The 54,430-nt window shown below is 70.3% G+C and carries 62 protein-coding genes (2 of these 62 running past the window's edge); 46 read left to right on the top strand and 16 right to left on the bottom strand.

Translation table 11 applies throughout. The features are described 5' to 3' along the window. From rplJ to VQH23_RS25645, 36 genes are all read left to right on the top strand, one after another. Positions 1–202: the 3' portion of a 50S ribosomal protein L10 gene (rplJ, locus tag VQH23_RS25820; protein ID WP_257715112.1), read on the top strand. Its footprint begins 335 nt before the window's first position; only the last 202 of its 537 coding nucleotides appear in the window; the start codon falls outside the window, past its left edge; it ends in the stop codon at positions 200–202. An 88-nt stretch (positions 203–290) separates the two neighbouring features. Beyond that, the gene (rplL, locus tag VQH23_RS25815; protein ID WP_338663546.1) at positions 291–674 is read left to right on the top strand and encodes a 50S ribosomal protein L7/L12; all 384 of its coding nucleotides are present in this window, start codon (positions 291–293) and stop codon (positions 672–674) included. A 193-nt stretch (positions 675–867) separates the two neighbouring features. Then, positions 868–5,061, top strand: a complete 4,194-nt coding sequence (gene rpoB / locus VQH23_RS25810; RefSeq protein ID WP_338663545.1) for a DNA-directed RNA polymerase subunit beta — start codon at positions 868–870, stop codon at positions 5,059–5,061. 96 nt (positions 5,062–5,157) lie between these two features. Then, a complete protein-coding gene (rpoC, locus tag VQH23_RS25805) occupies positions 5,158–9,396 on the top strand; it encodes a DNA-directed RNA polymerase subunit beta' (RefSeq protein ID WP_338663544.1) in 4,239 nt (1,412 codons plus the stop codon). A gap of 397 nt (positions 9,397–9,793) precedes the next feature. Then, complete coding sequence (rpsL, locus tag VQH23_RS25800) at positions 9,794–10,165, top strand: 30S ribosomal protein S12 (RefSeq protein WP_073139794.1); 372 nt, start codon at positions 9,794–9,796, stop codon at positions 10,163–10,165. Between the two features lie 11 nt (positions 10,166–10,176). Next, entirely contained in the window at positions 10,177–10,653 is a 477-nt protein-coding gene (rpsG, locus tag VQH23_RS25795; RefSeq protein WP_338663543.1) for a 30S ribosomal protein S7, read from the top strand. A 34-nt stretch (positions 10,654–10,687) separates the two neighbouring features. Then, positions 10,688–11,875, top strand: a complete 1,188-nt coding sequence (gene tuf / locus VQH23_RS25790) for an elongation factor Tu (RefSeq protein WP_338663542.1) — start codon at positions 10,688–10,690, stop codon at positions 11,873–11,875. Positions 11,876–11,881: 6 nt separating this feature from the next. Beyond that, positions 11,882–12,196 carry a 30S ribosomal protein S10 gene (gene rpsJ / locus VQH23_RS25785; RefSeq protein WP_043835383.1) on the top strand — a complete coding sequence of 105 codons (315 nt, stop codon included), beginning with the start codon at positions 11,882–11,884 and terminating at the stop codon, positions 12,194–12,196. A 20-nt stretch (positions 12,197–12,216) separates the two neighbouring features. Continuing rightward, positions 12,217–12,903 carry a 50S ribosomal protein L3 gene (gene rplC, locus VQH23_RS25780; RefSeq protein WP_338663541.1) on the top strand — a complete coding sequence of 229 codons (687 nt, stop codon included), beginning with the start codon at positions 12,217–12,219 and terminating at the stop codon, positions 12,901–12,903. A gap of 10 nt (positions 12,904–12,913) precedes the next feature. Then, positions 12,914–13,534, top strand: a complete 621-nt coding sequence (rplD, locus tag VQH23_RS25775) for a 50S ribosomal protein L4 (protein ID WP_338663540.1) — start codon at positions 12,914–12,916, stop codon at positions 13,532–13,534. A 41-nt stretch (positions 13,535–13,575) separates the two neighbouring features. Next, positions 13,576–13,857 (top strand): 50S ribosomal protein L23, encoded by a 282-nt coding sequence (locus tag VQH23_RS25770; RefSeq protein WP_338666163.1) that lies wholly within the window; start codon positions 13,576–13,578, stop codon positions 13,855–13,857. 3 nt (positions 13,858–13,860) lie between these two features. Next, positions 13,861–14,697, top strand: a complete 837-nt coding sequence (gene rplB / locus VQH23_RS25765; protein ID WP_338663539.1) for a 50S ribosomal protein L2 — start codon at positions 13,861–13,863, stop codon at positions 14,695–14,697. 5 nt (positions 14,698–14,702) lie between these two features. Then, positions 14,703–14,981, top strand: coding sequence for a 30S ribosomal protein S19 (gene rpsS / locus VQH23_RS25760; protein ID WP_073130835.1), 279 nt, complete (start codon positions 14,703–14,705; stop codon positions 14,979–14,981). Positions 14,982–14,985: 4 nt separating this feature from the next. Next, positions 14,986–15,384, top strand: coding sequence for a 50S ribosomal protein L22 (gene rplV / locus VQH23_RS25755; protein ID WP_338663537.1), 399 nt, complete (start codon positions 14,986–14,988; stop codon positions 15,382–15,384). A gap of 1 nt (position 15,385) precedes the next feature. Further along, positions 15,386–16,063, top strand: coding sequence for a 30S ribosomal protein S3 (rpsC, locus tag VQH23_RS25750; protein ID WP_338663536.1), 678 nt, complete (start codon positions 15,386–15,388; stop codon positions 16,061–16,063). Between the two features lie 24 nt (positions 16,064–16,087). Then, a complete protein-coding gene (rplP, locus tag VQH23_RS25745) occupies positions 16,088–16,510 on the top strand; it encodes a 50S ribosomal protein L16 (protein WP_073130842.1) in 423 nt (140 codons plus the stop codon). Between the two features lie 4 nt (positions 16,511–16,514). Continuing rightward, complete coding sequence (gene rpmC, locus VQH23_RS25740) at positions 16,515–16,721, top strand: 50S ribosomal protein L29 (protein ID WP_257714658.1); 207 nt, start codon at positions 16,515–16,517, stop codon at positions 16,719–16,721. A 16-nt stretch (positions 16,722–16,737) separates the two neighbouring features. After that, positions 16,738–17,043 carry a 30S ribosomal protein S17 gene (gene rpsQ, locus VQH23_RS25735; protein WP_338663535.1) on the top strand — a complete coding sequence of 102 codons (306 nt, stop codon included), beginning with the start codon at positions 16,738–16,740 and terminating at the stop codon, positions 17,041–17,043. Further along, positions 17,040–17,408, top strand: a complete 369-nt coding sequence (gene rplN, locus VQH23_RS25730; protein ID WP_073130847.1) for a 50S ribosomal protein L14 — start codon at positions 17,040–17,042, stop codon at positions 17,406–17,408. The genes rpsQ and rplN overlap by 4 nt, the downstream gene beginning before the upstream one ends. Continuing rightward, positions 17,408–17,722, top strand: coding sequence for a 50S ribosomal protein L24 (rplX, locus tag VQH23_RS25725; RefSeq protein WP_338663534.1), 315 nt, complete (start codon positions 17,408–17,410; stop codon positions 17,720–17,722). The genes rplN and rplX overlap by 1 nt, the downstream gene beginning before the upstream one ends. Continuing rightward, complete coding sequence (rplE, locus tag VQH23_RS25720; protein ID WP_338663533.1) at positions 17,719–18,282, top strand: 50S ribosomal protein L5; 564 nt, start codon at positions 17,719–17,721, stop codon at positions 18,280–18,282. The genes rplX and rplE overlap by 4 nt, the downstream gene beginning before the upstream one ends. A gap of 63 nt (positions 18,283–18,345) precedes the next feature. Next, positions 18,346–18,651, top strand: coding sequence for a 30S ribosomal protein S14 (rpsN, locus tag VQH23_RS25715; protein WP_338663532.1), 306 nt, complete (start codon positions 18,346–18,348; stop codon positions 18,649–18,651). Positions 18,652–18,662: 11 nt separating this feature from the next. Further along, positions 18,663–19,061, top strand: coding sequence for a 30S ribosomal protein S8 (gene rpsH / locus VQH23_RS25710; protein ID WP_209375130.1), 399 nt, complete (start codon positions 18,663–18,665; stop codon positions 19,059–19,061). A 16-nt stretch (positions 19,062–19,077) separates the two neighbouring features. Continuing rightward, complete coding sequence (gene rplF / locus VQH23_RS25705) at positions 19,078–19,611, top strand: 50S ribosomal protein L6 (RefSeq protein ID WP_338663531.1); 534 nt, start codon at positions 19,078–19,080, stop codon at positions 19,609–19,611. Beyond that, positions 19,611–19,973: a 50S ribosomal protein L18 gene (rplR, locus tag VQH23_RS25700; RefSeq protein ID WP_338663530.1), complete on the top strand. Its 363-nt coding sequence runs from the start codon at positions 19,611–19,613 to the stop codon at positions 19,971–19,973. The genes rplF and rplR overlap by 1 nt, the downstream gene beginning before the upstream one ends. An 11-nt stretch (positions 19,974–19,984) precedes the next feature. Then, positions 19,985–20,632 carry a 30S ribosomal protein S5 gene (rpsE, locus tag VQH23_RS25695; protein WP_338663529.1) on the top strand — a complete coding sequence of 216 codons (648 nt, stop codon included), beginning with the start codon at positions 19,985–19,987 and terminating at the stop codon, positions 20,630–20,632. Further along, complete coding sequence (gene rpmD, locus VQH23_RS25690) at positions 20,625–20,813, top strand: 50S ribosomal protein L30 (RefSeq protein ID WP_209375134.1); 189 nt, start codon at positions 20,625–20,627, stop codon at positions 20,811–20,813. The genes rpsE and rpmD overlap by 8 nt, the downstream gene beginning before the upstream one ends. Before the next feature lie 3 nt (positions 20,814–20,816). Continuing rightward, the gene (gene rplO, locus VQH23_RS25685; RefSeq protein ID WP_338663528.1) at positions 20,817–21,311 is read left to right on the top strand and encodes a 50S ribosomal protein L15; all 495 of its coding nucleotides are present in this window, start codon (positions 20,817–20,819) and stop codon (positions 21,309–21,311) included. A 99-nt stretch (positions 21,312–21,410) separates the two neighbouring features. After that, a complete protein-coding gene (gene secY, locus VQH23_RS25680) occupies positions 21,411–22,799 on the top strand; it encodes a preprotein translocase subunit SecY (RefSeq protein ID WP_338663527.1) in 1,389 nt (462 codons plus the stop codon). Then, a complete protein-coding gene (locus VQH23_RS25675) occupies positions 22,796–23,479 on the top strand; it encodes an adenylate kinase (protein WP_338663526.1) in 684 nt (227 codons plus the stop codon). Before secY ends, VQH23_RS25675 begins: the two co-directional genes overlap by 4 nt. A 171-nt stretch (positions 23,480–23,650) precedes the next feature. Next, positions 23,651–24,028 carry a 30S ribosomal protein S13 gene (gene rpsM, locus VQH23_RS25670; RefSeq protein WP_257714645.1) on the top strand — a complete coding sequence of 126 codons (378 nt, stop codon included), beginning with the start codon at positions 23,651–23,653 and terminating at the stop codon, positions 24,026–24,028. Further along, a complete protein-coding gene (gene rpsK / locus VQH23_RS25665) occupies positions 24,029–24,424 on the top strand; it encodes a 30S ribosomal protein S11 (protein WP_338663524.1) in 396 nt (131 codons plus the stop codon). A gap of 27 nt (positions 24,425–24,451) precedes the next feature. Then, positions 24,452–25,465: a DNA-directed RNA polymerase subunit alpha gene (locus VQH23_RS25660; RefSeq protein ID WP_245214795.1), complete on the top strand. Its 1,014-nt coding sequence runs from the start codon at positions 24,452–24,454 to the stop codon at positions 25,463–25,465. A 25-nt stretch (positions 25,466–25,490) separates the two neighbouring features. Beyond that, positions 25,491–25,913: a 50S ribosomal protein L17 gene (rplQ, locus tag VQH23_RS25655; protein WP_338663523.1), complete on the top strand. Its 423-nt coding sequence runs from the start codon at positions 25,491–25,493 to the stop codon at positions 25,911–25,913. A gap of 98 nt (positions 25,914–26,011) precedes the next feature. After that, entirely contained in the window at positions 26,012–26,392 is a 381-nt protein-coding gene (locus VQH23_RS25650) for a hypothetical protein (RefSeq protein WP_338663522.1), read from the top strand. A gap of 57 nt (positions 26,393–26,449) precedes the next feature. After that, positions 26,450–26,647 (top strand): hypothetical protein, encoded by a 198-nt coding sequence (locus tag VQH23_RS25645; protein WP_338663521.1) that lies wholly within the window; start codon positions 26,450–26,452, stop codon positions 26,645–26,647. A 13-nt stretch (positions 26,648–26,660) separates the two neighbouring features. Here the strand turns inward: VQH23_RS25645 and VQH23_RS25640 are convergent, their stop codons facing one another. After that, entirely contained in the window at positions 26,661–27,647 is a 987-nt protein-coding gene (locus VQH23_RS25640) for a tripartite tricarboxylate transporter substrate-binding protein (RefSeq protein ID WP_338663520.1), read from the bottom strand. A gap of 186 nt (positions 27,648–27,833) precedes the next feature. On the opposite strand from VQH23_RS25640, the gene VQH23_RS25635 reads away from it, so the two are divergent. Then, positions 27,834–28,718: an alpha/beta hydrolase gene (locus VQH23_RS25635; protein WP_338663519.1), complete on the top strand. Its 885-nt coding sequence runs from the start codon at positions 27,834–27,836 to the stop codon at positions 28,716–28,718. Here VQH23_RS25635 and VQH23_RS25630 read toward each other — a convergent pair. Then, the gene (locus VQH23_RS25630; protein WP_338663518.1) at positions 28,708–29,535 is read right to left on the bottom strand and encodes an NAD kinase; all 828 of its coding nucleotides are present in this window, start codon (positions 29,533–29,535) and stop codon (positions 28,708–28,710) included. The two genes, VQH23_RS25635 and VQH23_RS25630, sit on opposite strands and share 11 nt — an antisense overlap. A 179-nt stretch (positions 29,536–29,714) precedes the next feature. On the opposite strand from VQH23_RS25630, the gene VQH23_RS25625 reads away from it, so the two are divergent. Next, positions 29,715–30,701: a tripartite tricarboxylate transporter substrate-binding protein gene (locus tag VQH23_RS25625; RefSeq protein ID WP_338663517.1), complete on the top strand. Its 987-nt coding sequence runs from the start codon at positions 29,715–29,717 to the stop codon at positions 30,699–30,701. 72 nt (positions 30,702–30,773) lie between these two features. On the opposite strand, the gene VQH23_RS25620 is transcribed toward VQH23_RS25625, so the two are convergent. The 3 genes from VQH23_RS25620 to trxB form a co-directional block, all read right to left on the bottom strand. Beyond that, positions 30,774–31,151 carry a DUF6481 family protein gene (locus VQH23_RS25620; RefSeq protein WP_338663516.1) on the bottom strand — a complete coding sequence of 126 codons (378 nt, stop codon included), beginning with the start codon at positions 31,149–31,151 and terminating at the stop codon, positions 30,774–30,776. A 324-nt stretch (positions 31,152–31,475) separates the two neighbouring features. Next, on the bottom strand, positions 31,476–32,366 hold the full coding sequence (locus VQH23_RS25615) for a LysR family transcriptional regulator (protein WP_338663515.1): 891 nt from the start codon (positions 32,364–32,366) through the stop codon (positions 31,476–31,478). Continuing rightward, positions 32,366–33,361 (bottom strand): thioredoxin-disulfide reductase, encoded by a 996-nt coding sequence (gene trxB / locus VQH23_RS25610; protein WP_408904264.1) that lies wholly within the window; start codon positions 33,359–33,361, stop codon positions 32,366–32,368. Before trxB ends, VQH23_RS25615 begins: the two co-directional genes overlap by 1 nt. Positions 33,362–33,579: 218 nt before the next feature. Between trxB and VQH23_RS25605 the strand changes: the two genes are divergently transcribed. Continuing rightward, a complete protein-coding gene (locus VQH23_RS25605) occupies positions 33,580–34,071 on the top strand; it encodes an Lrp/AsnC family transcriptional regulator (RefSeq protein ID WP_338663513.1) in 492 nt (163 codons plus the stop codon). A 15-nt stretch (positions 34,072–34,086) separates the two neighbouring features. On the opposite strand, the gene VQH23_RS25600 is transcribed toward VQH23_RS25605, so the two are convergent. The 9 genes from VQH23_RS25600 to carA all read right to left on the bottom strand — a co-directional run bounded on the left by VQH23_RS25600 (position 34,087) and on the right by carA (position 44,888). Continuing rightward, positions 34,087–36,363: a PBP1A family penicillin-binding protein gene (locus VQH23_RS25600; RefSeq protein ID WP_338663512.1), complete on the bottom strand. Its 2,277-nt coding sequence runs from the start codon at positions 36,361–36,363 to the stop codon at positions 34,087–34,089. Positions 36,364–36,466: 103 nt separating this feature from the next. Beyond that, entirely contained in the window at positions 36,467–36,979 is a 513-nt protein-coding gene (locus VQH23_RS25595; protein WP_338663511.1) for a hypothetical protein, read from the bottom strand. Between the two features lie 76 nt (positions 36,980–37,055). Next, on the bottom strand, positions 37,056–38,291 hold the full coding sequence (locus tag VQH23_RS25590; protein ID WP_338663510.1) for a threonine ammonia-lyase: 1,236 nt from the start codon (positions 38,289–38,291) through the stop codon (positions 37,056–37,058). 7 nt (positions 38,292–38,298) lie between these two features. Beyond that, complete coding sequence (gene greA / locus VQH23_RS25585) at positions 38,299–38,769, bottom strand: transcription elongation factor GreA (RefSeq protein ID WP_338663509.1); 471 nt, start codon at positions 38,767–38,769, stop codon at positions 38,299–38,301. Between the two features lie 199 nt (positions 38,770–38,968). Continuing rightward, the gene (carB, locus tag VQH23_RS25580) at positions 38,969–42,217 is read right to left on the bottom strand and encodes a carbamoyl-phosphate synthase large subunit (RefSeq protein WP_338663508.1); all 3,249 of its coding nucleotides are present in this window, start codon (positions 42,215–42,217) and stop codon (positions 38,969–38,971) included. Between the two features lie 11 nt (positions 42,218–42,228). Next, a complete protein-coding gene (locus VQH23_RS25575) occupies positions 42,229–42,615 on the bottom strand; it encodes a hypothetical protein (protein ID WP_338663507.1) in 387 nt (128 codons plus the stop codon). Beyond that, a complete protein-coding gene (locus tag VQH23_RS25570; RefSeq protein WP_338663506.1) occupies positions 42,612–42,860 on the bottom strand; it encodes a hypothetical protein in 249 nt (82 codons plus the stop codon). Before VQH23_RS25570 ends, VQH23_RS25575 begins: the two co-directional genes overlap by 4 nt. Continuing rightward, positions 42,857–43,489 (bottom strand): LysE family translocator, encoded by a 633-nt coding sequence (locus VQH23_RS25565; RefSeq protein ID WP_338663505.1) that lies wholly within the window; start codon positions 43,487–43,489, stop codon positions 42,857–42,859. The genes VQH23_RS25570 and VQH23_RS25565 overlap by 4 nt, the downstream gene beginning before the upstream one ends. Before the next feature lies 1 nt (position 43,490). Continuing rightward, positions 43,491–44,888, bottom strand: a complete 1,398-nt coding sequence (carA, locus tag VQH23_RS25560) for a glutamine-hydrolyzing carbamoyl-phosphate synthase small subunit (protein WP_338663504.1) — start codon at positions 44,886–44,888, stop codon at positions 43,491–43,493. A gap of 138 nt (positions 44,889–45,026) precedes the next feature. Between carA and VQH23_RS25555 the strand changes: the two genes are divergently transcribed. The 5 genes from VQH23_RS25555 (at position 45,027) to VQH23_RS25535 (ending at position 50,995) form a co-directional block, all read left to right on the top strand. Further along, positions 45,027–45,485: a GatB/YqeY domain-containing protein gene (locus tag VQH23_RS25555; protein ID WP_338663503.1), complete on the top strand. Its 459-nt coding sequence runs from the start codon at positions 45,027–45,029 to the stop codon at positions 45,483–45,485. Positions 45,486–45,536: 51 nt separating this feature from the next. Next, entirely contained in the window at positions 45,537–47,444 is a 1,908-nt protein-coding gene (gene dnaG / locus VQH23_RS25550; RefSeq protein ID WP_338663502.1) for a DNA primase, read from the top strand. A 71-nt stretch (positions 47,445–47,515) separates the two neighbouring features. Further along, positions 47,516–49,456 (top strand): RNA polymerase sigma factor RpoD, encoded by a 1,941-nt coding sequence (gene rpoD / locus VQH23_RS25545; protein WP_338663501.1) that lies wholly within the window; start codon positions 47,516–47,518, stop codon positions 49,454–49,456. A 1-nt stretch (position 49,457) separates the two neighbouring features. Further along, complete coding sequence (locus VQH23_RS25540) at positions 49,458–50,042, top strand: GNAT family N-acetyltransferase (protein WP_338663500.1); 585 nt, start codon at positions 49,458–49,460, stop codon at positions 50,040–50,042. 56 nt (positions 50,043–50,098) lie between these two features. Beyond that, positions 50,099–50,995 (top strand): hypothetical protein, encoded by an 897-nt coding sequence (locus tag VQH23_RS25535; RefSeq protein WP_338663499.1) that lies wholly within the window; start codon positions 50,099–50,101, stop codon positions 50,993–50,995. Positions 50,996–51,073: 78 nt separating this feature from the next. On the opposite strand, the gene VQH23_RS25530 is transcribed toward VQH23_RS25535, so the two are convergent. Then, positions 51,074–51,967 (bottom strand): tyrosine recombinase XerC, encoded by an 894-nt coding sequence (locus VQH23_RS25530; RefSeq protein WP_338666162.1) that lies wholly within the window; start codon positions 51,965–51,967, stop codon positions 51,074–51,076. Beyond that, positions 51,967–52,638, bottom strand: a complete 672-nt coding sequence (locus VQH23_RS25525; protein ID WP_338663498.1) for a hypothetical protein — start codon at positions 52,636–52,638, stop codon at positions 51,967–51,969. Before VQH23_RS25525 ends, VQH23_RS25530 begins: the two co-directional genes overlap by 1 nt. 72 nt (positions 52,639–52,710) lie before the next feature. Between VQH23_RS25525 and VQH23_RS25520 the strand changes: the two genes are divergently transcribed. Both VQH23_RS25520 and VQH23_RS25515 read left to right on the top strand, forming a co-directional pair. Beyond that, on the top strand, positions 52,711–53,994 hold the full coding sequence (locus VQH23_RS25520) for a hydantoinase/carbamoylase family amidase (RefSeq protein ID WP_338663497.1): 1,284 nt from the start codon (positions 52,711–52,713) through the stop codon (positions 53,992–53,994). Continuing rightward, a protein-coding gene (locus VQH23_RS25515) for a phosphoribosyltransferase family protein (protein ID WP_338663496.1) crosses the window boundary here: on the top strand, positions 53,991–54,430 show its 5' portion. 232 nt of this gene lie beyond the right edge of the window; 440 of the gene's 672 nt are visible here — the first part of the coding sequence; it begins with the start codon at positions 53,991–53,993; the stop codon falls past the right edge of the window. Before VQH23_RS25520 ends, VQH23_RS25515 begins: the two co-directional genes overlap by 4 nt.

Here is a 54,430-nt window from a genome sequence, read left to right as displayed (position 1 = left end):
GCAGACCCTCGACGTCAATGGCGTCAAGGCTCTGTCCGAGCTGCCCTCGCTCGAGACGCTGCGGGCGCAGCTGCTGGGTCTGATCCAGACCCCGGCGACGCGCATCGCGGGCGTGCTGCAGGCTCCGGCCGGGCAGCTGGCGCGGGTGTTCAAGGCCTATGCCGACAAGGATGGGTCCTCCGAGGGCGCGGAAGCCGCCTGAAACGCCGTATCCCCGGGTGGGTTGCCCATGAAGGCGGCACCCGGGGTTGCAAACGTCAAGTCAAGCCATTAGATCGAAGGATACAATCATGGCCGATCTCGCGAAGCTCGTTGACGAGCTGTCCTCCCTCACCGTCCTGGAGGCCGCCGAGCTCTCCAAGATGCTCGAGGAGAAGTGGGGCGTTTCCGCCGCGGCGCCCGTCGCCGTGGCCGCTGCCCCGGCTGCTGGTGGTGGCGCTGCTGCCCCCGCCGCTGAGGAGCAGACGGAGTTCACCGTGATCCTTGCCGCCGGTGGCGACAAGAAGATCAACGTGATCAAGGAGATCCGCACCATCACCGGTCTCGGCCTGAAGGAGGCCAAGGACCTGGTCGAGGGCGCTCCGAAGACCGTGAAGGAAGGCGTCTCCAAGGACGAGGCGGAGAAGATCCGCAAGGTCCTCGAGGAGAACGGTGCCAAGGTCGAGGTCAAGTAAGACCTCGGTCGGCGATCCCCTGCCCTTCGGGGCGGGGGAACAGAGTGGTTAAGGGCCGGGCGGAGACCTTCGGGTTTCCGCCCGCGCCCGCTTTTCGCCGGAGCGCAGGTGCGGTCCGGTGGCGATGTCGGGGAGGGCAGGGCGCGCGGCGGCGCCCGGGTCTCCTCGAAGGACGAGAGGACGCAGGGCTGGCATGAACGCGATCTCGAAGGGTGGTTTCGAGGGCAGGGGCCTCACGGGGCGCAAGCGCATCCGCAAGTCTTTCGGGCGGCTGCCCGAAGTGGCGCCGATGCCGAACCTCATCGACGTGCAGCGCGCCTCCTACGAGGCCTTCCTGCAGATGGAAGTGGCGGCGGAGATGCGCTCCTCCTCCGGCCTCCAGGAAGTTTTCAAGAGCGTCTTCCCGATCAATGATTTCGCGGGCCGCGGCAGCCTGGAATTCGTGCGCTACGAGTTCGAAGAGCCGAAGTACGACGTGGACGAGTGCATCCAGCGCGGGCTGACCTATGCCGCCCCGTTGAAGGCCCATCTGCGCCTGATCGTCTGGGACATCGACGAGGACACCGGTTCCCGCTCGATCCGCGACATCAAGGAGCAGGGCGTGTACATGGGCGATATCCCGCTCATGACGGATAACGGCACCTTCATCGTCAACGGGACCGAGCGCGTCATCGTCTCCCAGATGCACCGCTCCCCCGGTGTGTTCTTCGACCACGACAAGGGCAAGACCCACTCCTCGGGCAAGTACCTCTTCGCCGCCCGGGTGATCCCCTATCGCGGCTCCTGGCTGGACTTCGAGTTCGACGCCAAGGACATCTGCTACGTGCGCATCGACCGGAAGCGGAAGCTGCCGGCGACGACGCTGCTCTATGCCCTGGACTCCGCCGAGACGCAGGAGAAGCGCGCCGGGCGCGACACGCCGCTGGAGCCGGGCGAGGTGCGCGGCATGGACGCGCAGGAGATCCTCGGCACCTTCTACAACCAGGTGCTCTTCGCGTTCGGCAAGCAGGGCTGGTCGCGCCCCTACGAGCCGGACGCCTTCCGCGGCCTGAAGCTGACCGAGGACCTGGTGGACGCCGCCACGGGTCAGGTGGTGGCCGCCAAGGACACGAAGCTGAACCCGCGCGCCGCCCGCAAGATCGCGGAGGAGGGCACGAAGGAAGTGCTCGTCTCCCGCACCGACCTGCTGGGCCGCTTCGTGGCCGAGGATCTGGTGGACATGACCACCGGCGAGATCCACGCCGAGGCCGGTGAGGAGCTGACCGAGGCGAAGCTGGCGGCCATTGAGGCCGCGGGCTACGACCGGCTGCCCACCCTGGCGATCGACGCGACGGTCGGCCCGTGGATGCGCAACACGCTGGCGGTGGACAAGAACACCAGCCGCGACGACGCGCTGATGGACATCTACCGCGTGATGCGCCCGGGCGAGCCGCCGACGCCGGAGACGGCCGAGACGCTGTTCCGCGGCCTGTTCTTCGACGGCGAGCGCTACGACCTCTCCGCCGTCGGTCGCGTGAAGATGAACATGCGCCTGGGCTTCACCCTGGACCAGGTGCCGGATACCCAGCGCACCCTGCGCAAGCAGGACATTCTGGCGACCGTGAAGACCCTGCTGGAGCTGAAGGACGGCAAGGGCCAGATCGACGACATCGACAACCTCGGCAACCGCCGCGTGCGCTCTGTCGGCGAGCTGATGGAGAACCAGTACCGCGTCGGCCTGCTCCGCATGGAGCGCGCCATCAAGGAGCGGATGGGTTCGGTCGACATCGACACGGTGATGCCGACGGACCTGATCAACGCCAAGCCGGCGGCGGCGGCGGTGCGCGAGTTCTTCGGCTCCTCCCAGCTGTCCCAGTTCATGGACCAGACCAACCCGCTGTCGGAGGTGACGCACAAGCGCCGCCTCTCGGCGCTTGGCCCGGGCGGTCTGACGCGCGAGCGCGCCGGCTTCGAGGTGCGCGACGTGCACCCGACGCATTACGGCCGCATCTGCCCGATCGAGACGCCGGAAGGCCCGAACATCGGCCTGATCAACTCCCTCGCCACCTTCGCCAAGGTGAACAAGTACGGCTTCATCGAGACGCCGTACCAGATGGTGCGCGACGGCAAGATCACGGGCGAGCCGCGCTACCTCTCCGCCATGGAGGAGGAGAAGCTGGTCGTCGCCCAGGCGGATGCCGAGGTGGACCGCGAGACGGGCGAGTTCCGTTCCGAGCTCGTCTCCGTGCGGCAGTCCGGCGACTTCCGGCTGGTGAAGCCGGAGGAGGTGACGGCGATCGACATCTCGCCGAAGCAGCTGGTCTCCGTCGCCGCGGCGCTGATCCCGTTCCTCGAGAACGACGACGCCAACCGCGCGCTGATGGGCTCCAACATGATGCGGCAGGCCGTGCCGCTGGTGAAGTCCGACGCCCCGCTCGTGGGCACGGGCATGGAGGCCGCGGTGGCGCGGGACTCCGGCGCCAGCATCGTGGCGCGCCGCGACGGCGTGGTGGACAGCATCGACGGCGCGCGCATCGTGGTGCGCGCGACGGCCGAGGACGGCACGACCCAGGGCGTGGACATCTACCGCCTGCGGAAGTTCCAGCGCTCCAACCAGTCCACCTGCATCAACCAGCGCCCGCTGGTCCGCGTGGGCGACGAGGTACGGAACGGCGATATCATCGCCGACGGCCCCTCCACGGAGCTGGGCGAGTTGGCGCTGGGCCGCAACGCGCTCGTCGCGTTCATGCCGTGGAACGGGTACAACTTCGAGGACTCCATCCTGATCAGCGAGCGCATCGCCCAGGATGACGTGTTCACGTCGATCCACATCGACGAGTTCGAGGTCTCCGCCCGCGACACGAAGCTCGGCCAGGAGGAGATCACCCGCGACATCCCGAACGTCGGCGAGGAGGCGCTGCGGAACCTCGACGAGGCCGGCATCGTCTACATCGGCGCCGAGGTGCAGCCGGGCGACATCCTGGTGGGCAAGGTGACGCCGAAGGGCGAGAGCCCGATGACGCCGGAGGAGAAGCTTCTCCGCGCCATCTTCGGCGAGAAGGCCTCCGACGTGCGCGACACGTCGCTGCGCCTGCCGCCGGGCGTATCCGGCACGATCGTGGACGTGCGCGTCTTCTCCCGCCGTGGCGTGGACAAGGACGAGCGCGCCATGGCGATCGAGCGCGCGGAGATCGAGCGCCTGGCGAAGGATCGCGACGACGAGCGGGCGATCCAGGAGCGGTCCTTCACGGGGCGGCTGCGCGAGATCCTGCTGAACCGCAAGGCGGGCGGCGGCTTCAAGGGCGTGAAGCAGGGCACGGTCATCACCGACGAGGTGCTGGGCGAGTTCAACCGCATGACCTGGCGCCAGATCTCCGTCTCGGACGACGCGGCCCAGGCGCAGCTCGAGGCGCTGAAGCGCGAGTTCGACGCGGCCGTGGAGCGGCTGCAGAAGCGCTTCGAGAGCAAGGTCGAGAAGCTGCAGCGCGGCGACGAGCTGCCGCCCGGCGTGATGAAGATGGTCAAGGTGTTCGTGGCGGTGAAGCGCAAGCTGCAGCCGGGCGACAAGATGGCCGGTCGTCACGGGAACAAGGGTGTCGTCTCCCGCGTGGTGCCGATCGAGGACATGCCGTTCCTCGAGAGCGGGCAGCCGGTGGACCTCGTGCTGAACCCGCTGGGTGTGCCCTCGCGCATGAACATCGGGCAGATCCTCGAGACGCACCTGGGCTGGGCTTGCGCGAACATCGGGAAGCAGATCGGCGAGGTGGTGGAGGACTACCGCCGCGCCGGCGCCGCCCGGGACGCGCTGATCGAGAAGCTGCGCGAGGTCTACGGGGACGAGATCACCGACCGTGACATCGTCAACATGGACGAGGCGCAGCTGCTGGAGCTCGGCGAGAACCTCAAGGGCGGCGTGCCGATCGCGACGCCGGTCTTCGACGGCGCGCGCATCTCGGACATCGAGGGGCTGCTGGAGAAGGCGGGCCTCGACACCTCCGGCCAGATGCAGCTGGTGGACGGGCGCACGGGCGAGCTGTTCGAGCGCAAGGTCACCGTTGGCTACATCTACATGCTGAAGCTGCACCACCTGGTGGACGACAAGATCCACGCCCGCTCCATCGGCCCCTACTCGCTCGTTACCCAGCAGCCGCTGGGCGGCAAGGCGCAGTTCGGCGGCCAGCGCTTCGGCGAGATGGAGGTCTGGGCGCTGGAGGCTTACGGCGCCGCCTACACGCTGCAGGAGATGCTAACGGTGAAGTCGGACGACGTGTCCGGCCGCACCAAGGTCTACGAGGCGATCGTCCGCGACCAGGACAGCTTCGAGGCTGGCATCCCCGAGAGCTTCAACGTTCTGACCAAGGAGCTGAAGAGCCTTGGCCTGAATGTGGACCTCGAGAACCGCGGCTAAGGTCTGACAAGGATCGCGCCGGCCCCTTCCCAGCGGGGCCGGCCGCTGATTGTGCCGTGGTCACGCACGGCAGGCTGGACTTAGAAGGAAGGCCCCATGAACGAGCTGATGAAGATCCTTGGCCAGACCGGCCAGGCCGTCACCTTCGATCAGATCAAGATTACCATCGCCTCCCCGGAGCAGATCCGCTCCTGGTCCTACGGCGAGATCAAGAAGCCCGAGACGATCAACTACCGCACCTTCAAGCCGGAGCGGGACGGGCTGTTCTGCGCGCGCATCTTCGGTCCGATCAAGGATTACGAGTGCCTGTGCGGCAAGTACAAGCGGATGAAGTTCCGCGGCATCATCTGCGAGAAGTGCGGCGTCGAGGTGACGCTGGCCAAGGTGCGCCGCGAGCGCATGGGCCACATCGAGCTCGCCTCTCCTGTCGCGCACATCTGGTTCATGAAGTCCCTGCCCAGCCGCGTCGGCCTGATGGTCGACATGTCGCTGAAGGAGCTGGAGAAGGTCCTGTACTTCGAGAGCTACGTGGTTCTCGAGCCCGGCCTGACGGACCTCAAGCTGCACCAGCTGCTGACCGAGGACGCCTACCAGACGAAGATGGACGAGTTCGGCGAGGACGCCTTCACCGTCGGCATCGGTGCCGAGGCGGTGAAGACGATGCTGACCGGCATCGAGCTGGACAAGGAGAGCGCCCGGCTTCGCGCGGAGCTGAAGGAGACGACCTCCGAAGCGAAGCGCAAGAAGCTGGTGAAGCGGTTGAAGCTCATCGAGAGCTTCAACGAGGGCGGCGCGCGGCCGGAGTGGATGATCCTGGACGTGGTGCCGGTGATCCCGCCCGAGCTGCGCCCGCTGGTTCCGCTGGACGGCGGCCGCTTCGCGACCTCTGACCTGAACGACCTGTACCGCCGCGTCATCAACCGCAACAACCGCCTCAAGCGCCTCATCGAGCTGCGCGCGCCGGACATCATCGTGCGCAACGAGAAGCGCATGCTGCAGGAGGCCGTTGACGCGCTGTTCGACAACGGCCGCCGCGGCCGCGCGATCACGGGCGCCAACAAGCGCCCGCTGAAGTCGCTCTCCGACATGCTGAAGGGCAAGCAGGGCCGGTTCCGGCAGAACCTGCTAGGCAAGCGCGTCGACTACTCCGGCCGTTCGGTGATCGTGGTCGGTCCCGAGCTGAAGCTGCACCAGTGCGGCCTGCCGAAGAAGATGGCGCTCGAGCTGTTCAAGCCCTTCATCTACTCGAAGCTCGAGAAGTACGGCCACGCCACCACCATCAAGGCCGCTAAGCGGATGGTGGAGAAGGAGCGTCCCGAGGTGTGGGACATCCTGGAGGAGGTGATCCGTGAGCACCCGGTGATGCTGAACAGGGCGCCGACGCTGCACCGGCTGGGCATCCAGGCCTTTGAGCCGATCCTCGTCGAGGGCAAGGCGATCCAGCTGCACCCGCTGGTCTGCACCGCCTTCAACGCGGACTTCGACGGCGACCAGATGGCCGTGCACGTCCCGCTGAGCCTTGAGGCCCAGCTGGAAGCGCGCGTGCTGATGATGTCCACGAACAACATCCTCAGCCCCGCGAACGGCAAGCCGATCATCGTGCCGTCCCAGGACATCGTGCTGGGCCTCTACTACCTCAGCCTGGAGACGCCGGAGTTCCGCGCGAACAAGGCCGATATCGAGGCCAAGCGCGCGCTGATCGCCGGCACCTCCGGCAAGTCGGCCGACAAGCTGACGGCCGATGAGAAGGCGGCGCTCTCCTTCCGTCCGACCGTGTTCGACGGGCTGGGCGAGGTGGAGCAGGCGCTGGCCGCCGGCGCCGTCACGCTGCACACCGCGATCCTGGCCGCCGTGCCGGGCTTCAAGGACGGCAAGCCCGCCCGTGAGACGGTGATCACCACGCCGGGCCGGCTGATGATGGGCACGCTGCTGCCGCATCATCCGAACGTGCCCTACGAGATCATCAACCGGCAGCTGACGAAGCGCAGCATCTCCGACGTGATCGACGCCGTGTACCGCCACTGCGGCCAGAAGGAGTCGGTGATCTTCGCCGACCGCCTGATGGGCCTTGGCTTCCGGAATGCGGCGAAGGCCGGCATCTCCTTCGGCAAGGACGACATGATGATCCCGGCCTCCAAGGCCGAGATGATCGACCGCACCAAGGGCGAGGTGAAGGAGTTCGAGCAGCAATACCTCGACGGCCTGATCACCGCCGGCGAGCGGTACAACAAGGTCGTCGACGCCTGGTCGCGCGCCACTGAAGAGGTGGCGGGCGCGATGATGAAGGAGATCTCCCGCCAGGAGATGGGCAAGCAGACCAATTCGGTCTGGATGATGTCCCACTCCGGCGCGCGCGGGTCGCCGGCGCAGATGCGCCAGCTGGCCGGCATGCGCGGGCTGATGGCCAAGCCCTCGGGCGAGATCATCGAGCAGCCGATCATCTCGAACTTCAAGGAGGGGCTGACCGTCCTTGAGTACTTCAACTCCACCCACGGCGCCCGCAAGGGCCTCGCGGACACGGCGCTGAAGACGGCGAACTCGGGCTACCTGACCCGCCGCCTCGTGGACGTGGCGCAGGACTGCATCATCGTCGACAATGACTGCGGAACGGAGCGCGGCATCACGGTTCGCGCCGTGATGGACGGGGGCGAGGTCGTCTCCTCCCTCTCCGAGCGGATCCTGGGCCGTACCATCCAGCGCGAGGTCACGGATCCGGAGACGGGCGAGGTGGTCGCGGCGCGGGACTCGCTGGTGGACGAGGTGATGGCCGACGCCGTCGAGAAGGCCGGGGTGGAGGAGGTCTACATCCGCTCCGTCCTGACCTGCGACGCGCGGCAGGGCGTCTGCGGCATGTGCTACGGGCGCGACCTTGCCCGCGGCACGCCGGTGAACACCGGTGAGGCGGTCGGCGTCATCGCCGCCCAGTCGATCGGTGAGCCGGGCACGCAGCTGACCATGCGCACCTTCCACATCGGCGGTGCGGCGCAGCGCTCGGCCGAGCAGGCGCATGTCGAGGCGACCGGCGACGGCACCGCGAAGGTGCTGAACAAGCAGGTTGTCACCAACTCCGAGGGCGTCTCGATCGTGATGAGCCGCAACTGCGAGATCGTGCTGAGCGATGCGCAGGGCCGCGAGCGCGCCCGCTACCGCGTGCCCTACGGCGCGCGGCTGCTGATCGCGGACACGGCGGAGGTGACCCGCGCCCAGAAGCTGGCGGAGTGGGACCCCTTCACCCTGCCGATCATCATCGATCGCGCCGGTACGGTTGAGTACACCGACCTGATCGAGGGCTTCACCCTCTACGAGGAGACGGACCCGGTGACGGGCCTGTCCTCCAAGGTGGTGCGCGAGCCGGTGGAGCGGGCGAAGAACGCCAATCTCCGCCCCAGCATCGTGCTCCGCGAGGGTGGGAAGGTCGTGGCGCAGTTCGCGCTCCAGCCGGCCTCGATCCTGAACGTGGAGAACGGCGCCACGGTCCATGCCGGCGACATCATCGCCCGGCTGCCGCGCGAATCGTCCAAGACCCGCGACATCACGGGCGGCCTGCCGCGCGTGGCGGAGCTGTTCGAGGCGCGCCGGCCCAAGGACGCCGCGATCATCAGCGATGTCGACGGGCGGGTGGAGTTCGGCAAGGACTACAAGGCCAAGCGCCGCATCGTGGTGGTGCCGGAGGCGGTCGGCGACGAGCAGCCGGCCTCCCGCGAGTACCTGGTGCCCAAGGGCAAGCACGTCTCCGTCCAGGAGGGCGACTATGTCCGGGCCGGCGATCCGCTGGTGGACGGCCCGCGCGTGCCGCATGACATCCTGCGCGTGCTGGGCGTCGAGGCTCTCGCGAACTACCTCGTGAACGAGATCCAGGACGTCTATCGGCTGCAGGGCGTGAAGATCAACGACAAGCACATCGAGGTGATCGTCCGCCAGATGCTGCAGAAGGTCGAGATCATCGAGCCCGGCGACACGACCTACCTCATCGGCGAGCAGGTGGACCGCATCGAGTTCGACATCGAGAACGAGAAGCGGCTCGCGGTGAAGGAGCGGCCCGCCCGGGCCGAGCCGGTGCTCCAGGGCATCACCAAGGCGAGTCTCCAGACCAACTCCTTCATCTCGGCGGCCTCCTTCCAGGAGACGACCCGGGTGCTCACGGAGGCGGCGGTGGCCGGCAAGGTGGACCGGTTGGAGGGCCTGAAGGAGAACGTGATCGTCGGGCGCCTGATCCCGGCGGGCACGGGCTCCGTGATGAACCGGCTGCGGTCCCTGGCGGCCCAGCGGGACAAGGGGCGGCTGCCCGCCGGCCAGCCGGCGCTGCCCGGTGGCGAGCAGCAGGCCGCCGAGTAAGTCTCTGGAATTGGGCTAAATTTGGTCGCCCTGCGAGGCGGTCGGGCTTGCATCGGGCGGGGCGGGGAGAGGATCCCGGCCCCGCCCGAATCACGTGGCGTAATATGCTTGACTCACGGGGGTAGGGGGGGTAGGTGTCCGCCCCTCTACGGGCCTTACGGCATCGCCCCCTCGTCCTGACGAACGGGGCTGCGTCATCAGGTTCGAACGGGTTTGGACGACGACATCTAGCGTCGCCGTAGCCACCGCCTCTCAAATGAACACGGTCCAACGAGGCCGGGTTCCACGGGCGGGTCAGGCCGGGGACGGGGAAGTAGCCCGCAGGGCCGCGAACGCGGCCAGGCGGGCGCCTTCGCTTGGGATGAAGTCGGACGCAGAAGGGTTACGAAGGGGCGTCATGCCGACGATCAACCAGCTTATCGCGCAGGGGCGCGAGCCGAAGCCGAGCCGCAACAAGGTGCCGGCCCTGCAGAGCTGCCCCCAGAAGCGCGGCGTGTGCACGCGCGTCTACACCACCACGCCGAAGAAGCCGAACTCGGCGCTTCGTAAGGTCGCCAAGGTGCGCCTGACGAACGGCTACGAGGTGGTGAGCTACATCCCCGGCGAGGGGCACAACCTTCAGGAGCACTCGGTCGTCCTGATCCGCGGCGGCCGCGTGAAGGACCTTCCGGGCGTTCGCTACCACATCCTGCGCGGCGTGCTCGACACCCAGGGCATCGCCAAGCGGCGCCAGCGCCGTTCGCTGTACGGCGCCAAGCGGCCGAAGTGAGGAACTGAGAGATGTCGCGTCGTCACCGCGCAGAGAAGCGCGAGGTCCTGCCGGATCCGAAGTTTGGGGATCTCGTTCTCAGCCGTTTCATGAACGTGCTGATGTACGACGGCAAGAAGAGCATCGCCGAGGGCATTGTGTACGGCGCCATGGACACGCTGAAGAAGCGTGGCGGCGCGAACAGCGACCCGCTGCGCCTGTTCCACGAGGCGATGGACAACGTGAAGCCGGCGGTCGAGGTGCGGTCCCGTCGCGTCGGCGGCGCCACCTACCAGGTGCCCGTCGAGGTCCGCCCGGAGCGGCGCCAGGCCCTCGCGATCCGCTGGATCATCGAGTCCGCCCGCAAGCGCGGCGAGCACACGATGGAGGATCGCCTCTCCGCCGAGCTGATGGACGCGGCGAACAACCGCGGCGCCGCTGTGAAGAAGCGCGAAGACACGCACCGGATGGCCGAAGCCAACAAGGCCTTCAGCCACTACCGCTGGTAACCCATAGAAGACCCATCCGGGCAGAGGCACGACAATGGCGAAGGCGAAGTTCGAGCGGAACAAGCCGCACTGCAACATCGGGACGATCGGCCATGTGGATCATGGCAAGACGTCGCTGACGGCTGCGATCACGAAGGTGCTGGCGAAGTCGGGCGGTGCGTCGTTCACGGCGTACGACCAGATCGACAAGGCGCCCGAGGAGCGGGCGCGCGGCATCACGATCTCGACGGCGCACGTCGAGTACGAGACGGCCAACCGCCACTACGCGCACGTGGACTGCCCCGGCCACGCCGACTACGTGAAGAACATGATCACGGGCGCGGCGCAGATGGACGGCGCGATCCTGGTGGTGTCGGCGGCTGACGGCCCGATGCCGCAGACGCGCGAGCACATCCTGCTGGCGCGCCAGGTCGGCGTTCCCGCGCTGGTGGTGTTCCTGAACAAGGTCGACATGGCGGACCCCGACCTGCTGGAGCTGGTCGAGATGGAGGTGCGCGAGCTCCTCTCCTCCTACCAGTTCCCGGGCGACGACATCCCGATCATCCACGGCTCGGCGCTGATGGCGCTCGAGGACAAGCAGCCCGAGATCGGCGAGAACGCGATCCTGAAGCTGATGGAGGCGGTGGACGCCTACATCCCGCAGCCGGAGCGCCCGAAGGACCTGCCGTTCCTGATGCCGATCGAGGACGTGTTCTCGATTTCCGGCCGCGGCACGGTGGTGACGGGTCGCGTCGAGCGCGGCATCGTCAAGGTGGGCGAGGAGGTCGAGATCGTCGGCCTGAAGGACACCGTGAAGACGACGGTGACCGGCGTCGAGATGTTCCGCAAGCTGCTCGACAGCGGCGAGGCGGGCGACAACATCGGCGCGCTGCTGCGCGGCACGAAGCGTGAGGACGTGGAGCGCGGGCAGGTTCTGTCCAAGCCCGGCGCGATCACGCCGCACACCTCCTTCAAGGCCGAGGCCTACATCCTGACGAAGGAGGAGGGCGGCCGCCACACGCCGTTCTTCACGAACTACCGGCCGCAGTTCTACTTCCGCACGACCGACGTGACGGGCGTGGTGCAGCTGCCGGAGGGCGTGGAGATGGTGATGCCGGGCGACAACATCGCGATGACGGTCGAGCTGATCGCCCCGATCGCCATGGACCAGGGCCTGCGCTTCGCCATCCGCGAGGGCGGCCGCACCGTCGGCGCCGGCGTCGTGGCCAGCATTCAGAAGTAAAGAACCATGGCCGCTGACGCGCAGAACATCCGGATCCGCCTCAAGGCGTTCGATCACCGCGTGCTGGATGGCAGCACGCGGGAGATCGTGAACACCGCGAAGCGGACCGGCGCTCGGGTGCGGGGTCCTATCCCGCTCCCGACCCACATCGAGCGGTTCACCGTGAACCGTTCTCCGCACGTCGATAAGAAGTCGCGCGAGCAGTTCGAGATCCGGACCCATCGCCGCCTTCTGGACATCGTCGACCCCACCCCGCAGACCGTGGACGCGCTGATGAAGCTCGACCTCGCCTCCGGCGTGGACGTCGAGATCAAGATCTGAGTTCGAGGGGCGCACACACCATGTCCGCGAAAGATGGCCGCACCGGCCTGATCGCCCGGAAGCTGGGCATGTCCCGGCTGTTCAACGAGGACGGCTCCACCGTGCCGGTGACGCTGCTGCACGTGGATAACGTTCGCGTCGTGGCGGTGCGCTCCGCCGAGAAGGACGGGTACACGGCCGTCCAGCTCGGCGCTGGGCAGGCGAAGCCGAAGAACGTGTCCAAGCCGAACCGCGCCCACTTCGCCAAGGCCGGCGTTGAGGCGCCGATGAAGGTGATGGAGTTCCGCACGGCCGCCGACGCCGTGCTCGAGGCGGGCGCGAAGCTCTCCCCCGCGCATTTCGTGAAGGGGCAGAAGATCGACGTCACCGGCGTGACCAAGGGCAAGGGGTTTGCCGGCGCGATGAAGCGCTGGAACTTCTCGGGCCTCGAGGCCTCGCACGGCGTGTCGATCTCCCACCGTTCGCACGGCTCCACGGGCAACCGGCAGGATCCGGGCAAGACGTTCAAGAATAAGAAGATGGCCGGCCACCTCGGCGTCGAGCGCGTGACGACCCAGAACCTGGAGATCGCCGGCGTGGACGTGGAGAAGGGCCTGCTCTTCGTGAAGGGCGCCGTTCCCGGCGCCGCGAACGGCTGGGTGATGGTGCGCGACGCGGTGAAGCGGAAGCGCCACGCCGATGCGCCGTACCCGGCCGCGACGGCCTGAGGATCAGGTGATGCAGGTAAAGGTCATCACGCTCGACAATGCCGAGGCCGGCGAGATCGAGCTTCCCGCGGAGGTGTTCGGCGCCGAGCCGCGCGCCGACATCATGGCGCGGGTCGTGCACTGGCAGTTGGCAAAGCGCCGCGCGGGCACGCACAAGGTGAAGGGCATGGGCGAGGTCTCCGGGACCACCAAGAAGCCCTATCGCCAGAAGGGCACGGGCAGCGCCCGCCAGGGCTCGCTGCGCGCGCCGCAGTTCCGGACCGGTGGCACCGTCCACGGCCCGGTTGTGCGCAGCCATGAGTACAGCCTGCCGAAGAAGGTCCGCCGCCTGGGCCTGATCAGCGCGCTGAGCGAGAAGGCCGCGAACGGCAAGCTGGTGGTGCTCGACGCCGCCGCGCCGGGCGAGGCCGCCAAGACGAAGACCCTCGCCGCGCAGGTGAAGGCCTTCGGCTGGGACAGCGCTCTGTTCTTCGACGCGACGCCGGATGCCGGCTTCGTCCGCGCCGCGCGGAACCTGCCGAAGTTCCAGGTTCTGCCGACCGTCGGCGCCAACGTGTACGACATCGTGCGCCACGACGTGCTCGTCGTGACCCGCGCGGGTGTCGAGGCCCTGAAGGAGCGCCTGTCGTGAGCGAGACCAAGGCCAAGCCGCCGGTCATCTCGCGGGAGCGGATGTACCAGCTGATCGTCGCCCCGGTGATCACCGAGAAGGCGACGATGCTGAACGAGGTGGGCCAGGTGACCTTCAAGGTCGTCTCGGACGCGACGAAGCCGGAGATCAAGGCGGCGGTCGAGGGCCTGTTCGGCGTGAACGTCACCGCCGTGAACACGGTGGTGGTCAAGGGCAAGTCCAAGCGGTTCCGCGGCCGTCCCGGCCAGCGCTCCGACTGGAAGAAGGCGATCGTCAGCCTGGCCGAGGGCCAGAGCATCGATCTGACGACGGGGCTCGCGTAAGCCATGGCGCTGAAGCAATTCAATCCGGTCACGCCGAGCCTTCGCGGCACGGTGCTGGTCGACAAGTCCGAGCTGTGGAAGGGCAAGCCCGTCAAGGCGCTGACCGAGGGCAAGAGCCACTCGGGCGGCCGCAACAACCACGGCCGCACCACGGTTCGGTTCCGTGGCGGCGGACACAAGCAGACCTACCGCTACGTGGACTTCAAGCGCCGCGCGAAGTTCAACATGCCCGGCACCGTCGAGCGGCTCGAATACGATCCGAACCGCACCGCCTGGATCGCCCTGATCAAGTATCAGGACGGCGAACTGTCCTACATCATCGCGCCGCAGCGCCTGAAAGCGGGCGACACGGTGGTGGCGGGCGACCGCGTGGACATCAAGCCCGGCAACGCCATGCCGCTCTCGGCCATCCCGGTCGGCACGATCGTGCACGCGCTGGAGATGAAGCCGGGCGCCGGCGCCAAGATCGCCCGCTCGGCCGGCACCTACTGCCAGCTGGTCGGCAAGGACGCCGGCTACGCCCAGGTGAAGCTGATGTCCGGCGAGGTCCGGCTGCTCCGCGGCGAGTGCCTCGCCACGATCGGCGCCGTCTCTAACCCGGACAACTCCAACCAGCAGCTCGGCAAGGCTGGGCGCCGTCGCTGGATGGGCTTCCGTCCGCACAACCGCGGCGTCGTCATGAACCCGGTCGATCACCCGCACGGCGGTGGTGAGGGCCGGACCTCGGGCGGCCGCCACCCGGTTACCCCGTGGGGCAAGCCGACCAAGGGCTACAAGACCCGCACCAACAAGCGCACGGATCGCATGATCGTCCGTCGGCGCTCGGCTAAGAAGGGCTGATCGCGATGTCGCGCAGCGTTTGGAAGGGGCCGTTCGTCGACGGCTACCTGCTCAACAAGGCGGAGGCGGCCCGTTCGTCGACGCGCAACGAGATCATCAAGATCTGGTCGCGCCGCTCCACGATCCTGCCGCAGTTCGTCGGGCTGACCTTCGGTGTCTATAACGGCAAGAAGTTCATCCCCGTCCAGGTGTCCGAGAACATGGTGGGCCATAAGTTCGGCGAGTTCTCGCCGACGCGCACCTTCACCGGCCACTCGTCGGACAAGAAGGCGAAGCGGGGCTGATCCGATGAGCAAGCCGAAGCACGAGCGCTCCCTTGCGGAGACCGAGGCGCAAGCGGTGACCCGGAACATCCGGGTGTCGCCGCGCAAGCTCAACCTGGCGGCGGGCCTTATCCGCGGCCGCCGGGCCCAGGATGCAGTCGCCACGCTGACCTTCAGCAAGCGCCGCATCTCCGACACGGTGAAGAAGACGCTCGAGAGCGCCATCGCGAACGCCGAGAACAACCACAGCCTGGACGTGGACAAGCTGGTGGTGGCTCGGGTCGAGGTGGGTCGCTCCATCGTCATGAAGCGCTTCCAGGCGCGTGGCCGCGGCAAGGCGGCGCGCGTGGAGAAGTGGTTCAGCCACCTGAAGATCGTCGTCGCCGAGCAGCAGCCGGTGCCGGTGGCCGAGGAGGCCGCATAGTATGGGTCACAAAGTCAATCCGATCGGGCTCCGGCTCGGCATCAACCGCACCTGGGACAGCCGCTGGTACGCCGGTGGCGACTACGCCTCCCTGCTGCACGACGACCTGAAGCTCCGCAACAAGCTGCGTGAGCGGCTGAAGGGCGCGGGCGTGGCGAAGGTCGTGATCGAGCGCCCGGCCAAGAAGCCGCGCGTCACGATCCACGCTGCCCGGCCGGGTGTCGTGATCGGCAAGAAGGGCGCCGACATCGAGGTGCTGCGCAAGGACCTGGCCAAGATGGCCGGGGCCGAGGTGTCGCTGAACATCGTCGAGATCCGCAAGCCGGAGCTGGACGCCGTTCTCGTCGCCGAGAGCATCGCCCAGCAGCTGGAGCGCCGCGTGGCATTCCGCCGCGCGATGAAGCGCGCCGTGCAGTCCGCCATGCGCCTCGGCGCCGGCGGGATCCGCATCAACTGCGGCGGCCGCCTGGGCGGCGCCGAGATCGCCCGCATGGAGTGGTACCGCGAGGGCCGCGTGCCCCTGCACACCCTTCGCGCGGACATCGATTTCGGCACGGCGACCGCGAAGACCAACTATGGCACCTGCGGTGTCAAGGTTTGGATCTTCAAGGGCGAGGTGATGGGGCATGATCCGATGGCGCAGGACAAGCGCGCCGCGGAGCAGGCGCCGCAGCGCTGAGCGACGGTCTAGGGAACACGAACAATGCTGTCGCCGAAGCGGACGACGTATCGTAAGGCCCATAAGGGCCGCATCAAGGGCGTGGCCAAGGGCGGGTTCACCCTCTCCTTTGGCGGCTACGGCCTGAAGGCGCTGGAGCCGGAGCGGGTGACCGCCCGGCAGATTGAGGCGGCTCGCCGCGCGATCACCCGCGCCATGAAGCGTCAGGGGCGCGTGTGGATCCGGATCTTCCCGGACCTGCCCGTCTCCACCAAGCCGGCCGAGGTCCGCATGGGCTCCGGCAAGGGTGCCCCTGAGTATTGGGTGGCCCGGATCAAGCCGGGCCGGATCATGTTCGAGATCGACGGCGTGAGCCAGGAGACGGCCCGCGAGGCGCTGGCTCTCGGGGCCGCCAAGCTGCCGATCAAGACGAAGGTCGTCGCCCGTCTGGGCGCGGCGGAGGCTTGAGGCTATGACGAAGATCGCGGACGTCCGCGGCAAGACCGCGGACGAGCTGAAGACCATGCTGCTCGACCTCCGGAAGGAGCAGTTCAACCTCCGTTTCCAGCGGGCCACGGGTCAGCTGGAGGCGGTGGGGCGAATTCGTGCTGTTCGGCGCGACATTGCCCGTGTTAAGACCGTGCTGGGCGAACAGGCCCGCACATCCCCGAAGTCCTGAGAGGAGACCCCGGCTGATGCCGAAGCGAGTCCTCACGGGGCGGGTCACGAGCGACAAGCAGGACAAGACGGTCACCGTCTTGATCGAGCGTCGCGTGATGCACCCGCTCTATAAGAAGTTCATCCGGCGCTCGAAGAAGTACGCCGCGCACGACGAGGAGAACCTGTGTCGCGAGGGCGACACGGTTTCCATCGAGGAGTGCCGCCCGATTTCCAAGCGGAAGTCGTGGCTGGTGGTGCAGCGGAACGGCGAGACCGTGGCGCGTCCGGTGGCCTATGAGCTGCTCGAGAACATCGAGTTGCCCGAGGAGCAGGGCGCATGATCCAGGTTGAGTCCAATCTCGACGTCGCCGACAACTCCGGCGCGCGCCGGGTCCAGTGCATCAAGGTGCTGGGCGGCTCCAAGCGGAAGACGGCCTCGGTGGGCGACATCATCGTAGTCTCCGTCAAGGACGCCATCCCCCGGGCCAAGGTGAAGAAGGGCGAGGTGCACCGCGCCGTGATCGTGCGCACGGCCTATGCCGTGCGCCGTCAGGACGGCACCGCGATCCGCTTCGACAACAACGCGGCCGTGCTGATCAACAAGCAGAACGAGCCGATCGGCACCCGCATCTTCGGGCCGGTCGTGCGCGAGCTGCGCGCGCGGAAGTACATGAAGATCATCTCCCTGGCTCCGGAGGTGCTGTGATGGCTGCCAAGATCAAGAAGGGCGATCGCGTCCAGGTCCTGGCCGGCAAGGACAAGGGCAAGCGCGGGGAGGTTCTCTCCGTGTCCCCGACCGAGAACCGCGCCGTGGTTCAGGGCGTGAACATCGTGAAGCGTCACGCTAAGCCGCAGGGCATGAACCAGCCGGGCGGCATTCAGGAGAAGGAGGCGCCGATCCACCTCTCCAACCTGGCGGTGATCGACCCGAAGAGCGACAAGCCGACCCGTGTCGGCTTCCGCATGGACGGTGACAAGAAGGTCCGGGTGGCGAAGGCCTCCGGCGAGGTGATCGCATGAGCGAGACCCAGACGAAGGAGCTCCCGCGTCTCCAGCAGCACTACCTCGATCAGGTCCGCAAGGCCCTGGCCGAGGAGTTCGGCTACAAGAACCCGATGGAGGTTCCGAAGCTGGAGAAGATCGTGATCAACATGGGCGTCGGCGAAGCCGCGGGCGACCAGAAGAAGCTCGACGCCGCCGTCGCGGAGCTGACGGCCATCGCCGGCCAGAAGCCGGTGAAGACGAAGGCGAAGAAGGCGATCGCGGGCTTCAAGATCCGCGAGGGCATGGCCATCGGCACGAAGGTGACGCTGCGCCGGGCCCGCATGTACGAGTTCCTCGACCGCCTGGTCACGATCGCGCTGCCGCGCGTTCGCGACTTCCGCGGCATCTCCGGCAAGGGCTTCGACGGCCGTGGCAATTACGCCTTCGGCCTGAAGGAGCAGATCATCTTCCCGGAGATCGCCTACGACAAGGTCGATGCGATCCGCGGCATGGACATCGTCTTCGTCACCACGGCGAAGACGGACAAGGAAGCCAAGGCCCTGCTCAAGGGCTTCCAGCTTCCCTTCATCAATTGATCTTGGAAAACCGCCCGCCCGAGCAGTCGCTCGGCCGGGCAGGTTCCGGAGGACACTGATCGAATGGCCAAGACTTCGGCAGTCGAGAAGAACAAGCACCGCATGCATCTCGCGAAGGCGCATGCGGAGAAGCGCGCCGCGCTGAAGAGCGTGGTGATGGACCGCGAGCTTCCGGTGGAGGACCGCTTCGAGGCGACGATCAAGCTGGCGCAGCTGCCGCGGAACGGTGCGAAGAACCGCATCCGCCTGCGCTGCGAGCTGACCGGCCGTCCCCGCGGGAACTACCGCAAGTTCAAGCTGAGCCGGAACATGCTCCGCGAGCTGGCCTCGAACGGCCAGATCCCGGGGCTGGTCAAGGCCTCTTGGTAAGGTAAGGGGCCATGCAGCTCTCCGATCCGCTGGGTGACATGCTCACCCGCATCCGCAACGGCCAGCGCGCGCGCCAGGCCCGTGTGGTTTCCCCCGCCTCCCGTCTGCGCTCCGACGTGCTCGAGGTTCTGAAGCGCGAGGGCTACATCCGTGGCTTCCGCGGCGAGGAGCTCCGTCCGGGCATCAAGGTGCTCGACATCGAGCTGAAGTATTCCGAGGGCGAGCCCGCCATCAAGGAGATCACCCGCGTCTCCAAGCCGGGCCGCCGGGTTTACTCCAAGATCAAGGAGCTGCCGAAGTTCTATAACGGGCTCGGCATCTCCATCCTCTCCACGCCGCGTGGCGTGATGAGCGACCTCGAGGCCCGCGCCGCCAATGTCGGCGGCGAGGTCCTCTGCCGCGTGTTCTGACGGAGGGCAGGGGAACATGTCTCGCGTAGGCAAGTATCCGGTGAAGGTGCCCTCCGGCGTCACCCTCACCATCGACAACGGCGTCGTCGTCGCGAAGGGCAAGCTCGGCGAGCTGCGCCTGCCGCTGACCGACAAGGTCGACGTCACGATCGAGAACGGCGAAGTGGCCGTCGCCCCCCGGGGCGAGGACCGCGCCGCCCGCACGATGTGGGGCACCACGCGCTCCCTCATCAACGGGATGGTGACCGGCGTTTCGACCGGCTTCTCCAAGTCCATGGAGATCACCGGCACGGGTTACCGCGCCGCGATCCAGGGCAAGGACCTCGTGCTGAGCCTCGGCTACAGCCACGAGATTCGCTACCCGATCCCCGAGGGCATCAAGATCACGACCGAGCGCCCCACGGCGATCAAGGTCGAGGGGGCCGACAAGCAGCGCGTCGGCCAGGTTGCGGCGGAGATCCGGGCGTATCGCGGCCCCGAGCCCTACAAGGGCAAGGGCATCCGGTACGATAACGAGACCATCCTCCGGAAGGAGGGTAAGAAGAAGTAATGTCGAACAAGCTCGCACTGACCCAGCGCCGGCGCTCGCGCACGCGCTATCAGATCAAGCTGAAGGGCGCGGGGCGCGTGCGCCTCTCCGTCCACCGTTCCGGCCGGCACATCTACGCCCAGGTGATCGACGACGTGCAGGGCCGTACCCTCGCCGCCGCCTCCACCCTGGAGAAGACGGTGCGCGAGGCCGGCAATACGGGCGCGGACATCGACGCGGCGACGGCGATCGGCAAGCTGGTGGCGGAGCGCGCTCTCGCCGCCGGCGTGACCGAGGTGGTCTTCGACCGCGGTCCCTATCTCTACCACGGCCGGGTCAAGGCCCTGGCGGACGGCGCCCGCGAGGGCGGGCTGTCGTTCTGAGGAGCGGATAAATGGCATACGCACCCCGTTCGGGCGCCCCGCGCACCGGCGGCGAGGGCGGCGAGGGCGGCGATCGCCGCCGCGGCCGCCGTCGCGACGACAACCGCGAGCAGCGGCAGGATCGCGAGCAGGACGAGTTCAAGGACAAGCTCGTCACCATCAACCGCGTCGCCAAGGTCGTGAAGGGCGGCCGGCGCTTCTCCTTCGCGGCCCTCGTGGTCGTGGGCGACGAGAAGGGCCGGGTCGGCTGGGGCGCCGGCAAGGCGCGCGAGGTGCCGGAGGCGATCCGCAAGGCGACGGAGCGGGCCAAGCGCGGCCTGATCCGCGTGCCCATGCGCGAGGGCCGGACCCTGCACCACGACGTGATCGGCGAGTTCGGCGCCGGCCGCGTGATCCTGCGCGCGGCCCCGGCCGGCACGGGCATCATCGCCGGCGGCCCGATGCGCGCCGTCTTCGAGGTCCTTGGCATGGGCGACGTCGTCGCGAAGTGCACGGGCACCACGAACCCGCACAACATGGTCAAGGCGACCTTCGCCGGCCTGGCCCGCTGCACCTCCCCCCGGGCGGTCGCGGCTCGCCGCGGCAAGAAGGTGGCCGACCTGCTCCCCAACCCGCCCCGCGGCGGTGCGGAGCCGGCGACGGAGGCCGCAGGTGTCTGAGACGACGAAGAAGACCGTGAAGGTGACCCAGATCGGGTCGCCGATCGGCCGCAAGCCCGGCCAGCGCGAGACGCTGATCGGGCTCGGGCTGAACAAGATGCATCGGTCCCGCGAGCTTGAGGACACCCCTGCCGTGCAGGGGATGATCCGCAAGGTCGCGCACCTGATCAAGGTGGGCTGAACCATGCCGAAGCTGAACGAACTGCGCGACAACGAGGGCGCCCGCCCGAAGTTCAAGCGCATCGGCCGGGGCATCGGCTCCGGCAAGGGCAAGACCGGTGGTCGCGGCGTGAAGGGCCAGAAGGCCCGGACCGGCGTGTCGCTCAACGGCTTTGAGGGTGGTCAGCTTCCGCTGTACCGCCGCCTGCCCAAGCGCGGCTTCCACAATCTGTTCCGCAAGGAGTACGCGGTCATCAACCTCGGGACGCTCGACAAGGCGATCGAGGACGGCAAGCTCTCCGCAGAGGGCACGCTGGACGAGGCGGCGCTCGAGGCGGCCGGACTGGTCCGCGTGGGCAAGAAGGCGGGCGTCCGCCTGCTGGCTAAGGGCGAGATCAAGCGCGCCGTGACCCTGTCGCTGGCCGGCGCCTCCGAGGCGGCGATCGCGGCGGTCCAGGCCGCCGGCGGCACCATCACGGTGCGCGTCCAGGCCGCTGCCGAGGAAGCCCCGGCCGCTTGATTGCGGCCTTGGCTCACCCCAAGCTGATTCTGCTGTAATGTGCTGCGGCGCCGCGGGCTCTCCCTCGGCGCCGCAGTCGTGAGAAAGAGGGTCGATCCCATGGCGTCCGCCGCCGAGCAGCTCGCGGCCAATCTGAACCTCGGCGTGCTATCGCGCGCGACCGAGCTGAAGAAGCGGCTGTGGTTCACCCTGGGTGCGCTGATCGTGTACCGCCTGGGCACCTACATCCCCGTGCCGGGCGTGGATGCGGCCGTGATGGCCGAGATCCTGAACCAGCACGGCGGCGGCATCCTCGGCATGTTCGACATGTTCACGGGCGGTGCTCTCGGGCGGATGACCGTCTTCGCCCTGAACATCATGCCCTACATCTCCGCCTCCATCATCGTGCAGCTGATGTCGGCCGCCATCCCTGCCTGGGAGGCTCTCAAGAAGGAGGGCGAGGCCGGGCGGAAGCGGCTGAACCAGTACACCCGCTACCTCACTGTGCTTATCGCGTTCTTCCAGGCCTATGGAATCGCGGTCGGGCTTGAGGGGATGCGCGGGCAGTTCGGGCTGGCGGTGCTCGATCCCGGCTGGTTCTTCCGCATTTCCTGCGTCACTACCCTGGTGGGCGGCACGATGTTCCTGATGTGGCTGGGCGAGCAGATCACCGCCCGCGGCGTCGGCAACGGTATCTCGCTCATCATCTTCGCGGGCATTGTGGCGAACCTGCCGCACGCCCTTGTCTCGACGCTGGAACTGGGGCGGACCGGGGCGCTCTCGCCCTTCTTCATCCTTTTCTTCCTCGTCATGGCCTTGGCCGTGATCGCCTTCGTCGTCTTCATTGAGCGGGCGCAGCGGAAGATCCCCATCCAGTACCCGAAGCGCCAGGTTGGCAACCGCATGTTCGGCGGGGATTCCACGCACCTGCCGTTGAAGCTGAACACGGCCGGCGTGATCCCGCCGATCTTCGCATCTTCGCTCCTCCTGCTGCCCGCCACCTTCTCCGGCTTCTCCGCCACTCAGGGCGAGGAGAACTGGCTGACGCGCACGGCGGCGCTGCTGGCGCATGGGCAGCCGCTCTACATGGGCCTCTACGTCGCCCTCATCATCTTCTTCGCCTTCTTCTACACGGCCGTGGTCTTCAACCCCGTGGAGACCGCTGACAACCTGAAGAAGTATGGCGGCTTCGTGCCGGGCATCCGCCCCGGCGCGGCGACGGCGGAGTACTTCGACCGGGTGCTGACGCGCCTGACCCTGGTGGGCGCCGTCTATCTCTGCATCGTCTGCCTCATCCCGGAGTTCCTGATCAGCCAGTACGGGGTGCCCTTCTACTTCGGCGGCACCTCGCTCCTGATCATCGTCTCCGTCACCATGGACACGGTGGCCCAGGTGCAGTCCCATCTTTTCGCGCACCAGTACGAGGGCCTGATTCGCAAGGCCCGGGTGGGCGGCCGCGGTGCCGGCCCCGCCCCCGTCACCCCGCGCGGAGGGAGCCCCCGGCGATGAACCTGATCCTTCTGGGCCCGCCGGGAGCGGGGAAGGGGACCCAGGCGAAGATGCTGCAGGACCGGCACGGGATCGCCCAGATCTCCACCGGGGACATGCTGCGGGCCGAGGTGCGGTCGGGCTCCGCCATCGGGAACGAGGCGAAGGCGATCATGGAGCGGGGCGACCTGGTGCCCGACGCCATCATCACCGCCATGCTGGCCATCCGCGTGCAGAAGCCGGACTGCGCGGCCGGCTTCATCCTGGACGGCTTTCCCCGCACCGTGCCCCAGGCCGAGGCGCTGGACGTAATGCTGGCCGAGATGGGACTGGCGCTGAATCACGTGATCGAGCTGAAGGTCGATGACGGGGCGCTGGTCGAGCGGATCGCCGGCCGATTCACCTGCTCCTCCTGCGGCACGGGCTACCACGACCGGTTCAAGCCCACCCAGGTCCCGGGCATCTGCGACGTCTGCGGCAGCCACGACTTCACGCGTCGGGCGGACGACAAGGCAGAGACCGTGGCGGCCCGGCTGGAGGCCTACCACCGCTCCACCGCGCCGCTGCTGCCCTACTACGCGGCGCAGGGAAAGCTGAAGCACGTGGACGGGATGGCGGAGATGGCCACGGTTGCCGGCCAGATCGAGGCCATCCTCGACGGGGCCGAATCCAGGCTTGACTCCCGGGGCACCAGCCCGTAAATCGCCGTTCTTCGCGGCCGGGCCAAACCCTGCCGCCATTCCGCTTGCATGGACGGCTTCCGTCCAGGACTCGTCGTTGACCCGGTCGCCTCCGCGGTGCCCGGGTCAGGATCACCTCGCCGGACGGTTCCCGCCCGGCCCGAACGGAACCCTGGGTTCCAGGAGAGCAACGTGGCGCGCATCGCCGGCGTGAACATCCCCGACAACAAGCGCGTGCATATCTCGCTGCGCTACATCTTCGGCATCGGCCCCAAGAACGCGGCCGACATCTGCGAGAAGCTCGGCATCCCCGAGGAGCGCCGCGTGAACCAGCTCTCCGAGGATGAGCTGCTCCGCCTGCGCGAGATGATGGACCGCGACTACCGCGTGGAGGGTGACCTCCGCCGCGAGGTGGCGATGAACATCAAGCGGCTTATGGACATGGCCTGCTACCGCGGCCTGCGCCACCGCCGCGGCCTGCCGGTGCGCGGCCAGCGCACGCACACGAACGCGCGCACCCGCAAGGGCAAGGCCGTCGCGATCGCCGGCAAGAAGAAGGTGACGAAGTAAATGGCGCGTCAGCCGAGCGGGAACCGTCCCCGCAAGAAGGAGCGGAAGAACATCTCTTCCGGCGTGGCCCACGTGCTCGCCTCCTTCAACAACACGATCGTCACGATCACGGACAGCCAGGGCAACGCGATCGCCTGGTCGTCCTCCGGCTCCCAGGGCTTCAAGGGCAGCCGCAAGTCCACCCCCTACGCGGCCCAGGTGGCGGCGGAGGACGCGGGCAAGAAGGCGCGCGAGCACGGCATGGAAACGCTGGAGATCATGGTCTCCGGCCCCGGCTCGGGCCGCGAGAGCGCGCTTCGCGCCCTGCAGGCCGTCGGCTTCTACGTCACCGCGATCAAGGACGTGACGCCGATCCCGCACAATGGCTGCCGCCCCCGCAAGCGGCGCCGCGTCTAAGGGGGACACACCACCATGAGTGGCGCGATGGATCGCAACTGGCGTTCCCTCATCAAGCCCGAGCGTCTGGACGTGGAGGGGGGCAACGACCCCTCCCGTTCCGCGACCATCGTCGCGGAGCCGCTGGAGCGCGGCTTCGGCATGACCCTCGGTAACGCGCTGCGTCGCATCCTGCTGTCGTCCCTTCAGGGCGCGGCGGTGACGGCGGTGCAGATCGACGGCGCGCTGCACGAGTTCAGCTCGCTCCCGGGCGTCCGCGAGGACGTGACGGACATTGTGCTGAACATCAAGCGCCTGGCCATCCGCATGCAGGGCGAGGGCTCCAAGCGCCTCTCCCTGACCGCGACCGGCCCGGGCGAGGTGACGGCCGGCCAGATCCAGGTGACGGGCGATATCGAGATCGCCAACCCGGAGATGGTGATCTGCACGCTGGACGACGGCGCGCGGCTGAACGCCGAGCTCACCGTCTCCACCGGCAAGGGCTATGTCCCCGCCTCCGAGAACCGCCCCGAGGACGCGCCGATCGGCCTGATCCCCGTGGACGCCATCTACTCCCCGGTGCGCCGCGTGGCCTACCGCGTCGAGCCGACCCGCGTCGGCCAGCGCACGGACTACGACAAGCTGGTGCTGAACGTGGAGACCGACGGCACGGTCACGCCGGATGACGCCGTGGCGCTCGCCGCGCGCATCCTGCAGGACCAGCTGCAGCTCTTCATCAACTTCGACGAGCCGCGCGAGGCGCGCCCCGCCGAGGTCGAGGACGACCTGCCGTTCAACCGCAACCTGCTCCGCAAGGTGGACGAGCTCGAGCTCTCCGTCCGCTCGGCGAACTGCCTGAAGAACGACAACATCGTCTACATCGGCGATCTCGTTCAGAAGTCCGAGCAGGAGATGCTGCGCACCCCGAACTTCGGCCGCAAGTCTCTCAACGAGATCAAGGAGGTCCTCACCTCCATGGGGCTGCAGCTCGGCATGAACGTCCCGGGCTGGCCGCCCGAGAACATCGAGGACCTGGCCCGCAAGGTCGACGAGCCCTTCTAGAGCGGCCGAGAAAAGGACTAAGTCAATGCGTCACGGGGTCTCGGGCCGGAAGCTCGGCGTTACCTCCTCCCACCGGATCTCCATGTTCCGGAACATGGCGACCAGCCTGCTCAAGCACGAGCAGATCACGACCACGCTGCCGAAGGCCAAGGAGCTGCGCCCCTACGTGGAGCGCATCATCACCCTCGGCAAGCGCGGCGACCTGCACGCCCGCCGCCAGGCGGCCGCGCAGATCCGCGACGCGGCCGTGGTCCGCAAGCTGTTCGACACGCTCGCGCCGCGCTACTCCGCCCGCAACGGCGGCTATACCCGCGTGCTGCGCGCCGGCATCCGCTACGGCGATGCCGCCCAGATGGCGGTGATCGAGCTCGTCGAGCGCGACGTGGCCGCCAAGGGCCTGGACAGCGGTCCGAAGCCCGAGGTGGTCGAGGAAGCGGCCGAGGCGTGAATTCGCCTCTCCGCAAGGTTCTGCGAAGGGCGGGTGGGCGACCACTCGCCCTTCTGCTTTTGGCCGGTCTGCTGGCGGCCCCTGCCGCCTCTCAGCCGGTGCCGGAACCCTCGCCGCTCACCCTGGCCGGGCGGCCCGTGGCGGATCTGGCCGCGCACCCGGACGTCTCCATCGGCTTCCGCTCCGTCGCGCGCGGTCGGCAGACCTACATCCTGCGCCACCTCCGGGCCGAGGACCCGGGCGCGCTGCGGGTCGCGGAGGACCGCTACGTCTTTGGCTGGACCTGCGACGGTGGTGACTGCGCGGAGGCCGGACTGTTCCTCGGCTACGACAGCCGGACGGAACGCTTCTACCTGCTGCTGCTAGACGAGGGCTCCGCCAGCCTTACCGTTCCCACCCGCGGCGCCCCCTGGCCGGCACCGCTGGCCGAGGCCGTCCTGGCCTTAAAGCCGGACCTCAGGTCCTTCCGGGCGGAGTAGCGCGGAAACGACCGGCCCGCGGCGCCGTTCGAGGGAGGATCGGGAAGGACAACCGCCATGATGCGCTGGGCCCTCGGCCTCGCCGTCCTCTTCGCACTCCTCGCCCTTCTGGCGAGGGTGCTGCAATTCGGCTTCTCCGTCGCGCTGCTGGCCGTGGCCGCCGTCGCGCTCGTGGCGGCTCTTGTCACGGGGTTGATGGCGAGGGCCGGGGCGGGCCGCGATGCTTCGCCACCACCGCCCGACCGAAGGGGCTAGTCCGGCAGGCCCGTCACTCGGGCTTCACCTGCGCCACCCTGATCACCTCGGCCCAGCGGGCGATGTCCTCCTTCAGGAAGGCGCCCATCGCGTCAGCGTCCCGGACGTTCACCGCCATCCCCACCTCCGTGGTGCGGGCGCGCACCGGCTCCCGCGCCATGGCGGCCAGCGCGAGCGCGCGCAGCCGGGCCAGGGCCAGGGCGGGAACGGCTGCCGGGGCGAAGAGGCCGAACCAGGCATCCGCCTCAACGCCCTGCACCCCCGCTTCCGCCAGGGTCGGCAAGTCCGGCAGGTGAGGGGAGCGGCGCGGCGACGCCACGGCCAGCGCGCGCAACCTGCCCGTCTGCACCTGCGTCAGCACGGTGGGGGCGGTCGCGAAGCTGACCTGCACGTGGCCGCCCAGGAGGTCGTTCAGCATTGGGGATGAGCCGCGGTAGGGCACATGCACCATGTCCGCCCCGGTCCTGGCCCGGAACAGCTCCAGGGTGAGGTGGGAGGCCGAGCCCTGGCCCGTGGAGGCGCAGGTGATTGCCCCCGGCCGCGCCTTCGTCAGGCCCAGCAGTTCCGCCACGGTGGTGGCCGGCACGTCCGGGCGAACCACCAGGATGTGCTGCAGGTCCGCCAGCCCGGCGACGGGCACGAAGTCCTTCACCGGATCGTAGCCGCCGCCGTCCGGAAGCAGGGAGATGTTGGTGGCGTGGGTCTGGTTGGAGGCGAGCATAATCTGCGTGCCGTCCGCCGGCCCTGTCGCCACGCGACGGGAGCCGATGGAGCCGCCGCCACCCGCCACGTTCTCCACCACCACGGGCGTGCCCAGGTCTTTTGCCATCTCCCCGGCCACCATCCGCGCCAGCACGTCTGTCGGTCCGCCGGCGGGGTAGGGAACGACCAGCACGACCGGCCGCGTCGGCGTCCAGTCCGGGCTGCCCCCCTGCGCGCGCGCCACGGCGGGCATGGATATGAGGCCTGGCAGGGCCAGGGCGTGACGACGGGTGAGCATGGCGGGAACCTCCCATCCCTTGATTGGTGAACCGCGCGGCGCGGGGGATTGCCAGCACGGATCGCACGGATCGCCCGCGCTGGAAACGGCGCCCTGACGGCAGCACGCCCGCGCCCCGCGCGTGGCCGGGCTGACGCGCGCCGCGCGCCGGCGCAGGATGCGCCCGCACCGGGAAGGGAAGGGCGCATGTTGTTCGAGGGCTTCACGCTGGAGACCCGGGAGGCAAACGGCACCACGCTCCGCCTCCGCCGCGCGGGGGAGGGGCCGCCGCTGCTGCTGCTGCACGGCAACCCGCAGACCCACGCCATGTGGCACAAGGTGGCCCCCGTGCTGGCCCAGCGCTTCACCGTGGTCCTGCCGGACCTGCGCGGCTACGGCTTCAGCGGCAAGCCCCACGTCGCTCCCGGCAGCGCCGCCTTCAGCAAGCGGGAGATGGCGGCGGACATGGCTGCGCTGATGACCGCGCTCGGCCACGACACCTTCCGCGTGGTCAGCCATGACCGCGGCGCCCGCGTGGCGCACCGCCTGGCGCTGGACCATGGCAACAGGGTGGAGCGGCTCTGCACCATGGACATCGTCCCCACCCTCGCGCATTTCGAGCGCACGGACATGGACTTCGCGCTCGGCTACTACCACTGGTTCCTGCTCGCCCAGCCGCACCCTCTGCCGGAACGCCTGATCCGCCGCGACGTGGAGGACTGGTTCCGCCTTCACACCACCCGCGAGCCGAAGGATGACGGGTTCTTCCACCCGGAAGCGCGGGCCGACTACCTCGCCGCCCTGAACCTGCCCGGCACGGTGGAATCCATCTGCGAGGACTACCGCGCCGCGACGGGCATCGACCTGGAGCACGACCGCGCCTCCCGCGCCGAGGGCGTCCGGGTGCGCTGTCCCATGCTCGTGCTCTGGGGGTCGAAAGGCAAGATCGGCAAGTGGTACGAGCCGCTGAAGCTCTGGCGCGACTACGCCGACGGCACGATCGAGGGCGGGCCGGTGAACAGCGGCCACTACCTCGCGGAGGAAGCGCCGGAGGAGGTGCTGGCCACGCTGGAAGGTTTTCTCAGACCGTGAACTGCTCCGCCAGGATGCGCTCGGGCAGCCCGTGGTCGGGGTCAAACAGCATGGTCAGCCGCACGCGCGCGTCCTCGCAGATCTCCACGCGGCGGATGTCGCGCACCTCCGTGTAGTCCGCCACCGCCGCCACGGGCCGCTTCTCCGCCTCCAGGATCTCGAAGGCGACTGAGGCGGTGCCCGGCAGCAGCGCCCCTCGCCAGCGGCGGGGCCGGAAGGCGGAGATAGGCGTCATCGCCAGCAGGTTCGTCCCCAGCGGGATGATCGGCCCGTGGGCGGATAGGTTGTAGGCCGTGCTGCCCGCCGGCGTGGCCACCAGGATGCCGTCGCAGATCAGCTCCGCCATCCGCTCCTTCCCGTCTACCAGGATGCGGATCTTCGCGGCCTGCCGCGTCTCCCGCAGCAGGGAAACCTCGTTGATCGCCAGCGCCTCCGCCACGCTGCCATCGGCGCCCGTCGTCCGCATCCGCAGGGGCTGCAGCAGCGCGGCCTGGGCGGCGCGCAGCCGCTCCGTCAGGCCCTCCTCGCGGTAGGGGTTCATCAGGAAGCCGACGCTGCCGCGGTTCATGCCGTAGACCGGCAGATTGCGGCCGAGCAGGCGGTGCTGCGTCTCCAGCATCGCGCCGTCGCCCCCCAGCGCCACCACCACGGCCGCCTCCTCCGGCGGGGCGTCGCCGTAGATCGCCACCAGCGCCGCCCTGGCCGCCGCCGCCTCCTCCGAGGTTGCCGCGACGAAAGCGATCCGGCCGCAGAGGTCCTCCGGCAGGTCGCGCGGCCCGTCGGGATCGGGCGCGCTGCCGAGAAGGGCGGCCGTCATGCCCGGCGGACCGGCCAGGACACGGCACGCGGGCAGGGGGCGTGCGACCGCCCGGCTCTCGTCATCATCGGCATGACCCCATCAAGCGCGAGAGGCGGGCGCGCCGCAAGCCGCAGGGCTTGACGTCCGCCGCGCCCGCCGCCTCCATCCCGGCAACGACAGGGGGTGAGGAGATGGCCATGCTCGGACGCCGCACGATGCTGGGATGGACGGCCGCGGGCGCCGCCATCGCCGCCCTCACCGCGCCGCGCCCGTCGCGCGCCCAGGCAGCCTGGCCGAACCGCCCCATCCGCCTGATCGTCGCCTTCGCCGCCGGCGGCGCCGCGGACAGCGTGGCCCGCGTGCTCGCACCCCGCCTGGGCGACCGGCTCGGCCAGACGGTGGTGGTGGAGAACCGCACGGGCGGCGGCGGCTCCAACGGCGGGGCGGTGGTGGCCCAGGCGGCGCCGGACGGGCACACCCTGCTCTGGGACGCCTCCTCCCATGTGGTGAACCCCAGCCTGCTGCGGGGCCTCGCCTTCGACTACGCCACGGCCTTCCTGCCGGTGACGCTGGCGGCCACCTTCCCGCAGGTGCTGGCGGTGAAGGCCGACAGCCCGATCCGCAGCGTGGCGGACTTCGTCGCGGCGGCGAAGGCGCGGCCGGGCGCGCTGAACATGGGCACCCAGGGCAACGCCACGGCAGGCCACCTGGCGCTCGCCCAGTTCGGACGGCTGGCGGGGATCGAGGTGACGCACGCCCCCTACCGCGGCGGCGCCGACGCGGCGCGGGACCTAGCGGCCGGGGTGCTGGACGGCGCCTTCATCACCGTGCTCTCCGCCGGGCCCGTGGCCGATTCGGGCCGGGCGCGTCTGCTGGCGGTGGCGACCGAATCGCGGATCGCCGCGCGGCCGGACGTGCCGACCTTCGCCGAGGCGGGGCTGCCCGGCCTCACCATCGCGGAGTGGTGCGCCCTCTTCGCCCCGGCCGGCACGCCGGCGGCGGTGGCGGAGCGGTTGCACGCCGCGACCACCTCCGCCCTTGCCGATCCGGAGGTGAAGTCGCGGCTGGACGGGCTGGTGGCGGTGCCCGTCGGCTCCTCGCCCGCCGATTTCGCCCGCTTCATCGTCCGGGGACGCGCCGAGATGGGCGCGCTGGTCCGGGACGCCGGTATCAGGGCGGAGTAGCGGTACACGAAAACGCCGCCGGCCCCGGGTTCTCCCCCGGGCCAGCGGCGCGGAATGGCGGCGCGGTGGCGCTTACTTCTTGCCCTTAGCGCGGGCCTTGCGGGCCGCGTAGCGCCGGTCGCGCTCCAGCTTGGCCTCGATCAGCTCCTGGCGGGCCCGCTCCGCGGCCTCCGCGGCCTCGCGGGCCAGCTCGGCCTGGCGGGCCTCCTCCTCGGCGATCAGCCGCAGGCGCTCGGCCTCCTGGCGGGCTTTCTCCTCCTCCTTCAGGCGGCGGCGCTCGGCCTCGCGCGCCTCGCGCGCCTGGATAATCTGCCGGCGCTCCTCCATCCGGGCCTGCACGGCCGGATCCTCGGCCGTCGGCCGCGCCTTGAAGCGCTCGAGAAGGGCCTTCTTGGCCTCGTCGGAGTTCTTGCTGCGGTCGTTGAAGTCTGTGCCCTTGAGGGTTCGCATCGTCTCTCTCTGATGGGTGCCGGTGCGGGGCCCTGCCGGCTGGTGCTGCCCGCCCGCCCCTCCGCTTCGCGCTGGCGCTCAGGTGGCACTGCGCGGGCAAAAAAGAAAGCCCGGAAAGCGACGGCCTGAAGCCTGAGCCTTCCGGGCAAGTGCATACAGGGAGGCTTCACGTCTGGGAGACGCGGGGTCCCGAGGACCCCGTCCGGATCAATCACCGAACGAAGGAAAGGTTAGGCCCGGCCCTCCGATGCCGGGCGCGCCAATAACGTCCAGCGGCCATGCGGGTGCTGCATGACGCACCGCAGCACGGAACGGCGGCGTCGGTCAGACATGCCCGGCCAGCTCCGCCACGAGGAAGTCGCGGAAGACCGCCACGCGCTTGGAGTTCCGCATCTCCTCCGGATAAACGAAGAAGGCCTCGATCTTCGGGGTCTTCAGCTCCGTCAGCACGGGCACCAGGTCCGCCAGGTCCTCGCCCATGTAGTCGGGCAGGGCGGCGATCCCGAGGCCGGAGCGCACCGCCCGCAGCATGGCCGGAAGCGAGTTCACCTCCACCGCCGCCCGGCGAGGGGATCCCTGCCGACGGCCCGCCTCGGCCAGCCAGTTAATGTCCTCCACGGGCGGGTGATAGTCGCCGTAGATGATCAGCCGGTGGGCATCCAGGTCCTCCGCCCGCTGCGGGATCCCGGCGCCGCGCAGGTAGTCCGGCGATCCCACCACCTTCCAGCCGAAGGTCGCGATGTGCCGCTGGATCAGGTCCGGCTGCCGCGGCGCGTGCATGCGGATGGCAAGGTCCGCCTCCCGCATCGCCAGGTCCAGCTCCGTGTCGTCCAGCAGCAGCGTCACCGTCATGTCGGGGTGCAGCTTCAGGAAGCGCTCCAGCCGCGGGGCGAGCCAGTTGGCGCCGAAGCCAGTGGTGGTCGTCACCTTCAGCCGCCCCGCCGCGCGCTCCCGGCTCTCGGTCAGCAGGGCCTCCGTCATCGCCAGCTTGGCGAAGACCTCGCGCACCGTCTTGTTCAGCGTCTCGCCCTGCTCCGTCAGGATCAGCCCGCGCGCGTGCCGGTGGAACAGCGGCACGTTCAGGCTCTCCTCCAGCGCCTGGATCTGGCGGGAGACGGCGGACTGGCTGAGGTTCAGCGTGTCCCCGGCATGGGTGAAGGATCCCGCCTCCGCGACGGCGTGGAAGACCCGCAGCTTGTCCCAGTCCAGCGGCATCAGCCGTCCACCGCGTCGTAGGCCGCCACAGCGGGGGCGTCGTCGGGCATGTGGGCCAGCCACTTCTCGGCGTCCAGCGCTGCCATGCAGCCCGAACCCGCGGCGGTGACGGCCTGGCGGTAGATCCGGTCCTGCACGTCGCCGGCCGCAAAAACGCCGGGGATGCTGGTGCGGGTCGATCCCGGCTCGGTCACGATGTAGCCGTCCGCATCCGTCTCCAGCTGGCCGCGGAACAGGGCGGTGGCGGGGTCGTGCCCGATCGCCACGAACATGCCGTCCACCGGAAGCTCGGTGGTGCCGCCGCCGGCGAGGTCGCGCAGCCGCAGGGCGCGCAGGGCGCGGAACTTGCCCTCGGTCGCCAGCGCCTCCTCCACCACCGCGTTCCAGACCACGGAAATGCGGGGGTGCTTGAACAGCCGCTCCTGCATGATCCGCTCCGCCCGCAGGCTGTCCCGCCGGTGGACCAGCGTGACCTTGGACGCCAGCCCGGCGAGGTAGAGGGCCTCCTCCACCGCCGAGTTGCCGCCGCCGATCACCGCCACCTCGCGGCTGCGGAAGAAGAAGCCGTCGCAGGTGGCGCAGGCGGAGACGCCGAAGCCCGAGAGCTCCTTCTCCCCGGGGATGCCGAGCCAGCGCGCCTGGGCGCCGGTGGCGATCACCATGGCGGAGGCCTCGTAGGTGTCGCCCGAATCGCCGACGGCCCGGAAGGGCTTCGCCCCCAGCTCCACCCCGGTGATGACGTCCTGGATGATGCGCGTGCCGACATGGGCGGCCTGGGCCTGCATCTGCTCCATCAGCCAGGGGCCCTGAACCGCGCTGGCAAAGCCGGGGTAGTTCTCGACATCGGTGGTGATGGTGAGCTGACCCCCCGGCTGGAGCCCCGCGACGAGGATCGGCTCGAGCCCGGCGCGCGCGGCGTAGATGGCGGCGGTGTAGCCGGCCGGGCCGGCGCCGAGGATGAGCAGTCGCGTACGGTGGGTGTTGGCCACGTCCATGTCCTGAAGGCAGTGCAGAGTCGCGGCACCACCATATCGGTGCGCGCGCCGCCTTGCACCACCCCTGGACCTCTCGGGATACGGCGGGCCTTGAAGCCGCCCCCCCGCTCAGGGGATAGTCGGGGGCAGGAGCTCCGGCCCGCAGCTCGGGCGGCAAGCCTTACCCGAGACCCGACCCGCGACCGGCCCCTCAAGACGGCCCGAGAGAAGAACCGCCCTTGAAAGACCTCGGCAACGGCTTCGCGCCCGGCGCCCTCGACGCAACCGACCGCGAGATCCTGCGCGAGCTGCAGGCCGATGGCCGCATGACGAACGTGGCGCTGGCCGCCCGGGTGGGCCTCTCCGCCCCGCCCTGCCTGCGCCGCGTCCGCCGGCTGGAGGAATCCGGCGTGATCCGCGGCTACCACGCCGACGTGGACCCGGCCTCGCTCGGCTGGGAGATCACCTTCTTCGCCGTGGTGGGGCTGGAGAGCCAGAAGCTGCCGGTGCTGGAATCCTTCGAGGCCATGGTGCGGGACTGGCCGGAGGTGCGGGAGTGCCACATGATCCGCGGCGGCGGCGACTTCCTGCTGCGCCTCGTCGCCCGCAACCCCGCGCACGAGAACGAGCTGACGAACCGGCTGACGGGCTCGGAGCTCGTCATGCACGTCCGCACCCTGCAGACCATCCGGACATCCAAGGACGAGGCCGGGGTGCCGGTGGAGGGGTGAAGGGGTGAAGGGGCGCTAGCCCCCCGCCCAGACCCCCCGCCCGGCCTCCCGCGCCTCCGTCTCGCTCCGCCGCAGCTCGGGCGAGGCATCGGCGCTGGCGCGGCCGCCGCCGTTGAACAGCACCACGTCCGACAGGTCGCGCCCCTCCACGCTGCAGCGATGCGCGCCGTCCCCCACGGGCTCGCACGCCACCTCCCGCCCGGCGAGGTAGAGGGCGAGCTGGCGGGCATACTCCCCGCGCATCCCGATCACCCCGGTCAGCTGCAGGGCGCGGTTGCCGAGGCGCAGCGTGGCCGTGTCCACCACGCTCGCCACGCCGCGGACCGGCGGCGCGCGGGTGGGTTCCGGCGCGCGGGCGGGCCGGGTGGCGGGCATTGGCGCCTCCGCGGTCTTGGCGCGGTCCGCGTTGCGGACGAAGTCCTGGAAGATGCGGGCGGGCAGGGCGCCGCCCGTCACGTTCCGCATGGGCGAGTTGTCGTCGTTCCCCACCCAGACCCCGACGACCACGTCCGCGGTCATGCCAATGAACCAGGCGTCGCGGCTGTCCTGGGTGGTGCCGGTCTTGCCCGCCACGGGCCGGTCCAGCCGCGCGGCGGTGCCGGTGCCGTTCGCCACCACGGCGAGCATGATGTCCAGCAGCCCCTGATGCGCCGCGGGGGAGAGGATGGGGGCGCCGCCGGGCATGGTGTCCGGCCGGGTGAAGAGCGCCCGGTCCCGCGCCCGCACGCTGCGGACGATGTAGGGCTCCACTGCCCGATTGCCGGCCGCCGCGGCGAAGGCGGCCGTCATCTCCAGCAGCGTCGACTCCCCCGCGCCGAGGGAGACGGCCGGCGCGTCCGGCATCTCCGAGCGCAGCCCCATCTTCCGGGCCATGTCCATCACGCGCTGCCGGCCGAGATTGGCGTAGAGCTGCACCGCCACCGTGTTCACGGATTGCGCGAAGGCGTCCCGCAGGCTCATCGGGCCGCGGAAGCGGTCCCCGTAATTGCCGGGCTCCCAGTCCCCGATCCGCACGGGCTGGTCGATCACGGTGCTGCCCGGCGACATCCCGGATTCCAGCGCCGCGGCGTAGGTGAAGAGCTTGAAGAGGGAGCCGGGCTGCCGTCGCGCCTGGGTTACGCGGTTGAACTGGCTGACCGCGTAGTCCCGCCCCCCCACCGCCGCCAGCACGGCGCCGTCATGCGTCATTGCCAGCAGCGCGGCCTGGGAGGCGTTCACGCGCTTCCCCTCGCCGTCCAGCCACCCCGCCACAACCCGTTCCGCCAGGTCCTGCAGGGCCGGGTCCAGCGTGGTGCGGACGGAGAGGTCCACCGGCAGCGGGCCGATCAGGCGCCGCGCCTCGGCCTCCACCCAGTCGGCGAAGTAGCCGCGGCCGGGAGGGGTCTCCGGCGGGGCGCGGAGGACGGGCGGCGCGGCGCGGGCGGCGGTCACCGCCTCCGTCGTGGCGTGCCCGGTCTCCTGCATCACGGAGAGGACGAGCTCCGCCCGCTTCCATGCCCCTTCCGGGTTGCGGTTCGGCGCGAGGCTGGACGGCGCGCGGACAAGGCCGGCGAGCATCGCCGCCTCGCCGAGGCTCAGCTCCGCCGCGCCCTTGCCGAAGTAGCGGCGGGCCGCGGCATCGGCCCCCCATGCGCCGGCGCCGAAATAGGCGGCGTTGAGGTAGCGGGCGAGGATCTCCTCCTTGCTCAGCCGCGCCTCCAGCCAGAGGGCGAGCACCGCCTCCTGGATCTTGCGGATCAGGGACCGGTCCTGGGACAGGTAGTTCAGCCGGGCCAGCTGCTGGGTGATGGTGCTGGCGCCCTGCCGCGCCCGCCCAGCCTCCGCGTTCCGCAGCACGGCGCGGAGCAGGCCGCGCGGATCCACCCCGCCATGGTTGTGGAAGCGCCGGTCCTCGATGGCCACGACGGCATCGGCGAGGGGCCTGGGCAGCTTGTCCGCCTCGATCGCGTCGCCGCGCAGCACGCCCCGGGCCGCGAAGGCCGTGCCGTCGCGGGATTCGAGGATGAGGGAGGCCGGTGTCGCATCGGGCTGCATGCCGCCGCCGACCGGGACCTGGAACATGATCCAGGCGAGGGATCCCAACCCCAGCAGAGCGACGAGGCACAGGGCGAGGAGGACCCGGCCCGGCCGGAGCGCGGCGCGGAGCCCGCGCAGGGCACGGCCCGCGAAGGGCGCCCGCCGTGGCGGGGATGGGGCGGGCGGCGCCGGCAGCGGGGAGGACGGTGGGTTAGGTGCTGCGGCCGGAGGTGGGGGAGGTGGCTGGGCCGGCATGCCCTGCGCGGGTTGCGGCACGGGCTCCGGCCCCGTTCCCGGCCCCGTTCCCGGTTCGGAGCGACCGAAGCTGTTGCGCCCTGACCCTCGCGCCATTCTCAGTTCGTCCCCAACTCGGCCGGCATCAGCGGACAGGATCGATCCAGCTGCCCCGCTGCGGCGCGCGGGCCGCTGCGGCCGCCGGAGCAGCAACCGGGGAAGCCATTGGGGCAGCCACTGGAGCAGCCACTGGGGCGGTGGCCGCCGCGGCGGGCGCCGTGGGCTGGAGCGCGACCGGGGCGGCGGGCGCGGCGCTCACCATGGTGGGGGGCACGGCCGGGCGCGCAGGCGGGAGCGGCTGCGCCGTGACGGCCGCGGGAGCAGGAGAGGGGGCGGACCTCGGCGCCGCGTCCGCCAGGGCGGGCGCCTCGGGCTGTTGAGGGGGCGGTGCCTCCCGCGTCCGGGCCGGGCGCCGGGAACGCCTCGGCGCCGCGTAGCGGGGCGCGGGCGCGTAGAGGCGCAGGCCGAAGATGCTGGCAACGGCCGCTTCCGGGCTCCAGCCGCGGCCCCGCCGGCGGGCCTCGGCCTCCGAGGGGACCAGCAGGGAAAGGGCCAGCACGGCCAGCAGGAAGGGGATCGTGCGGGCAGGGGCTGGCAAGGAAAGGGGCCTCCGGGCTGCTACATGCCCCGGACAACCCCTGTCGCGCCCCTTCGGTTGCGCCACGGGCGGCGTCTCAGCCGCGGCGGACCACGTAGTCGCCCGCCTCCAGCGCGGCGATCAGCGCCGCGCCCTGGGCGGCATCCCGCACCTCGATCATCAGCTCCAGCTCCGTGGACTGCACGGTGGGGGCGCCGAAGAGCTGCTGGTGCTTCACCTCGATCACGTTCCCCCCCGCCTCCGAGATGCGGCGGGAGATGTCGGCCAGCACGCCCGGCCGGTCCGGGATGTCGAAGTGCAGGCGCATGATGCGGCCATCGCGCAGGAGTTGGCGCAGCAGCACGTTGGAGAGGGCCCGGGCGTCGATGTTGCCGCCGCAGACGGGCGTGCCCACGCGGCGGCCGGCGAAGCGGGCGGGGTGGGCCAGAAGGGCCGCCACGCCCGTGGCGCCCGCGCCCTCCGCCACCACCTTGGCGCCCTCTGCCAGCAGGGCGATGCCCTGCTCCACCGCGCGCTCTGGCACCACCAGCACCTCGATCCCGAGGCGCCGCAGCAGGGCCAGCGGGGCCTCGCCCACGTCCCGCACGGCAATGCCCTCGGCGATCGTCGGGCCGCCGACGGAGACGGGCTGGCCCGCCAGGCGCTGCGCCATCGCCGGATAGCCCTCCACCTCCACCCCGTAGATGCGGAGGTTCGGGTTCATCTCCAGCGCGGCCGCGGCGCAGCCGGCCAGCAGGCCGCCGCCGCCGACGGGGAAGATGAGGGTGTCGAGGGCCGGGGCGTCCTCCAGCATCTCGATCGCCATCGTGCCCTGGCCCGCGATCACGCCAGGATCGTCGTAGGGATGAATGAAGGTCAGCCCCTCGCGCAGGGCCAGCGCATGGGCGTGGGCCGCGGCCTCGGCCAGGGTCTCCCCGTGCAGCACCACCGTGGCACCCCAGCTCTCCGTCCGCACCACCTTCGTCGCCGGGGTGAAGCGCGGCATGACGATGGTGGCGCGGATGCCCAGCAGGCTGGCGTGGCGCGCCACCGCCTGGGCGTGGTTGCCGGCGGACATGGCGATCACGCCCGTCGCTTTCTCCCGCGCCGTCAGCAGCGCCAGGCGGTTCGCCGCGCCCCGCTCCTTGAAGGCGCCGGTGGCCTGGAGGTTGTCGAGCTTCAGCCAGACGTCGCAGCCCGTCGCACGGCCCACGGAAGGGGCCGGGATGGTGGGCGTGCGCATCACGGCGCCGCGGATCCGCTCCGCCGCCGCGCGCACATCGGCGAGCGTGATGGCCGGCGCCACCGGGGCGTCCGCGGCGGCGCTCAGCACGGCCGGCTCAGAAGGCGACCTTGGTGATCTCGACGGAGCGGGCCCCGCCCGGCGCCGGGACCTCGACGCTGTCCCCCACCTTGCGCCCGAGCAGGGCCTTGGCGAGGGGCGAGGAGATGGAGATCGACCCGTTCTTCATGTCCGCCTCGTAGGCGCCGACGATGCGGTAGGTCTTCTCGTCCTCCGTCTCCTCGTCGACGATCGTGACGCGGGCGCCGAAGCGCACCTGGTCGCCGGACATCTTGGAGACGTCGATCACCTCGACGGAGGGGATCACCCCTTCCAGGTCGGCGATACGGCCCTCGATGAAGGACTGCTTCTCGCGCGCCGCGTGGTACTCGGCGTTCTCCGAGAGGTCGCCATGGGCGCGGGCCTCGGCGATGGCGCGGATCACGGCCGGACGCTCCTCGGCGCGCAGGACGCGCAGCTCGTCCTCGAGACGGGCGAGGCCCTCGGCGGTCATCGGGAACTTCTGCATGGGCGGGTTTCCCCCGGGACTGGCGGTCACGTCTCACGAATCCGGCCCCGCACCCCTTCAGGGCACCGGGCCGGCCTAGATGCGGCCGCCGCGCCCCCAGCCCTCGCAGGAGCATGGGGACGCGGCGGCTGAAACGCTTGGGGCGGGTGCCGGCCTTTCGGCCGGTCCCGCCCCTTGTCGGGTGGGGCCCTCTCGGACCCTACGAGAACGAAGGCTGAAAATACGCCTGGAGCGGCGCCACATCAAGAGTGCCCGCCCGGAGCGCCGCGATGGCGTGCACCGCCGCCCGGGCACCCGCGACGGTTGTGTAGTGGGGAACGCCCTGGGTGAGGGCCCCGCGGCGGATGTCGAAGCTATCGGAAACGGAGCGCCCGCCACCGGTGGTGTTGATCACCAGCTGGATCTCGCCGGACTTGATGGCGTCCACGCAGTTCGGCCGGCCCTCCAGCACCTTGTTCACCACGCGAACGGCCAGCCCCGCCTCCCGCAGCCGCGCCGCGGTGCCGCGGGTGGCCATGATGTCGAAGCCCATCTCCGCCAGGCGCCGGGCGAGCGAGACGGCCGCCGCCTTGTCCGTGTCCTTCACCGAGACGAAGGCGGTGCCCTTCTCCGGCAGCTTCACCCCCGCGCCCATCTGGGATTTGAGGAAGGCCCGCTCGAAGGAGAGGTCGAGGCCCATCACCTCGCCGGTGGACTTCATCTCCGGGCCCAGCAGCACATCGACGCCAGGGAAACGGTTGAAGGGGAAGACCGCCTCCTTCACCGCGACGTGGCGGTTGATCAGGCTGTCATCCAGCCGGAACTCCGCCAGCTTCGCGCCGGCCATCACGCGGGCGCCGATCTTCGCCACCGGCACGCCGGTCGCTTTCGCCACGAAGGGCACGGTGCGGGAGGCGCGGGGGTTCACCTCCAGCACGAAGATCTCGCCGTCCTTGACGGCGTACTGCACGTTCATCAGGCCCTTCACCTTCAGGGCCCGGGCCATGGCCTCGGTCTCGGCCTTCAGCTCCGTGATGATGGCGGGCGGCAGGGAGTAGGGGGGCAGGGAGCAGGCAGAGTCGCCGGAATGGATGCCGGCCTCCTCGATGTGCTCCATCACCCCGGCCACGTAGACCTCGCCATCGCCGTCGGCGATGCAGTCCACGTCCACCTCGATCGCGTCCTGCAGATATTGGTCGATCAGGATGGGGTTCTCGCCCGAGACCTTCACCGCCTCCTTGCCGAAGCGGAGCAGCTGTTCGTGGTTGTGCGCGATCTCCATCGCCCGGCCGCCGAGCACGTAGGAGGGGCGCACCACCACGGGGTAGCCGATGCGCTCCGCCTCCTTCTCCGCCTCCTCCAGGTTGCGGGCGATGCCGTTCTGCGGCTGCTTCAGCCCGAGGCCCTGGAGCATCTGCTGGAAGCGCTCCCGGTCCTCCGCGATGTCGATGGCCTCGGCCGAGGTGCCGAGGATGGGGATCCCCGCCTTGTCCAGCGCCTGGGAGAGCTTCAGCGGGGTCTGCCCGCCGTACTGCACGATGCAGCCCAGCAGCGTGCCGCGCTCCTGCTCCTTGCGGATCAGGGCGATCACGTCCTCGCCCGTCAGCGGCTCGAAGTAGAGGCGGTCCGACGTGTCGTAGTCGGTGGAGACGGTCTCCGGGTTGCAGTTGACCATGATGGTCTCGAACCCGGCCTCGCGCAGCGCGTAGGCGGCGTGGACGCAGCAGTAGTCGAACTCGATGCCCTGGCCGATCCGGTTCGGGCCGCCGCCGAGGATCACCACCTTCTGCCGGTCCGTCGGATCGCTCTCGCAGACCGGGGTGCCGAAGCCGCCCTCATAGGTGGAGTACATGTAGGGGGTGGAGGAGGCGAACTCCGCCGCGCAGGTGTCGATGCGCTTGTAAACGGGGTTCACGCCCAGCCGCTCGCGCCGCACCTGCACCTCCGGCTCGTGCAGCCCGGCCAGCTTCGCCAGCCGCTTGTCGGAGAAGCCCATGGCCTTCAGCCGGCGGAAGCCGGTGGCATCGGTGGGCAGGCCGTTCTCGATCACGCCGGCCTCGGCGCGCACGATCTTCTCGGCTTCCCGGATGAACCAGGGGTCGAACTTGCAGGCGTTGTGGATGGTCTCGACCGACAGGCCCGCACGCAGCGCCTGGGCCACCGTCAGGATCCGGTCCGGCGTCGGCGTGGCGAGCGCGCCGATCATCGCCTCCTCGGAGCCGTCGCCGGGAATGGCGATCTCGTCCAGGCCGGAAAGCCCCGTCTCCAGCCCGCGCAGGCCCTTCTGCAGCGCCTCCGCAAAGGAGCGGCCGATGGCCATGGTCTCGCCCACGGACTTCATCGCGGTGGTCAGCGTCGCGGGGGTGCCCGGGAACTTCTCGAAGGTGAAGCGGGGGATCTTCACCACCACGTAGTCGATCGTCGGCTCGAAGGCGGCCGGGGTGGTCTTGGTGATGTCGTTCGCCAGCTCGTCCAGCGTGTAGCCCACCGCCAGCTTCGCCGCGATCTTGGCGATCGGGAAGCCGGTGGCCTTGGAGGCGAGCGCGGAGGAGCGGGAGACGCGCGGGTTCATCTCGATGACGACCATGCGGCCATCCACCGGGTTGATGCCGAACTGCACGTTGGAGCCGCCGGTATCCACGCCGATCTCGCGCAGGCAGGCGATGCTGGCATCGCGCATGCGCTGGTATTCCTTGTCCGTCAGCGTCAGCGCCGGCGCGATCGTCACGCTGTCGCCGGTATGGACGCCCATCGGGTCCAGGTTCTCGATGGAGCAGACGATGATGCAGTTGTCCGCGCTGTCGCGGACCACCTCCATTTCGAACTCCTTCCAGCCGAGCACGCTCTCCTCGATCAGCACCTCGGTCGTCATGGAGGCGTCGAGGCCGGCGGCCACGATCTGCTCGAACTCCTCGCGATTATAGGCGATGCCGCCGCCCGTGCCGCCGAGCGTGAAGCTCGGCCGGATGACGCAGGGCAGCTTCACCATCTCCAGCGCCGCGCGCGCCTCCTCCATGGAGTGCGCGATGCCGGAGCGCGGGCTCTCGATGCCGATCTTCGTCATGGCATCGCGGAACTTCAGCCGGTCCTCGGCCTTGTCGATCACCTCGGCCTTGGCGCCGATCAGCTCGCAGCCGTACTTCGCCAGCACGCCCGCCTCGGCCAGCTTCAGCGCGGTATTCAGCGCGGTCTGCCCGCCCATGGTCGGCAGGATGGCGTCCGGCCGCTCCTTGGCGATGATCTTCTCCACCACCTCGGTGGTGATCGGCTCGATGTAGGTGGCGTCGGCCAGCTCCGGGTCCGTCATAATCGTGGCGGGGTTGGAGTTCACCAGGATCACCCGGTAGCCCTCAGCGCGCAGCGCCTTGCAGGCCTGGGCGCCGGAATAGTCGAACTCGCAGGCCTGGCCGATGATGATCGGGCCGGCGCCGATGATCATGATGGACTGGATGTCGGTGCGCTTGGGCATGGGCGTCTCGTTCAGCGAGAGGTCGGGGCGGCGGGCGGGGCCGCGCCGGGCAGGTCGCGCAGCAGCAGGACCGCCACCGGCGCATGGGCGATGAGCAGGGCGCCGGCCACGGCGGCCGGGTCCGATGAGGGCGCGAGTTCGGCGAGCGGGTGCCACCCGTCCCACCAGGCCCAGCCGTGCAGGGCGAGCGAACCGGTCAGGGCCGCGGCGACGCGCAGGGCCGGGGTGAGGAAGAGCTTGATGGCCCAGCGGAAGAGCAGCGTCGTGGCCGCCGCGGCGGCCGCGAAGAGCAGGTAGGAGAAGGCGAAGAGATAGATCGCCTGCACGATCGTCAGGTTCAGGATCAGCGCCAGCACGCCGATCATGGCGACGGCGCCGGCGAGCAGCTGCGGCGTCATCGCGCCCTCCCCAGGAACGGCCTGCCGATCAGGAACAGCACCGCGTGAACCCCGGCCCAGAGGGCGGCGGCCAGGGCGCGGCCCCCTTGCCGGTCGTCGTCGGCGAAGAACACGATCCCGCCGAGCGCCACGAAGGAGATCGCAATCCCGCCCAGCCACGCCCTGTCGCGCGGCTGGCCCACGCGGGTCAGCGTCCACCAGGCCAGCAGGGAGAGGGGGAGGGCGAGGACCAGCAGGCGGATCATGCGCGTCGATCCGTCGCCAGCTTCACGGCCAGCAGGGCCAGCGCCCCGCCCAGCACCCAGCGCTGCACGGCCAGCCAGGCCGGGCGGGTGGAGAGGAACCGCGCCACGCCGCCGGCACCGCCCACCAGAAGCGCGTCGAACACCGTGCAGATGGCGATCTGCACCGCGCCGAGCACGAGGCCCTGGGTGAAGAGGCTGCCCCGCGCCGGGTCCATGAAGGCCGGCAGCACGGCGACGTAGAACAGCGCCACCTTCGGGTTCAGCGCCGCCGTCGCGAAACCGAGGATGAAGAGGCGCCGCCCGCTCTCCGCCGGGATGGGCCGCGGGGAGAACAGTGCCTGCCCGCCCGGCCGCAGGCTCCCCCAGGCCAGCCAGCCGAGATAGGCCGCGCCGCCCAGCCGCATGGCGTCGTAGGCATAGGGCACGGCCAGCAACGCCGCCGTCACGCCCAGCGCCGCGCCGAGCATGATGACGAGGCTGCCGGTCTGGCACCCGATCAGCGACAGCATCCCCGCCCGTGTTCCCTGGGTCAGCGTGCGCGACACCAGGTAGAACAGGTTCGGCCCCGGCGTGATCGCCAGGCCGACCGAGAGCGCCGCGAAGGCGAGGAGGGAGGCGAGGGACGGCAAGTCAGCCCGCCTTCACCCGGTCGATCATGTCGGTGAAGCGGTGGAACAGGTGGTGGCTGTCGCTCGGCCCCGGCGAGGCCTCCGGATGATACTGCACGGAGAAGGCGTTGCGCCCCTCGCAGGAAATGCCCTCGTTGGACCCGTCGAAGAGGCTGACATGCGTGACCTTCACGCCCTCGGGCAGCGACTTGTCGTCCACCGCGAAGCCGTGGTTCTGGCTGGTGATCTCCACCTTCCCAGTCGCGAGGTCCTTAACCGGCTGGTTCGCGCCCCGGTGGCCGCGGTCCAGCTTGTAGGTCTTCGCGCCCAGCGCAAGGGCGAGGAGCTGGTGGCCCAGGCAGATGCCGAAGACCGGCTTGCCTGCGTCCAGCACGCCCCGGATCGCCGGCACCGCGTACTCGCCCGTCGCCGCCGGGTCTCCGGGGCCGTTGGAGAGGAACACGCCGTCCGGCCCGTGGCGCAGGATTTCCTCCGCCGTCGCGGTGGCGGGCACCACCGTCACGTCGCAGCCCGCATCGGCCAGGCAGCGCAGGATGTTGCGCTTGGCGCCGTAATCCACCGCCACGACCTTGTGCTTCGGCGCCGTCTCCTTCGCGTAGCCCTGGCCCCAGGCCCAGAGCCCGCCATCCCAGCGGTAGGACTGGGTGCAGGAGACCTGCTTCGCCAGGTCCATCCCCTCCAGCCCCGGCCAGCCCGCTGCCTCCGCCCGCAGCGCAGGCAGGTCGAAGACCCCGTCCGGGGCGTGGCAGATCACGCCGTTCGGCGCGCCGGCTTCGCGGATGAGGGTGGTGAGCGCCCGGGTGTCCACGCCGGAGATGCCGGGCAGGCCGTTGCTCTTCAGCCAGTCATCCAGGTCCCGCGTGGCGCGGTAGTTGGAGGGCTCCGTGATGTCCGCCTTCACCACCAGCCCGAGCGCGGCGGCGGTGGTCGCCTCCGTGTCCTCGGCGTTGGCGCCGACATTGCCGATATGGGGGAAGGTGAAGGTGATGATCTGCCCGGCGTAAGAGGGATCGGTCAGCGTCTCCTGGTAGCCGGTCATGCCCGTGTTGAAGCAGACCTCGCCGACCTTCTTGCCGGCGGCCCCGAAGCCGTGGCCCCAGATCACCTTGCCGTTTCCCAGCACGAGGCAGGCCGTCGCCCCCTCGGGCACGGTGTCGGCGTTGGCGTCCGGGGCAGGGGTGGCGGCAGGGCTCATCTCGGGCTCCGGGGCGGGGTTGGTTTCGGCGCGGGGAAGATCTGCAAGAGAGAGGCCGGTGGCGGCCAGCACCGCCGTCCAGTGGCGCGGCGGGATGGCGCGGGCCTGGCGCCACTTCCGGATCGCCTCTGTGCCCACGCCGCAATGCGCCGCCGCGGCGCTGGCGCCCCCCATGAGGGTGAGAATCTGCTCGACCGTCCGCATGCCACCCTTATGTGGGAAATTTTTTCCCAATGGAAGAGCGGCCCGCCTGGCGGCCTGGGAAGTCTCTTCCCAACCGCTTGCATGGCCCTCCAGGCCGATCCGATCTACACCGCGCCCCCGAGATCAGGAGAACCCGCAATGAGCCTGCGCGCCCGCTTCACCGAAGAATTGAAGGCTTCCATGCGCGCCGGCGACGCGGCCCGCACCTCCGCCATCCGGATGATCACCGCCAAGCTGAAGGACGCGGACATCGCCTCCCGTCCCAGCGGGGTGGACCAGATTGGGGACGAGGCGATCACCTCCATGCTCCGCGGCATGGTGAAGAGCCGGCGGGAGAGCGTGGAGATGTACCGGCAGGGCAACCGCCCGGAGCTGGCGGAGAAGGAGGAGGCGGAAATCGCGGTGATCGAGTCCTTCCTGCCCCAGCAGATGGACGAGGCCGCCATGGAGGCCGCCGTGAAGGAGGCCGTGGCCGAGACCGGCGCGGCTTCGATCAAGGAGATGGGCAAGGTGATGGCGGCGCTGAAGGCGAAGCACGCCGCGGTGCTGGACATGGCCAAGGCCGGGCCGATGGTGAAGGCGGCGCTGGGGGGCTGAGGGCTGGCTGCTGGGAGGATGTAGCCGGAGAGGATACAAGGAAGGGGAGACATGCCCCTTCCCCCCAACTTCCTGGACGAGCTGCGCGCCCGCACCCCCCTGCCGCCGCTGATCGGGCGGAAGGTCAAGCTCACCCGCAACGGGCGCCAGTGGAAGGGATGCTGCCCCTTCCACAACGAGAAGACTCCCTCCTTCTACGTCTATGACGACCACTACCACTGCTTCGGCTGCGGCCAGCACGGCGACGCCATCGGCTTTACCATGGGCACCGAGGGCCTGCCCTTCCGGGAGGCGGTGGAGCGCCTGGCGCACGAGGCCGGGCTGGAGGTGCCGAAGGAGTCCCCCCGTCAGGCCGCGCGAGAGGCCAAGGCCAGGACCCTTCACGACGTTCTCGCCGCCGCCGCCGAGCAGATGCAGCGCCAGCTCCGCGCGCCGGAGGGCCGCGAGGGCCTGGACTATCTCCGCCGCCGCGGCCTGACGGACGAGACGATCGAGCGCTTCGGCCTCGGCTGGTCCGGCGCCGGCCGGGGTGCCCTGACCGCCGCCCTCAAGCCCTTGGGCATCGAGCCCCGGCAGCTGGCCGAAGCCGGGCTGGTGAAGCCAGCGGAGGGGCGGGAGGGGACCTACAACGACTTCTTCTACAACCGCGTGATGTTCCCCATCCGGGACCGGCGCGGCCGCATCGTCTCCTTCGGCGGCCGCATCCTGGGCGACGGCCAGCCGAAATACCTGAACGGGCCGGAGACGGAGGTCTTCGCCAAGCGCCGCACCCTCTACGGACTGGACCTGGCGCGGGAGGCGGTGTTCCGCGGCCAGGCCGACCTGATCGTGGCCGAGGGCTACATGGACGTCATCGCCCTGCACCAGGCGGGTTTCACGGGCGCGGTGGCCCCGCTCGGCACGGCCCTGACACCGGAGCAGATGGAGGAGATCTGGAAGGTCACGCCGGAGCCGATCCTCTGCCTGGACGCCGATGCGGCGGGCCTCCGCGCCGCTGCCCGCTCCGCCGAGATGGTCCTGCCCCTGCTCGGCACGGAGCGGACCCTGCACTTCGCCACCGTCGAGAGCGGCAAGGACCCGGACGAGCTGATCCGCGCCAAGGGCCCGGCCGCCTTCGAGGCGGTGCTGAAGGCGAAGAAGCCCCTTTCGGTCGCCCTCTACGACCTGATGGCCGATGGCCGCCCCCTCGGCACGCCGGAAGGGAGGGCGGCCTTCCGCAACGACCTCGTCGCGGCGGCAGGGCAGATTCCCGACAAATCCCTGGCCGCCGAGTACCGCAGCGCCCTGCTGGACCGCTTCTTCCAGAGCACCCGCCGCCCGCGGGAGGCGCGCCCGGCCCCCGGTTCCTTCTCCCCGGACGGTAGCAGGGGCGGCGGCAGGGGCGGCGCCCGGCCGGGCTTCCGCCCGCCGCCGCGCCTGCCCCCCCGCACGGTGCCGGAGCAGGAGGCCACCCGGAAGGAGCAGGCCCGCTGCCTGCTCGGCATCACCCTCGCTCATCCCTGGCTGCTGAACGAGGTGGAGGAGGCCTTCGCCCTGCTGGAACTCCCCCACGGCCACCCCGCCGCCCTCCAGGCGGCCCTGCTGGCCTGGCACGCCGGGCTCGTCCTCACGGAAGCGTCAGAAGCCGGGCCGGGCTCGCTTGACTCGGCCGAACTCGTCTCCCACTTGCACGAGACCGGCCTCGACGAGGCCCGGGCCTGGGTGATTCGCGCGACCGGTCTCCCGCGGGAGGCCGGGCCGGAGGCCCAGCCCGGGGAAGCCCTCGCGGGGTGGTGGCATTTCTTCGGCTTCCTGCGGGGCGAGGGCGCGCTGGTCGAGGACCTGGAAGAGGCAAGGCGGGAGTTGGAAGCGGGGAACCCCGCCGCCCAGGCCCGCGTCGTCAGCCTCTCTCGGACCCTGCGCGCCTATCGCAGCGGCGAGACCGGGCTGGAGGATGGCGCCGAGGGCGCCAGCGCATAGGGTAGGGAAGCTTCGTTCCGGTGGCGGTGGAAACCGCCGGCCGGCATCTGGATCCGTGGCGGGAGATTGGCATGGCGACGAAGGTGGCGAACGGCACGGAGACGGCTGAGCACCGCGACGAGGCGGTGGAGGGCGCGCTGCTCGACAGCCTCCTGGCCTCCGTCAAGAAGCTCATGGCGAAGGGCAAGGAGCGTGGGTACATCACCTACGACGAGTTCAACGCCGCGCTTCCCCAGGGCCAGGTCTCCTCGGAGCAGATCGAGGACACCATGGCCCTCTTCTCCGAGATGGGCATCAACCTCGTTGAGGCTGAGGAGAGCGCCGACGAGGACGGCGAGAAGAAGGCCGCGCCGAAGGCCGAGGGCGAGGAAGAAGGCGAGGAGGGCAAGGAGGGGTCTGAGGACGAGGAGAGCGGCGGCAACGTCGACGAGAACTCCCTCGGCCGCACCGACGACCCGGTCCGGATGTACCTGCGGGAGATGGGCAGCGTCGAGCTGCTCTCCCGCGAGGGCGAGATCGCCATCGCCAAGCGCATCGAGGCCGGGCGCGACATGATGATCGGCGGGCTCTGCGAGAGCCCGCTGACCTTCCGCGCCATCATCGGCTGGCACGAGGCGGTGGTGGCCGGCAAGCTGCTGCTGCGCGACGTGATCGACCTGGAGGCGACGAACAACGCCGACATGCCGGACGGCCCGCCGCCGGAGGCCGAGGAGTTCGAGGAGGGCGAGGAGGGCGAGGGCGTCGGCCTGTCCCTCTCCGCCCTGGAGGAGAAGCTGAAGCCGGAGGCGCTGGCCGCCTTCGAGGCGATCGAGGCCGCCTACGCCCGGCTGGAGAAGATGTCCTCCAAGCGGATGGAGGCCTACACCTCGGGCGGCGAGCTCGCGGGCAAGTCCGAGAAGTCCTACGAGAAGCAGCGCCAGGAGCTGGTCGCCCTCGTCCAGAAGGTCCACCTCCACAACAACCGGATCGAGGAGCTGGTCGACCAGATCAAGGGCCTCTACCGCCGCATGGTGGGCTTCGAGGGCCAGATCCTGCGCCTGGCGGAGAGCCACAAGGTCAAGCGCGCCGAGTTCCTGGAGCAGTGGGCCGGGGCCGAGATGGACCCGACCTGGTTCGACCGCCTGGGCAAGCTGAAGGGTAAGGCCTGGCAGGCCTTCGTCGCGAACAGCCGCGACGACGCGGAGACCATCCGCTCCGAGATCGGCAAGGTGGCGGCCATGACCGGCCTGCCGGTGGCCGAGTACAAGCGCGTTTACCAGACCGTGTCCCGCGGCGAGCGCGACATGACCCAGGCGAAGAAGGAGATGATCGAGGCCAACCTGCGCCTCGTGATCTCCATCGCCAAGAAGTACACGAACCGCGGCCTGCAGTTCCTGGACCTGATCCAGGAGGGCAACATCGGGCTGATGAAGGCGGTGGACAAGTTTGAGTACCGCCGCGGCTACAAGTTCAGCACCTACGCGACGTGGTGGATCCGGCAGGCGATCACCCGCTCCATCGCGGACCAGGCGCGCACCATCCGCATCCCCGTCCATATGATCGAGACGATCAACAAGCTGGTGCGCACCAGCCGCCAGATGCTGCACGAGATCGGGCGGGAGCCGCAGCCGGAGGAGCTGGCCGAGAAGCTCGGCATGCCGCTGGAGAAGGTCCGCAAGGTCCTGAAGATCGCGAAGGAGCCGATCTCCCTCGAGACGCCGATCGGCGATGAGGAGGACAGCCACCTCGGCGACTTCATCGAGGACAAGGCGGCCATCATCCCGCTGGACGCCGCCATCCAGTCCAACCTGCGCGAGGCGACCACCCGCGTGCTGTCCAGCCTCACCCCCCGCGAGGAGCGCGTGCTGCGGATGCGCTTCGGCATCGGCATGAACACCGACCACACGCTGGAGGAGGTGGGGCAGCAGTTCAACGTGACCCGCGAGCGCATCCGCCAGATCGAGGCAAAGGCGCTGCGGAAGCTGAAGCACCCGACGCGGTCGCGAAAGCTCCGGTCCTTCCTGGACAACTGAGGTGTCCGCGGCCCCCGATCCCCTGAACCGGGTCACGACCATCCCGGTCCAGGTTGAGGTGACCTTCCTGCGGATGGAGAACCCGCCGGCGGACGCGCCGGCGGCCCTGCCGCCCGATGCCGGCGTGATCCACGTGCCCGGCTGCAGCGTGGCCTTCTACCGCTACCTCTACAACACGGTGGGGCGCGACTGGTGCTGGTGGCTGCGCCGCACCGTGCCGGACGCGAAGATCGAGGCCATCCTGCGCGACCCGGCCGTGTCCATCCACGTCCTCTACCGCGGCGGGGAGCCGGCGGGGTTCTACGAGCTGGAGCGGCGCTGGGACGGCACCACCAACCTCTCCTATTTCGGCCTCATGCCGCAGGCCATCGGGCAGCACATGGGCCGCGCCTTCCTCCGCCACGCCATCGATACGGCCTGGGACGGTGCTTGCAACCTCATGACGGTGAACACCTGCACGGCGGACCACCCGCGCGCCCTGCCGAATTACGTCGCGGCCGGGTTCCGCGCGGTGCGGCGGGTGCGGGAGGAATGGCCGGTGCCGAGCAACCTCGGCCTGCGCCTGCCCGCGCCGCCGCGGGGCTGACGGCCGGGGGCCAGAAGGGCTGTCCCGGCGTCTCTCGGGGGGAAGGGAGAGGGCCGGTGGCCGAGGACGGACCGGATTTCAGGGCGAAGCAGCGGGACGCCGGCGACGGCCCGCCCGGCGCGACGGCCGCCTTTCCCTATGACCGCATGACGGTGGAGCGGTTCCGCGAGGCCTTCCCGCAGGCGCGGTGGCGCGAGGATCTCGGCGCCTGGTTCGTGCCGGGCACCCGGGCGGAACGGCGGCTGACGGCCTGGATGGGCCGGGAATGGACGGGCGTGCTGGCCTATGCCGACGAGCGCGGCCGGGACGCCTTCACCTTCGAGCCGATCGAGAGTCCCTACCTGGAGGCCGCCGATGCGCTGGTGGTCCGGACACCGTATTCCCGGGCTGTCATCGCCGAGCTGCGGGAGGTGCCCTGGGCCCGCTGGGACCCGGCCTCCAGGGCGTGGCAGGTGCCGTTCCGGTCGTTGGAGGCTCTGCGCCGCCACTGGCCGGCCATCGAGGCCGCGGCCCGACAGGCGGAGCCCGAGGAACGGCGGAAGCGCCGGGAGGCCCGCGCCACCGCCCCGGAAGATGGAGAGAGGCGGGCCGAGGCCGCCGAGCGTCGCCGGAAGCGGTATCCCGTGCCGGAGCAGGCCCTGCCGCCGACGGACCGTGTCCTGATGACCCATGTCGGGAGCGTGGTGTTCGAGGCCGTCACGGGCGAGCCCGTCGAGCCCGCGCTCGCCGCCCGCTTCTACCCTGCCGTCGCTGCCGCCCCCGCGGCGCTGGTCTGGGCGTCCTGGCGCAGGCCGGAGCATGAGGAGCTGGTCCGCGCCTGGCCGGCCCGGACGCCGCCCGGCCCCGACGAGCTGGCGCGCGGCTGGTGGCAGCCGACGATCGAGGTGCTGCGGGAAGAGCGCCGCGGGGCGGCATCCCGGGAGCGGGCCCGGGCGACGCGCCGGTCGAGGTAAGGGGCCGGGCAGGGGGATTAAGCGGCTTCCGGCCCCGGCCATCGCGCCGGGACCTGCGGCTCCCCTGCGGCTCCGTGATCAATCGGCCCGCGGGTGGGCCCGCCGCCAGGTTTCCAGCAGCCCCGCCTGATCCACCGCCGTGTAGCGCTGGGTGGTGGAGAGGCTGGCATGGCCCAGCAGCTCCTGGATGGCGCGCAGGTCGGCCCCACCGCCCAGCAGGTGGGTGGCGAAGGAGTGGCGCAGCGCGTGGGGCGTGGCGTGCTCCGGCAACCCCGTGGCGCGGCGCAGGTCCTGCAGCGCCCGCTGCGCCACGGTGGCCGCCAGCCGCCCGCCCTTGGCGCCGGTGAAGAGCGGGTCGTTCGGCCCCGCGGCGCCGCGGTGGCGCAGCCATTCCGCCATCGCGGCCTCCACCGCCGGCAGAACGGGCACCACCCGCTCCTTCCGCCCCTTGCCCATCACGCGAAGCCCCTGGCCCGCGCGCGGCGCATCGCGCATGTCCAGCGCCAGGGCTTCCGAGATGCGAAGGCCGCAGCCGTAGAGCAGGGTGAAGAGGGCCTGGTTCCGCGCCGCCAGCGCCGGACTGTCCTCGAAGCTGTCGGTGGTGGCGGTGCGCGCCTGGGATTCCGTCAGGGCGCGCGGCACGGGCGGCTTGCGGCGCGGGCCCGTCAGCCCGCCCAGCGGCAGCGGCTCCAGCCCGTGCCGGCGGACGAGGAAGCGCAGGAAGGTCTTGATCGCCGAGAGCTGCCGCGCGCGGGAGGCGTTGCCGATCCCCTCGGACGCGCGATGGGCGAGGAAGGCGCGCAGGTCGGCCAGGCGCAGCGCGGCTAGGTCCGGTTCTCCGCCCTGATGGACCGTGAGGAAGGCCAGCAGGTCCGAGACATCGCGGCCATAGGCCTCCACCGTCTCCGGGCTGGCCCGGCGCTCGCCGGAGAGCCAGTCGAGGAAGGCGTTCCGCGCGGGAAAGGCCGCGATCACGGCCGGACGTCCAGCGCTTGGTTCAGGGCGTGGGCGAGCGCATGGGCCAGCAGGCGCAGCGGAGCGGTGGCGCCGCGCAGCGGCAGCCGCCCCGCCTCCCGCGCGCCGAGCACCAGCAGCCGGGGGCGGGCCCCCGGCAGGCGGGCCAGGGCGTCGCGGGCGATCAACGGGTGCGCCTCCCCGTGCAGGGCGGCGTCCGCGGGGGCTTCGCGCAGCAGCACCTCGCGCCCGGCCATGATCCCCGCCACGGCGCCGCAGGGCAGGTGCCGGATGCCGGGGGAGGGGGGTCCTTCGGCGGCCAGTGCGGCGCCCTCCAGCCCCAGCAGTGCCGGCCACTCGGCGGAGACCACGGCGATCGGGTCGGGCGCGCCGATCAGCGCCGTCACGGCCGTGGCGGCGCGCAGCGTCAGGTCCTGCCCGGCCCGGGCGGCCTCCGCCACCGCACCCGTCTCGGCGCGGGCGGCGCCCAGCAGCGCCTCCATGTGGTCGGCCAGGGTCTCGCCGTGGACGCGGACCGGGGGGTGCAGGGCGCGGTACAGGGCCGGCCGCTCCGCCAGGAAGCCGGGATTCGCGGCAAGGTAGGCCGCGACGCGCGCCGCCTCCTCGTCGGCGGGCCCAGTGGAGGGCCCGTCGGGCGGGCGGCCGGGCTGGGGGGAGGAGCGGATCATCCCCCGCAGATTGCCAGGGTCCGCCGCCCCGTGCGAATCGGTCCCGCGAGACAGGAGAGGGGCGGAGAGGGAATGGGCGAGGCCGGTGGTATCGGCGCGGCGGCAGGGCTGGAGCGCGCGCTCGCGGGGCGGCTCTTCGACCGGTTGCGCGAGACCTCCTTCGACGGCGTGGGCATCACCCGCGAGAGCTACGGCCCCGGCGAGTCCGCCGCGCTCGACATCCTGGAGGAGGAGGCGCGTGCCCTGGGGCTGAAGACGGCCCGGGACGCGGGCGCGAACCTCGTCGTGACGCTGGAGGGGCGCGATCCCTCCCTTCCGGCGGCCGCCTGCGGCTCCCACCTCGCTTCCGTCCCCCAGGGCGGCAACTTCGACGGCGCGGCGGGGGTGGTGGCGGGGCTGGCGGCCCTGGCGCGCTTCCGGGCCGAGGGCTTCCAACCCGCCCGCCCCATCCGCCTCATGGCCCTGCGCGGCGAGGAGAGCGCCTGGTTCGGCCGGGCCTACATGGGCTCCTCCGCCCTGTTCGGCCGCCTCTCGGCCGAGGACCTGGCGACGCCGCACGTCCTCACCGGCCGCCCGCTGACCGATTCCATGCGCGGGGTGGGCGTGGACACCGACCGCGTGGCGCGGGGCGAGGCGCTGCTGGACCCGGCCTCGCTCGCCTGCTGGCTGGAGCTCCACATCGAGCAGGGGCCGGTGCTGATCGCCCGCAACCTGCCCGTGGCGGTGGTCACGGGCATTCGCGGCAATGTCCGCCACCGCGCCGTGGAGTGCGTGGGCGAGGCCGGGCATTCCGGCGCCATCCCGCGCTGGCTGCGGCACGACGCCGTCTTCGCCACCGCCGAGCTCATCACCCGGCTGGACCGCCACTGGCGCACCCTGCTGGAGCGCGGGCGGGACCTGGTGGTGACCACCGGCGTCATCGGCACGGACCCCGCCGAGCATGCCCTGGCCCGCATCCCCGGCCGCCTCCGCTTCTCCCTGGAGGCGCGGAGCCAGAGCACGGAGGTGCTGGAAGCCTTCTACGATCTTCTTCTCTCGGAATGCGCGGGGATCGAGGAGGAGCGCGGGGTCAGGTTCCGCTTCGACCGCCGGCTGGACACGGCCCCGGCGCGGATGGATGAGGAACTGATCGGGCGCCTGCGCGCCGGGCTGCGCGCCATGGGCCAGCCGGACGAGCCGGTGCCCAGCGGCGCCGGCCACGACGCCGCCGTGTTCTCCGGGGCAGGGGTGCCGAGCGCCATGATCTTCGTCCGCAACCAGAACGGCTCCCACAACCCGCACGAGGCGATGGAGATGGACGACTTCCTGGTTGGTGCCGGGCTGCTGGCCCGCACCCTGCGGGAGATCGCGGCGTGAGCGGGGGCGCCGACATGGCCCGTCTTCTCCTGGAAGGCGGCGCGGTGCGGGTGAGCCACGAGCAGCCCTTCATCCTCGCCGCCGGCTGGGCGAGCCCCGCCTATGTCGACGTGCGCCTGCTGGTCGGCGATCCCCGCCTGCGCCGCGCGGCGGTGGCGCTGGCCGCGGGGGCGATCCGCACCGTCCTGTCGCAGCCGCCCGAGGCCCTGGCGGGTGCCGAGACCGCCGGCATCCCCTGGGCCGCCTGGCTGGCCGAGGCGCTGGACCTGCCGCTCCGCTACGTCCGCAAGCGCCCCCTGGGCATCGGCCGCAACGCCCAGGTCGAGGGCGGTTCGGTGGAGGGGATGCGCGTGCTGCTGGTCGACGACCTGATGACGGATGGCAGCAGCAAGGCCGCCTTCGCGCGCGGCCTGCGCTCCGCCGGGGCGGAGGTGAC

Origin of the sequence: Pararoseomonas sp. SCSIO 73927, from assembly GCF_037040815.1 — a bacterium.
Taxonomy (GTDB): domain Bacteria; phylum Pseudomonadota; class Alphaproteobacteria; order Acetobacterales; family Acetobacteraceae; genus Roseomonas.
The sequence above is the reverse complement of the archived record's forward strand: the minus strand, read 5'-3'. Positions and strand labels throughout refer to the sequence as shown.

Coding starts and splice junctions, on each gene's coding strand:
- rplL (WP_338663546.1), top strand. CDS start 291: ATGGCCGATCTCGCGAAGCTCGTTGACGAGCTGTCCTCCCTCACCGTC.
- rpoB (WP_338663545.1), top strand. CDS start 868: ATGAACGCGATCTCGAAGGGTGGTTTCGAGGGCAGGGGCCTCACGGGG.
- rpoC (WP_338663544.1), top strand. CDS start 5,158: ATGAACGAGCTGATGAAGATCCTTGGCCAGACCGGCCAGGCCGTCACC.
- rpsL (WP_073139794.1), top strand. CDS start 9,794: ATGCCGACGATCAACCAGCTTATCGCGCAGGGGCGCGAGCCGAAGCCG.
- rpsG (WP_338663543.1), top strand. CDS start 10,177: ATGTCGCGTCGTCACCGCGCAGAGAAGCGCGAGGTCCTGCCGGATCCG.
- tuf (WP_338663542.1), top strand. CDS start 10,688: ATGGCGAAGGCGAAGTTCGAGCGGAACAAGCCGCACTGCAACATCGGG.
- rpsJ (WP_043835383.1), top strand. CDS start 11,882: ATGGCCGCTGACGCGCAGAACATCCGGATCCGCCTCAAGGCGTTCGAT.
- rplC (WP_338663541.1), top strand. CDS start 12,217: ATGTCCGCGAAAGATGGCCGCACCGGCCTGATCGCCCGGAAGCTGGGC.
- rplD (WP_338663540.1), top strand. CDS start 12,914: ATGCAGGTAAAGGTCATCACGCTCGACAATGCCGAGGCCGGCGAGATC.
- VQH23_RS25770 (WP_338666163.1), top strand. CDS start 13,576: ATGTACCAGCTGATCGTCGCCCCGGTGATCACCGAGAAGGCGACGATG.
- rplB (WP_338663539.1), top strand. CDS start 13,861: ATGGCGCTGAAGCAATTCAATCCGGTCACGCCGAGCCTTCGCGGCACG.
- rpsS (WP_073130835.1), top strand. CDS start 14,703: ATGTCGCGCAGCGTTTGGAAGGGGCCGTTCGTCGACGGCTACCTGCTC.
- rplV (WP_338663537.1), top strand. CDS start 14,986: ATGAGCAAGCCGAAGCACGAGCGCTCCCTTGCGGAGACCGAGGCGCAA.
- rpsC (WP_338663536.1), top strand. CDS start 15,386: ATGGGTCACAAAGTCAATCCGATCGGGCTCCGGCTCGGCATCAACCGC.
- rplP (WP_073130842.1), top strand. CDS start 16,088: ATGCTGTCGCCGAAGCGGACGACGTATCGTAAGGCCCATAAGGGCCGC.
- rpmC (WP_257714658.1), top strand. CDS start 16,515: ATGACGAAGATCGCGGACGTCCGCGGCAAGACCGCGGACGAGCTGAAG.
- rpsQ (WP_338663535.1), top strand. CDS start 16,738: ATGCCGAAGCGAGTCCTCACGGGGCGGGTCACGAGCGACAAGCAGGAC.
- rplN (WP_073130847.1), top strand. CDS start 17,040: ATGATCCAGGTTGAGTCCAATCTCGACGTCGCCGACAACTCCGGCGCG.
- rplX (WP_338663534.1), top strand. CDS start 17,408: ATGGCTGCCAAGATCAAGAAGGGCGATCGCGTCCAGGTCCTGGCCGGC.
- rplE (WP_338663533.1), top strand. CDS start 17,719: ATGAGCGAGACCCAGACGAAGGAGCTCCCGCGTCTCCAGCAGCACTAC.
- rpsN (WP_338663532.1), top strand. CDS start 18,346: ATGGCCAAGACTTCGGCAGTCGAGAAGAACAAGCACCGCATGCATCTC.
- rpsH (WP_209375130.1), top strand. CDS start 18,663: ATGCAGCTCTCCGATCCGCTGGGTGACATGCTCACCCGCATCCGCAAC.
- rplF (WP_338663531.1), top strand. CDS start 19,078: ATGTCTCGCGTAGGCAAGTATCCGGTGAAGGTGCCCTCCGGCGTCACC.
- rplR (WP_338663530.1), top strand. CDS start 19,611: ATGTCGAACAAGCTCGCACTGACCCAGCGCCGGCGCTCGCGCACGCGC.
- rpsE (WP_338663529.1), top strand. CDS start 19,985: ATGGCATACGCACCCCGTTCGGGCGCCCCGCGCACCGGCGGCGAGGGC.
- rplO (WP_338663528.1), top strand. CDS start 20,817: ATGCCGAAGCTGAACGAACTGCGCGACAACGAGGGCGCCCGCCCGAAG.
- secY (WP_338663527.1), top strand. CDS start 21,411: ATGGCGTCCGCCGCCGAGCAGCTCGCGGCCAATCTGAACCTCGGCGTG.
- VQH23_RS25675 (WP_338663526.1), top strand. CDS start 22,796: ATGAACCTGATCCTTCTGGGCCCGCCGGGAGCGGGGAAGGGGACCCAG.
- rpsK (WP_338663524.1), top strand. CDS start 24,029: ATGGCGCGTCAGCCGAGCGGGAACCGTCCCCGCAAGAAGGAGCGGAAG.
- VQH23_RS25660 (WP_245214795.1), top strand. CDS start 24,452: ATGGATCGCAACTGGCGTTCCCTCATCAAGCCCGAGCGTCTGGACGTG.
- rplQ (WP_338663523.1), top strand. CDS start 25,491: ATGCGTCACGGGGTCTCGGGCCGGAAGCTCGGCGTTACCTCCTCCCAC.
- VQH23_RS25645 (WP_338663521.1), top strand. CDS start 26,450: ATGATGCGCTGGGCCCTCGGCCTCGCCGTCCTCTTCGCACTCCTCGCC.
- VQH23_RS25640 (WP_338663520.1), bottom strand. CDS start 27,647: ATGCTCACCCGTCGTCACGCCCTGGCCCTGCCAGGCCTCATATCCATG.
- VQH23_RS25635 (WP_338663519.1), top strand. CDS start 27,834: ATGTTGTTCGAGGGCTTCACGCTGGAGACCCGGGAGGCAAACGGCACC.
- VQH23_RS25630 (WP_338663518.1), bottom strand. CDS start 29,535: ATGACGGCCGCCCTTCTCGGCAGCGCGCCCGATCCCGACGGGCCGCGC.
- VQH23_RS25625 (WP_338663517.1), top strand. CDS start 29,715: ATGCTCGGACGCCGCACGATGCTGGGATGGACGGCCGCGGGCGCCGCC.
- VQH23_RS25620 (WP_338663516.1), bottom strand. CDS start 31,151: ATGCGAACCCTCAAGGGCACAGACTTCAACGACCGCAGCAAGAACTCC.
- VQH23_RS25615 (WP_338663515.1), bottom strand. CDS start 32,366: ATGCCGCTGGACTGGGACAAGCTGCGGGTCTTCCACGCCGTCGCGGAG.
- trxB (WP_408904264.1), bottom strand. CDS start 33,361: ATGGACGTGGCCAACACCCACCGTACGCGACTGCTCATCCTCGGCGCC.
- greA (WP_338663509.1), bottom strand. CDS start 38,769: ATGCAGAAGTTCCCGATGACCGCCGAGGGCCTCGCCCGTCTCGAGGAC.
- carB (WP_338663508.1), bottom strand. CDS start 42,217: ATGCCCAAGCGCACCGACATCCAGTCCATCATGATCATCGGCGCCGGC.
- VQH23_RS25575 (WP_338663507.1), bottom strand. CDS start 42,615: ATGACGCCGCAGCTGCTCGCCGGCGCCGTCGCCATGATCGGCGTGCTG.
- VQH23_RS25570 (WP_338663506.1), bottom strand. CDS start 42,860: ATGATCCGCCTGCTGGTCCTCGCCCTCCCCCTCTCCCTGCTGGCCTGG.
- carA (WP_338663504.1), bottom strand. CDS start 44,888: ATGCGGACGGTCGAGCAGATTCTCACCCTCATGGGGGGCGCCAGCGCC.
- VQH23_RS25555 (WP_338663503.1), top strand. CDS start 45,027: ATGAGCCTGCGCGCCCGCTTCACCGAAGAATTGAAGGCTTCCATGCGC.
- dnaG (WP_338663502.1), top strand. CDS start 45,537: ATGCCCCTTCCCCCCAACTTCCTGGACGAGCTGCGCGCCCGCACCCCC.
- rpoD (WP_338663501.1), top strand. CDS start 47,516: ATGGCGACGAAGGTGGCGAACGGCACGGAGACGGCTGAGCACCGCGAC.
- VQH23_RS25525 (WP_338663498.1), bottom strand. CDS start 52,638: ATGATCCGCTCCTCCCCCCAGCCCGGCCGCCCGCCCGACGGGCCCTCC.
- VQH23_RS25520 (WP_338663497.1), top strand. CDS start 52,711: ATGGGCGAGGCCGGTGGTATCGGCGCGGCGGCAGGGCTGGAGCGCGCG.